The sequence below is a fragment of the Kribbella sp. CA-294648 genome (assembly GCF_050943845.1).
In the GTDB taxonomy this organism is placed as follows: domain Bacteria; phylum Actinomycetota; class Actinomycetes; order Propionibacteriales; family Kribbellaceae; genus Kribbella.
Genome location: NZ_CP191981.1, coordinates 6,284,062 through 6,341,351, shown reverse-complemented (window position 1 = coordinate 6,341,351; position 57,290 = coordinate 6,284,062). Strand labels below are relative to the sequence as shown.

Below are 57,290 nucleotides of genomic sequence, written 5' to 3'. Positions count from 1 at the left end.
CATCTCGCCGGTCGCGATCGGAGTGTCGAGCGTCGCGGCCAGGTGCGCGTGCCCTTCGGCGTCGTACGCATCGAGCGGTTCCTCGATCCAGACCAGGTCGAACTGTTCCAGGGTCCGCCCGACCCGCAACGCCGTACTGCGGTCCCACTGCTGGTTGGCATCGACCATCAGCGGTACGCCGGCGCCGAGGTGCTCGCGGACGGCGGCCACCCGGTCCAAGTCGATCCGGCTGTCGGGCTGGCCGACCTTGATCTTGATCCCGCCGATCCCGTCGGCCAGCGACTGGGTGGCGCGCTCCTTGACCTCCTCGATCGGCGCGTGCAAAAACCCGCCCGAGGTGTTGTAGGTCCGCACCGAGTCCCGATAAGCACCGAGCAGCTTGGCCAGCGGCAGCTCCGCCCGCTTGGCCTTCAGATCCCACAGCGCGATATCGATCGCCGCAATCGCCTGCGTGGCAACCCCCGACCGTCCGACCGAGGCGCCGGCCCAGAGCAACTTGTCGTACACCTTGCCGATATCCGACGGATCCTCACCGATCAGATTCGCCCCGATCTCCTTGGCATGCGCATACTGCGCCGGCCCACCGGCCCGCTTCGAGTAACTGAACCCGATCCCGTGCTGGTCGTCCCGCGTGGCGATCTCGGCAAACAGCAACACGATCTCAGTCATCGGCTTCTGCCGCCCGGTCAGCACCTTGGCATCACTGACGGCCTGCTCCAACGGAAGCACCACGGACGACAGCCGAACCTGCCGGATACGATCACTCATGAAGTCATCGTACAAGTTAAGGGCTTGTCTGACGACTACAACCTGACGGCCAGTGAGTACAGGCGGGTGGTTTGGGTGGCGCCGTTGTTGTCGTCGGAGAGTAGGTAGAGGTGGCGGCGGCCGCCGGGGAGGCGGGCGCCCAGGGCGAGGGCTTCGACGTTGTCGAGCAGCGGGTTGGGTTGGGGCTGCTTGGCGGTCGCGCCCGACGGTGGGCAGTCGGCCAGGTCGAAGAGGAGCTTCTTCCGGAGGAACACCCGGTCGGGAGCATCCGCGAGTGATGCTTGCCTGCTGACATCGGTTGCCCGGCGCAACGACACGGTGAAGACCCGGATCGTGTTGCCGACGCCCGGCGTGTAGGTCCGCTCCAGCGAAACGAGTTCGTCGCGATCCACGACGGCCAGCTCGACCAATGAGAGGCCCGGGTCCGGCTTGTAGGCGTACTGCGCGGCGACGGCGTACCCGCCACCGGGGCGACCGGCGTACCGGAGGATGCGGTTGCGGCTGCTCCCTTGGGCGTCCGTGCCGTCGGGGGCCAGGGGGCCTTCCATCCCGGCGTACAGGCTGTGGCCGTCGGGGCTGACGGCGAGTGACTCGAAGGTGGCGTTGTTGCCCGCCTCACCGGCCGGGGCAACCTGGAAGCGTGCCGGCACCGGCAACGAGCTGAGCTGCTTGCCGTCGGCGAGCCGGAAGCGGCGGATCGACGGTTCCACCTCGGAGCTGGCGAGGATCGTCCGGCCGCCGCGCTCCGCGACCAGCCCTTCGCCGTCGAAGTCCGTGCCGTTGTACGGCGTACCGTCCGGCCGCCGCAGGATCGTCATGCTGTCCACGGCCACCTGGAGCTTGCCACGTTTCGAGCTCAGTTCGAGTCCGAAGACCCGGGCGGGGGTGGTCCGCACGTTGTCGACCAGCGCGAGCGCCTGCCCCGGCCGGGTGAGAGCGAGCGCCGACAGTCCCGCGACCGGCTGACCGGCGTACGACGTCTTGTCGAGGCTGTCCGAGAAGCCCAGGAACCGCGCGTCGGGCGAGCAACTGCCCCCGGAAACGCCGGAGCCGCCGTCCGCACCGGTGGGTACCGGCGCAGCGGCGGCTGCGGTGAGCGAAGTGGTCAGCGCGGCCAGTACGGCGGCCGCGGCGAGTGGTGTCTGCCAGCGCATCAGGAATCCTCCGGGTCTCGATGTCTTCGTCCATCGAAACCCATTCCCCGAAACGGCAGGTGAACTACTCGACCGTGACGGACTTCGCCAGGTTGCGGGGCTTGTCGACGTCGTGGCCGAGGGCGACCGCGGCGTAGTACGCGATGATCTGCAGCGGGATGGTGAGCAGGATCGGGTCGAGCTCCGGCTCGTTCTTCGGGACCTCGATCACCGCGGCGGCGCCGTCCGGGACGTCGACGCCCGGGTGGGTGACGACGTACAGCGGGCCGGAGCGGGCGGCGATCTCGTGCAGGGCGCCGATGTTGCGGTCCAGCAGCTCGTCCTGCGGCACGATCGCGACGCTCGGGACGTCCGGCGAGATGAGCGCCAGCGGACCGTGCTTCAGCTCGGAGGTCTGGTACGCCTCGGCGTGCCGGTAGGAGATCTCCTTGAGCTTCTGCGCGCCCTCGCGGGCCACCGGGTAGCCGCGGGTGCGGCCGACGTAGAAGACGCTCTCGTGCTTGGCGAGCCGGCCGGCGATCTTGCCCAGCTCCTCCTCCTGGTCCACGATCGTCTGGATCTGGGCCGGGATCTTCTTCAGGCCCTCGATCAGCCGGCGGCCGTCGGCAGGGGAGACGTCGCGGATCCGGCCGAGGTGGATGCCGAGCATCGCGAACGCGACGGCCATGTTGGTGAGCGCCTTGGTGGACGCCACCGAGACCTCCGGGCCGGCGTGCAGGTAGACGCCGCCGTCGACCTCACGGGCGATGCTGGAGCCGACCGCGTTCACCAGGCCGATCACCCGGCCACCCTTGCGCTTGAGCTCCTGTACTGCGACCAGGGTGTCCAGCGTCTCGCCGGACTGGCTCACCGCGACGTAGAGGGTGTCGCGCTCGACCACCGGGTTGCGGTAGCGGAACTCCGACGCGGGCTCGGCGTCGGCGGGGATGCGGGCCACCTCCTCGATGAACTGCGCGCCCATCTGGCCGGCGTAGTACGCGGATCCGCAGCCGAGGATCTTGACCCGCTTGATCTCCCGGGCCTCCCGGGCGTCCATGTTCAGGCCGCCCAGGTGGACGGTGTGGAAGCGCTCGTCGAGCCGGCCGCGCAGTGCGCGCTGGACCGCCTCGGGCTGCTCGTGGATCTCCTTCATCATGAAGTGCTCGTGCAGGCCGCGCTCGTACTCGTCGGCCTCCCACTCGACCGTCTTGGCGGTCTTGGTGGTCGGAGCCGCGTCCTGGGTGAAGGTGCGGTAGCCGTCGGCCTTGACGGTGGCCATCTCGCCGTCGTCCAGGTAGACGACCTGGCGGGTGTAGCGGATCAGCGCGGCCGCGTCGGAGGCGACGTGCATCTCGCCGTCACCGATGCCGAGGATCAGCGGGCTGCCGTTGCGGGCGACCACGATCCGGTCCGGGAAGTCCAGGTCGACCACGGCGATGCCGTAGGTGCCCTCGATCCGGCGCAGGGCAGCCATCACCTTCTCCTCGAGGGTGGCGCCGTCGGCCTGCTCGATCAGGTGCGCGAGGACCTCGGTGTCGGTCTCGGAGCGCAGCTTGACGCCGGCCTCCTCCAGCTGACGGCGCAGCGCGCCGGCGTTGTCGAAGATGCCGTTGTGGACGACGGCGATCCGCTCGTTGCCGCTGGCGTGCGGGTGCGCGTTGTCCTTGCTCGGGCCGCCGTGCGTCGCCCAGCGGGTGTGGCCGATGCCGAGCTTGCCGCCGAAGCGCTTGGGCAGCGAGGCCTCCAGCTCACGGACCCGGCCGGCGTCCTTGTGCACCTTCAGTTCGCTGGACCCGACCACGGCCACGCCGGCCGAGTCGTACCCGCGGTACTCCAGCCGGGCCAGGCCGTCCACCAGGATCGGCGCGGCCGGCTTGGTGCCGACATATCCGACGATTCCGCACATGGGGAGGGTGTTCCTTTCGTGGGGTTCAGGGTTCTCGACCTGCCGCCTGAGCAGCTGTCAGCCGTAGACGATCCGGCGCAGCTGGCGGGCCGACAGTTCGGGTGAGCGGACCGGCCAGTGCCGCAGTTCGGCGGCCACCACGGCGAAGATCTCGTCGTTGCGGGCGCCGTAGGTCTGCAGTTCGCGGTGCCGGCGCCGGACGTACTGCTCGGTCGTCTCGGTGAAGTACGCCAGCACGTCCGCGACCACCCGGCGGGCGTCTTCGAGCGGCAGTCCGGTGGTACGGCTGATCTGGTCAACGAGGTCTTCGCTGGGATCCGCCGCCTCACTCATCACCCGACAACTGTGCAGTCAAACCAGGGTCAAAGCCAACTATCTGCCCGAAATCGGGCACACTTTACGGTTTCCTCACAGAGCCGGGAAGACCAGTGACGCGGCTGGACACTACTCCGATCGTCGCCCGCTGTCGAAACCGGCTCACCCCTTGCAGCCGGAGATCGGTGGGCGTACGAATGGCTGTGACGGGGCGACTCTTGGGGACCTTTGGACGTCGGCCGGCCCGCTGCTCGTGGCCGTCTACCGGGAGGGGTCCCTTGCCATGAAACGCCCTGCCAATCAGCGCCCCGCTGTGGTCGCCGTACTCGCGGCCGCCGCTTTGATCGCGGCGGGCGGTGGGTTCACCGCCAGTGCCCAGCCGTCGTCGCCAGCGGCGTCGACATCGACCGGCTCGTTCGCCCGGGGTGGCTCCTTCACGCTCACCGGGGCCGACGCGCGCGCTTTCGCAGTACCGAAGGATGTTGTGAAGGTCTGGTCGGCCAAGGTCGCCGGAGGAGGCACGCAGACTCGCTATCAGCAGCAGGTCGGTGCGGCCAAGGTGCTCGGTGGTCAGCTGACCGTGCTGACCGACAAAGCCGGGAAGACGACCACGGTGATCGGCGCCTACTTCCCAGGGCTGAAGGTCAAGAACAGTGCGGCCGTGACGGTCGCCGGAGCTCGGGGCGTGGCGGCCAAGCGGATCGGCAGTACGGGGAAATGGTCTTCGAGCCTGCGCATCGATCCACGGGACGGCCGGCTCTTCCACGAGGTCGTCAACCAGCGCGCCGACCACCGGTGGGTGCACTGGGTCGATGCGGCCAGCGGAGCAGTGAAGAAGCAGTACGACGCGGTCGCGCACGGGGACGGCACGGGCGTCAAGGGCGACACCAAGACGCTGGACACGACGCGGATCGGTAGCACGTACTTCCTGCGGTCGAGTGATTCGCGGCAGGAGACGTACGACGCGGGCAACACCGCGACCCAGCCCGGCACGATCATGACCGATGCCGACGACCACTGGAACTTCAACCTGCCGAAGTGGAGATCACCGAGCCAGGCACCGGGCGTGGACGCGCACTACTACGCGAACGTGACCGACGACTTCTACCTCGGCACCTTCGGTCGCAACAGTCTCGACAACAACGGCATGCGGATGATCTCGACCGTGCACTACGCGAACCGGTACTGCAACGCCTTCTGGAACGGCGAGCAGGTCACCTACGGCGACGGCGACGGCAAGACCTGTCTCCCGCTGTCCGGCGGTCTGGACGTGGTCGCGCACGAGCTCACGCACGGCGTCACCGAGTTCACCTCGAACCTGATCTACGAGAACGAGTCCGGTGCGCTGAACGAGTCGTTCAGCGACATGATGGGCAACACGACCGAGTACTACGCCGCGGCCCGCGGGCTCGACCCGGCGGCGGCTCCGGACTGGCTGATCGGTGAGGACATCATCCTGTCGCCCGACACCGCACCGGGCTTCCGGAACATGGGCGACCCGCAGGAGGATGCGGATCCTGACCACTACAGCGAGTACATCGTCACCACCGCGGACAGCGGCGGCGTGCACTCCAACAGTGGCATCCCGAACCACGCGTACTACCTCGCGGTCAACGGCGGCAAGAACGCCGGCTGTGACCCCGGCCCGCACCAGCACACCCTCGACTGTGGCGTGACGGTCCCGGCACTGGGTCTGGCGACAGCGGCACAGGTCTTCTACACCGCCTTCACCAGCCTGACGGAGTACGCGAACATGTGCGACGCCCGGAACGCCACGGTGGCGGTTGCCGCAGGCACCACCGCGGAGGCCGGCACGACGGCCGCCTGGGACGCGGTCGGCATCCACTCCGGCTGTACGCCGGGCGTGCCGCCGCCTCCGCCGTGTGTCGGTGACGCGACTGCCGAGATCCCGTTCGAGTCGCCGCATCCGTACGGCAACAACGCCGACTGCACGTGGACGTACAACAACGGCACGGCCGGCTTCGCGTTCCACTTCAGCCTGCTCGACACGGAGGAAGACTTCGACTACGTGTACGTGCTGGACGGCAACGGGAACACCCTGGCCACCTACACCGGCCTCCATCGGCGCGGTGCGACCTCACCCTGCATCACCACACCGACAGGCTCGGTCCGGTTGACGTCCGACGGCGGAGTTGTCGCCCAGGGCTTCATCGTCGACGCGGTGGTGCCCTGCTGATCAGAACAAACGCAGTACGTCCGACTCCATGCCTCGGAGTGCGTCATAGTCCACCGTGACGCACTCCAGGCCGCGGTCGGTGGCGAGGAACTGGGCCTGCGGCTTGATCAGCTGGGCGGCGAAGATGCCCCGGACCGGTGCCAGCAGCGGGTCGCGGTTGAGCAGTTCGACGTACCGGGTGAGCTGCTCGACACCGTCGATCTCGCCTCGGCGCTTGATCTCGACGGCGACGTGGCGGCCGTCGGCGTCGCGGCAGAGGAGGTCGACGGGGCCGATCGCGGTCGGGTACTCCCGGCGTACCAGCGTGAAGCCGTCGCCGAAGGTGTGCACGTGCTCGGCGAGCAACTCCTGCAGGTGCGCCTCGACCCCGTCCTTGATCAGCCCGGGATCCAGCCCCAACTCGTACGACGAGTCGCTGAGCACCTCCTCGAAGGTGATCCGCAACTCCTCACCGGCCTTGTTCGTGACGCTCCAGACGCCCTCTTCCTCGGTCAGCTTGCACGGAGGGGACATCCAGTTCAGCGGCTTGTACGACCCGCCGTCGGCGTGGATCAGCACGGACCCGTCCGCCTTCACCATCAGCAACCGAGGCGCCATCGGAAGATGAGCCGTCAACCGACCGGAATAATCCACTGAACAACGAGCTATCACCAAGCGCACGACACAGCACCGTAGTCCACCCGGCACGCATCCTGCATGGCGGCAGGCCGTGGGGTGGTGGGAGGGTGGTTGGTATGAAGCCGAAGATCAGTTTGACGACGCGGCTGGAGTACGACGCGGTTGCGAAGGGGCTGGCGGGGGCCGGTGTGGTCGAGGGGAGCATGTTCGGGATGCCCTGCCTGAAGATCGAGAAGAAGATGCTGGCGGGGTTGTTCGGGGACGCGATGACGTTCAAGTTGCCGCCGGAGCCGCGGGAGCAGGCGCTGAGACTGAGTGGGGCCGCGGCGTTCGATCCGGGGATGGGGCGGCCGATGACGGAATGGGTGGTCGTGCCGCTGGAGCACTCCGAGACCTGGGCGGGGTACGCCGAACAGGCGCTGGAGTTCGTCCGGCCGTGAACCTGATGTGCCCGGCCCGCCTGATCCTGCTGCCACCCGGCTCCCGGGACAGACTGTCCGGCGAGCGCGTCGCCGCTGTCTATGCCACGCGCGACGCCGAAGCCCTGGCAACCCAACTTGCTGAAGAGCTCGGAGTCCGGTTGACGCTCCTCCCAGAGCACGGTGAGGCGGAGGAAGTGGTGCGGGGGATCGCGGACGAGCATCGCGGGGAGACTGTGGTGGTGATCGCGCCGGGGTTGGAGCTCGGGATTGCCCTTCCCGCGGTGATCGAGCACGAGGGGGACGGGTGGACGGTGGAGCCGAGTCCGAAGGCGTACCTGATTGAGTTGTTCGACCTGATCGACGCCCATCTGCGGTCCGGTGGTGACGTGCTGGAGCTCGGCACCGGCCAGGAAGCGGCCGAGCTGGAGCGACGCGGGCATCGCGTACGCCGTACTGACGCGTTGACCGACGACTTCGGCGGACCCTACGACCTGGTGTTCGCCGACGCCGTGTTCCTCGACCTCACCCCTGAACAGCTGGCCACCGTGTTCCGCAATGCGCACGCGTCGGCCCGCCTGCTCGCCTTCACTACCAACAAAGGGGATGAGGGGGATACCCAGTACCGCGACCTCCTCGAGCAGTGCGGCTGGACCGTCCTCGCCTGGCAGCACGGACAGGCGACACCCGGCGGCTGGTACTACGTCCTGGCCCGCCGAACGTGATCCGCGCAGGCATCGTCCTGCTCACCACCCTCGGGGTCGCGGCGATCGAGCGGGTGCGGGACGGCATCACGTACTACGTCCTCCCGGGCGGGCAGCTCGAAGACGGCGAGACCCCACCGGAGGCCGCCGTCCGCGAGACGCACGAAGAACTCGGCCTGATCGTGCGGGTGGAGGACCTCGTCGCAGTGGTCAACTTCCGCGGCAGCACCCAGTACTACTACCGAGCCGAGCCGCTCGGCGGAGAGTTCGGCACGGGCACCGGCGAGGAGCTGACAAGCCCAGCACACTCAAAAGCAGGCACCTATCGCCCCGTCTGGCTAGACCCCCAGCAACTCGCAGTACTGGACGTCCGCCCCCCAGCAATAGCCGCCGCCCTAGCCTCCACGCCGGACCACGAACGCCTCCTGGACGACTGGATCAGACGCCCGCTGGTCGTTGACGAGATGTGAGGTTCCCGACGCTCGTGACACAGCTCATGTGCGGACCAGTGTGGTGACTGGCACACTTCGAGCCATGGCGCGTGAACTGAAGACAGTGGGAGTGGTCGGGCTCGGCACGATGGGGGCCGGGATCGCGGAGGTGTTCGCCCGGCACGGGCTGAGCGTCGTCGGCGTGGAGCGTGACGAGGCGGCGGTCGAGCGGGGCCGTGGGCACATCCAGCACTCGACCGACCGGGCGGTGAAGCGCGGCAAGCTGTCGGTCGAGGACCAGCAGGCGTTGTTCGACCGGGTCACGTTCGCGACCGAGATCGAGGCGCTGGCCGACTGCGACCTGGTGATCGAGGCCGTGATCGAGCGGCTCGAGCTGAAGCGCGAGATCTTCTCCGCGCTGGACAAGGTGGTCCGCGAGGACGCCATCCTCGCCACCAACACCTCCAGCCTGTCGGTCACCGAGATCTCGGTGGCCACCCAGCGCCCGCGCCGGGTCGTCGGCATGCACTTCTTCAACCCCGCCCCCGTGCAGGAGTTCGTCGAGGTCATCAAGACCGTCGTCACCGAGCCGGATGTCGTCGAGGACGTGCTCGAGCTCGCTCGCCGCCTCGACAAGGTGCCGGTGGTCGCGGCCGACCGCGCCGGCTTCATCGCCAACGCGCTGCTGTTCGGCTACCTGAACCACGCCGTCTCGATGGTCGAGTCGCGCTACGCCACCCGCGAGGACGTCGACGCGGCGATGCGGCTGGGCTGCGGCTACCCGATGGGCCCGCTGGCCCTGCTCGACCTGATCGGCCTCGACACGGCGTACGAGATCCTCGACACGATGTACAAGCAGGGCCGCAACCGGTTGCACGCGCCGGCTCCGATCCTCAAGCAGATGGTCACCGCCGGGCTGCTCGGCCGCAAGACCGGCCGTGGCTTCTACACCTACGAGGCGCCCGACTCGCCGGTCGTCGTCGCGGACGACCTGACCCCGTCCGCCGATGCGGCCGCGGCGCCGACCCGGCCGCTCAAGCAGATCGGCGTGGTCGGCTCGGGCACGATGGCCGTCGGCATCATCGAGGTCTGCGCCAAGGCCGGGTACGACGTCCTGTACGTCGCCCGCGGCACGGAGAAGGTCGACCGCGTCCGGGCCGGCCTGGAGCGCTCGCTGGAGAAGGGTGTCCAGCGCGGCAAGCTCTCCTCCGAGGAGCGTGACGAGGCTCTGCGCCGAATCACCGGTACGGCGAAACTCGACGACCTGAGCGCCGTGGACCTGGTGATCGAGGCGGTGGTGGAGGAGCTCAGCGTCAAGCAGGCGCTGTTCGAGACGTTCGACGAGATCTGCAAGCCGGGCACGATCCTGGCCACGACGACGTCCAGCCTGCCGGTGATCGACCTGGCGATGGCGACCAAGCGTCCCGCCGACGTGGTCGGCCTGCACTTCTTCAACCCGGCGCCGGTGATGAAGCTGGTCGAGGTGGTCAGCACGGTCAGCACCGCGCCCGAGGTGGCCGACACCGTCGCCGCGCTGGCCGTTGCCGCAGGCAAGCACCCGGTACGGTGCGGCGACCGGGCCGGCTTCATCGTCAACGCGCTGCTCTTCCCGTACCTGAACGACGCGGTCCGGATGCTCGAGGCGCACTACGCCGGGGTCGACGACATCGACGCCGCGATGAAGCTGGGCTGCCGGCTCCCGATGGGTCCGTTCGAGCTGCTCGACGTGGTCGGCCTGGACGTCTCGCTGGCGATCCAGCGGACTCTCTACCTGGAGTTCCGCGAGCCCGGGTTCGCCCCGGCCCCGCTGCTCGAGCACCTGGTCACCGCCGGCTACCTCGGCCGCAAGACCGGCCGCGGCTTCCGCGACTACTCCCGGGCTTGATCGCGAACGCTTAATCGAGGTGCGGACCACCCAGGTCCGCACCTACGCTCCGGGGATGGAAGGCCGGACGCCGCCGAAGCCGCGGTCGCTGATGAAGGATGCCGAGGGCCACTGGGTACGCCGCTGGACGGGCGCCGAGTGGTTCGAGCCGGCCGATGCCTGGGTGCGATCGCAACTGGCCGCAACCGGGATCGCCGTCACCGGAGACCCGGTTCCGTACAAGATCCGCTTCTGGGCGGCCGTCTGGTGCTACCCGACCGACCACGGCCTGTACTGGTTCAAGGAGAACAACCCCGGCCAGTCCTTCGAGGCCGCCTTGGTGCAGGCGATGGCACGCGAGCTCCCGCAGCACGTGATTCCCCCGCATGCCATCGAGCCCACGCGCGGCTGGCTGCTCACCGCCGACCAGGGCGCGACGCTTGGCGACCAACCGACCCAGGTCGAGCCGTTGGTGCTGTGGCGCCGCCTGGTGATCGAGTACGCCGGCCTGCAGCGCGACACGATCCCCGCCGAGCAGGCCTTGCTGGCGAGCGGGCTGACCGCGATCGGCCCCGACCGGCTCGGCGACACGGTCCACGGCATCGCCGACTGGTTCGCACAGCTGGACAGCGACCACCCCCTGGCGATGGGCGCCAAAGCCGGTGACCACCCTGGCGAAGCCAACGACACCCCCAAGGCGACTGGCGACACGATCGGCGAGCTGCATCGGGCGGCTGACAACCTTGCCTCCTGGGGGTCGCGGTTCTCCGGGGCGATCCCGTTGGCGCTCGACCAGAACGACCTGCACGCCTACAACGTGTTCGCGGCCGGCACCACCGCGCCGTTCCGATTCTTCGACTTCGGCGACGCGCTCTGGGCCCACCCGTTCGTGACGCTGTCCTGTGTCCGCGGCGCCCTGGTCGACCCCGACGACCCGGACAGCTGGGCCGCGGACGATCCACGCCTCGCCGAGATCACCGACGCCTACCTAGGGCAGTGGACCGATCTCGCACCCCTCGACGTACTCCGCACCGAACTGCAGGCCGCGCTCCCGCTGCACGTCGTCCACCGCTTGGTCTCCTGGCACCGGCTCCTCGTCCACGCCGACGAGACCGAGGCCGCCGCCTGGGCGTTCCCGCCACGGCACTGGGTGGCCGAGGTCATCCGGCTGTTCGCCGTCTGAACTGGCAGACTCCGCGGCATGCGGAGGAAGTCGTTCGGTGAGCAGCTGCTCGGAGTCGCGTACCTACTGATCCTGTGCACCACGGGCATCGCCCTGATCCTGATGCCCAACCTGGTCGGCGCCGACTGGCCGTGGTGGACGTCGAACATGGTCATGTTCGCGGTCCTCGGCCTGCCCGTGATCGCTCTCCTCAGCGGTCTGTCAGTCGGCACGGCACGAGTCGGCCGATGGATCGCGGTCGTCGTGATCGCCGGCGTCGCCGCCCGGATCGTCTGGAGCCTGTACGACGCGGGCTCCCGCGCCACCTTCCTGGCGATCGCGCTCTTCCCGCTTCTGATTCTGCTTGCCCTAGGCATCCTCTTGCTCGGCTACTCGTGGCCGTGGGCAACCACCCGGGCGCTGGCCGACGCGGCCCAGGCACGCGGCTGGACGGCGTACCGCGAACTCCCACCCGACCTCGTTCTCCCCGGTACTGCGCTGCCGTTGCCGGTCGGCCGTCGCTGGGTCGTCCGCAACGTCATCCGTACGCCGGACGGCGCCGCCTTCGAGGTGCGGTGGCTCGAATGGCGCGGGGTGCTGTGCCGTCGTCGCCGGCTGGCCGTGTTCGTCGGGGCCAGGTTGCCGAAGGCGCTGCCTTGGCTGCAGGTCGTCCCGGGTCGCGCGCTGACCCGGTCGGACCTTGACCTGGAGAGTGCGGAGTTCAACCGGTCGTTCGACGTACTGGGGGAGGACTCGCGCTATCTGATGGCGATGCTGCAGCCGCGGGCGATGCAGATTCTGCTCGACGCGCGGCCGCTCGGTCTGGTGGTCACCGGTGACGCGCTCGTCGCCTATGACGAGCAGGGGCTGACTCCTGAGTCGCTGGTTCGCGGGGTGACCGCAGTACAAGGGTTTGGCGCGATGCTGCCTGGCCATGTGCTCGACGAGTGGGGCACGCGGCCGCCGGCGGCGGGGTCGCGGTTGCGGTTCGCGATGCCCGAGTGGAAGGTGTCGGCCGGGTCGATCGTGGTCCGGGTACTGGCGATGAGTTTTGGGGTGATCGCACTCGCGTTGGCGGCCGCTTTGCTTGCGGCCGCCGCCGAGAGTCAGGCGCGGGACCTCGCGTTCGAACCTCGGTATCCGGTGTGGACGTTGCTGGTCGCAGTACTGGTGCTGGCCGGAGGTGCCGTCGGCCTGGGGTATGTGAGTAGGGCTCAGGGCTCGGCGGTCGCGTAGTCGCCGCAGGGGCCGCCGCCGATGGCCTCGGGGATGACGGTGGTCCGGCGATCCGGGCGGATCAGCGGGTTGTAGAAGGCGGAGATCTCCGTGCTGTCCTCCGGGATGTAGTGGAAGATCAGCGAGCGGCGGAACCGGTCGGCGCTGGTGTTCGGCCGGGAGCCGTGCACGACGCTGCCGTGGAAGAAGAGCACGTCGCCGGCCTTCATGCGCGTCTGCACCTTGCTCATGCCGTCGGGGATCGGTACTTCGGCGTTGGTGAACGACTCGGTCAGGTCGGCCTGCTCGGGGCAGACCAGTTCGACCTGGTGTGAACCGGGAACCACCGCGAGCCCGCCGTTCTCCGCGTCCACGTCGTCGATCGCGATCCAGGCGGCCAGGCAGGTCTCCGGGTGCGCCCGCAGGAACGTGTTGTCCTGGTGCATCGCCTGTCCGCGCGCGCCCGGCGGCTTGAAGTAGAACATCGACTGGGCCGCCAGGGCAGGCCCGATCAGGGTTTCCACGACATTGAGGATCCGGCTGTCGAGCATCCACTCGAGCGCCAGCCGGCCGGCCTCGACCTCGGTCCGCCGGTGCGGGTGGACGAACCGCGGGTACGTGGCCAGCGGGTCCTCCGCCGGGACCTTGTCGTCGATCGCCAGCGAATGGTCGATCGCGACCTGAGCCATGTAAGCAGCCTTGATCTTCTCGATCTCGGCCGGCGTGAGCAGTCCCGGGACCTGCACGATCCCGTCCCGCTGGTAAACCTCTGCAAGTGTGCTGGTCATGTCTCCAGGATCGCCGGAAGGAGCCGGCGGCGGGATAACCTATCGAGCTGTGAACCTTCGAGATCCTGCTAGGCCGGACTCCTTCACCCCGACGGTCCGGCGGTTACTGGCGGGCGAGTTCGACGAGGGCCCGAGCTACACCACCTACCGCCGCCGCGGTACGACTGACTGGCTGTTGCTCCACACCCTCGACGGCCTCGGCAGTCTCGGCGGCGGCATCCATGCCGGTCCGGGCGTCACCTCGTTGATCCGGCCCGGCACCCTGCAGGACTACGGGACGGCCGGTGGTCGCTGGCATTTCCTCTTCGCCCATTTCCACCCGCGACCGGACTGGCTGCCCCTGCTCGACTGGCCGTCCGTTGCCCCCGGCATCCTCCAGCTCACGCCCAGCCCGAGCGCGGCGGAGCGGATCGCCCACGCCCTGTCCGAAACGGTCCGCCACCAGGACAGCGTCCTGCCCCAGGGCGAGCTGCTCAGCCTCAACGCCCTCGAAGCGGCGCTGCTCTGGTGCGACACCCAGAACCCGAAAGCCGCCCGGATCGACGACCGCCTGCTCCGCACCATCGAGTACGTCGACCGCAACCTCCGCGCCGATCTCTCCATCGCCGCGCTCGCCCGGACCAGCAACCTCTCGGTCTCCCGCTTCGCCCACCTCTTCCGCAGCCAGCTCGGCGTCACTCCCCAGCAGTTCGTCGAACGCCGCCGCCTCGACGCCGCCGCCCGGCTGCTCGAACTCACCGCCCGCCCCGTCGCCTCGATCGCCACCGAGGTCGGCTTCACCAACCCGCTCTACTTCTCCACCCGCTTCCGAGCCCACACCGGCCACAGCCCCACGCAGTACCGGCAGCGGTGACAAAGTCCGCGCGGGGAGGTTCAATCGATGACAAGGGGGCGGGGCGATGAGCGATCGAGACGATTTTCTGGAGTGGGTGGGGACGCGGTTGCGGGACGCGGAGGTGGCGACCCACAACGGTGACGCCGGGCCGCGGTTCGAGATCTGGTCGACCCAGGAGCCGGTGTCGTTGCTGGGTGCCTGGATGTCTGGGACGGGCGCCGACCGGATTGCGGAGGTCTTCCATCGGCTGGAGAGCACCTTCAGCGACTGCACGTCGTACCGGTTCGAGCTGCTGGTCGCCGACGTGGTGGGGGATCTGGCCTACACGGTCGGCTATGAGCACACCAAGGCGTCGGTGAATGGTGAACCGCGCGAGTACACGCTGCGCGCCACCCAGATCTACCGGCGGGAGGACGGCGAGTGGAAGGTGGTGCATCGCCACGCCGACAGTCCACCTGCTGGGGAGTCTGAGTAACAGCGAAGGCGGCGCTCTACGCTGCTGCCATGACTGCTCGTTCTGCCCTGGCCGTCGTGGCCGCTCTCGCTGTTGTCGGACTGGCCGCGTGCGCGCCCGAAGATGACTCTGCCGGTACTGCGGCGCCGCCCGCGTCGGCTGATGCCTGCAGCAAGGACAAGCTTGCGCTGAAGACCGCTGGGACGTTCTCGGTCGGCACCGACAAACCGGCGTACGAGCCGTGGTTCTCGGGCGACGACCCGTCCAACGGCAAGGGGTACGAGTCGGCCGTCACCTATGCGGTGGCCAAGAAGCTCGGGTTCGAGCCGGCCGAGGTGAAGTGGCTGACCGTGCAGTTCAACGCCGCGTTCGCGCCCGGGCCGAAGAAGTTCGACCTGGACGTCAACCAGATCTCGATCTCCGAGGACCGGCGCAAGGCGGTCGACTTCTCCACCGGGTACTACGACGTCCGGCAGACCGTCGTCACCACCGAGGGCAGCAAGATCGCCGGGGCGACCACGATCGCCCAGCTGGCCGACGCGAAGCTCGGTGCGCAGGTCGGGACGACGAGCTACACCTCGCTCCGCGACGTGATCAAGCCGAAGCAGCAGCCGGCCGTGTTCGACACCAACGACCTGGCCGTGCAGGCGCTGAAGAACAAGCAGATCGACGGGATCGTCGTCGACCTGCCGACCGGTTTCTACATGACCGCGGCGCAGCTCGACAAGGGCAAGATCGTCGGCCAGTTGCCGGCCGGCGGCGCGGCCGAGCAGTTCGGGTTCGTGCTGGAGAAGGGCTCGAAGCTGACACCGTGCGTGTCGCAGGCAGTCGACGCGCTCCGCGCTGACGGCACGCTGGCCAACCTCCAGAAGCAGTGGCTGACCGCAGAAGGCGCCCCGGAACTCTCGTGAGCGACTGGCAACCGTCGGCCCTCCAGCAGGAGCGATTGAAGTATCGGCGGCAGAGAACTGTCAGGTCTGGACTGATCGCCGGGATCAGCACCGTCGTGCTGGTCGGGTTGGTGGTGCTGGGCGTCGGGTCGACGCCGGGGTGGCCGCGGGTGCGGTCGACGTTCTTCGACTTCGATCGCGGCCTGGAGGCGTTGCCGGTCGTCGCCCAGGGGTTGTGGCTGAACATCAGGGTGATGCTCGTCTGCGCCGTCCTGATCGTGATTCTCGGTCTGACGCTGGCGATCATGCGCACGCTGCGCGGGCCGATCTTCTTCCCGTTGCGGATGTTCGCCGCCGCCTACACCGACATCTTCCGCGGGTTGCCGTTGCTGCTGGTGATCTTCCTGCTCGGCTTCGGCGTACCGGCGCTGCAGTTGCGCGGTCTGCCCAACCAGGCGGTGATCTGGGGTGGGGCCGCCCTGGTGCTCACCTACTCGTCGTACGTCGCTGAGGTGTTCCGCGCGGGAATCGAGTCGATCCACCCGTCGCAACGCGCCGCGGCGCGCTCGCTCGGGCTGTCGCATCGGCAGACGCTGCGTTTCGTAGTACTGCCTCAGGCGGTTCGTCGGGTGTTGCCGCCGCTGCTGAACGACTTCGTCTCACTGCAGAAGGATTCGGGCTTGATCGCCGTACTGGGTGTCATCGACGCGATCCGCGCGGCGCAACTGGAGACCGCCGAGGACTTCAACTTCACGCCCTACGTCGTCGCCGGGCTGCTGTTCGTCGCGCTGACGATCCCGCTGACCAGGCTGACCGACTGGGTCGCGCGGCGACAGGGCTGGTACGGCGCCGGGGGAGGTGTGGTGTGAGCCTGTTGTCGATCCGCGGTGTGCGGAAGTCCTTCGGGACCAACCTGGTGCTCGACGACTTCAGCCTGGAGGTCGAGGCGGGTGAGTGCGTCGTCCTGATCGGTGCCTCCGGCTCCGGCAAGTCGACGCTGCTGCGTTGCGTGAACCTGCTGGAGACCGTCGACGACGGCGTGATCGAACTGGCCGGCGCCGACATCACCGACCCCCGCGTCGACACCGACCGGGTGCGTTCGGGGATCGGCATCGTCTTCCAGGCCTACAACCTGTTCCCGCATCTGTCGGTGCTGGACAACGTCACGCTGGCCCCGATCCGCGTCCACGGCGTACGCCGGGACGTCGCGCGCACCCGGGCGTTGGAGATGCTGGACCGCGTCGGCCTGGCGTCGAAGGCGTCGGCCAAGCCTGACGAGCTGTCGGGCGGGCAGCAACAACGAGCCGCCATCGCCCGGGCCCTGGTCAACTCCCCGAAGCTGATGCTCCTCGACGAGGTGACCTCGGCCCTCGATCCCGAGCTGGTCGGCGAGGTGCTGGATCTGCTGACCGAACTCAAAGCAGAGGGCATGACCATGCTGATATGCACCCACGAGATGACGTTTGCCCGCTCGGTGGCAGACAAGGTCTGCTTCCTCCACCACGGCCGCCCCCTCGAGGTCGGCCCACCGTCGCAGGTCCTGGAACACCCCAGAGAACCCCGCACCCAGGAGTTCCTCCGCCGAATCCGGCTGTGAGTGTGCCGAACGACAGGAGGTAGTGGCCGGACTGCGCTTTCCAGCCGCCGCCTCGAGCGTGGCAGCCAAAGCGGAGGCCGACTACCTCCTGTCGTTCGGGACAGTGAGGTCAGCCGAGTGGGTTGAGTTCCTCGAAGTCGGAGTCGTCCATTACGCGGCGGACGCCGATCGGCTGCTGGAGTGGGACGCCGCCGGGGCCGGGGACCTGGGAGACCAGGGCGGCGATCTCGAGGGCTCGCTCCAGGGAGTCGACGTCGACCATCTGGAAGCCGGCCAGCATCTCCTTGGACTCCACGAACGGGCCGTCGGTGACGACCGGCGCGGCCTTGCCGTCGGAGACCACCGTCTTGGCCTCGTCCGGCCAGGTCAGCGCGAGGTGCTCGACCAGCTCGCCGCTGGCCCGCAGCTCCTCGTTCAGCTGGGTGTAATAGGCCATGTGCGCCTTGATGTCCTCGGGGGCCCACTCGGTCATCGGCGTCTCGATGACACCGGGGCTGTAGTCCACGGTGATCAGGAACTTGGTCATCTCAGATCTCCCATCGCTGTAGTGCGTACACCCGGAGACGGAGCCGGCCGCAGCTTCTCGACATCACCGGGACGACAAATACGTGAGCACCGCCATCACACGCCGGTTGTCGTCCTCCGAAGGCGGCAGGTCGAGCTTGGCGAAGATGTTGTTGGTGTGCTTCGACACGGCCTTCTCGGTCACGAACAGCGCGCCGGCGATGGCCGCGTTCGAGCGTCCTTCGGCCATCAGGCCCAGTACTTCGGACTCGCGCGGGGTCAGCCGCCCGATCGGTTCGTCCCGCGTGTTGCGAGCCAGCAACTGGCCGATCACGTCCGGGTCCATCGCCGTGCCGCCGGCCGCGACCCGGCGCACCGAGTCGAGGAAGTCGGCCACGTTGGAAACCCGGTCCTTGAGCAGGTAGCCGACCGCGCCACCGCCGCCGGTGAGGAGCTCGCGGGCATACAGCTGTTCGACGTACTGCGACAGCACCAGCACCGGCAGTCCCGGCACTTGCCGGCGGGCCTCGATCGCGGCCTTCAGACCCTCGTCGGTGAAGGTCGGGGGCAGCCGGACGTCGACGACGGCCACGTCCGGCCGGTGCTCGACGAGCGCCGGAACCAGCCGGGGGCCGTTGTCGACGGCTTCCAGGACTTCGAAGTCGTGGGCTTCCAGCAGCCGGATCAGGCCGTCCCGGAGGAGGGCGTGATCTTCAGCGATGACGACTCGCAAGGCAACTCCATGATCACGGTGGTCGGCCCGCCGGTCGGGCTGGCCACGGTCAACGTACCGTCGAAGGCGGCCAGCCGCCTTTCGATACCGTACAGACCGCCACCGGGCCGCACCGTCGCGCCTCCGACCCCGTCGTCACCGACCAGGATGTGCAGCCGCTCGTTCTCGTGGGTCAGCTGCACCCACGCCGTCGTCGCCGCCGCGTGCTTGAGGGCGTTCGCCAGCGCCTCGGCCACCGCGAAGTACGCCGCGGACTCGACCGGCGCCGGCGGCCGGCCGGGCAGGTCGATGGTGACGTCGACCTTGAACGGCAGGCTCAGCGCGAGGGCCTTGACCGCGCCTTCCAGTCCGCGGTCGGCGAGCACCGGCGGGTGGATGCCGCGGACCAGGTCGCGCAACTCGGACAGCGCAGTACCGGCGGACTCGCGCGCCTCGGTCAGCAGCGCCGCTGCCTGGGCGGGGTCACGGGCGACCATCTCCTCGGCCATCCCGAGGCTCATGCTCAGCGCCGCCAGCCGGGCCTGCGCGCCGTCGTGCAGATCGCGCTCGATCCGGCGCAGCTCGGCCGCCTGGGTGTCGACGGTCTCCGCGCGGGAGTCGGACAGTTCGCGGACCCGGATCGCCAGCTGCGCGCTCTCGGTCGGGCCGAGCAGCGACTTCCCGACGTACGCCGCGCCCTTCAGCAGCCGCTCACCCGCGGCCAGCCAGATCAGGAAGGCGAAGAAACCGAACGGGATCATCAGGAAGCTGGTCGCCACGTTCACCGTGAAGAGGCCACCGAACGGCTCGGTGAAGACGCCGTCCGGGGTGACCCAGACCAGGAACGGGTAGATCAGGTAGAAGACCGAGGCGAGGAACAGCACCGCCGACAGCAGCGTGAGGGTGAAGCCGATCACCGCGTTCACCAGCAGCCAGGCGATGTCGCGCCAGGTCGCCGGGTCGGTCAGCGTGGTCCGGAGCCACATCAGGATGCCGGGCATCGGCGGCTTCTTGTACGGCTTGGGGATCGGGGTGCCGATCAGGCCGGCGTACAGGACGCGGTGGCAGTTGGCGTACCAGCGGACGCACGGGACGAACACCAGCAGTAGCGGGATGCCGACCCAGACCGCGATCAGCGGCACCGCGACGACGTTCAGGACGAAGAAGGCGATGCCGAGCTCGGCCAGCACCGCCAGGCCGAGCGCGATGAAGGGCTGCGCCAGGCGGGGGAATCGCATCGGCGCCTTCGGTGCCTGCTGCGTGATCGTCATCGCTGTGTCTCCCGGAAACATGTGGTGTGGACCAGATCGGTCCGGCAGTAACCATCATGACGGAGAGTCAGGCCGGGCTCAGTGGTGTTAGGTCCACTGTCAGGTGGGCACCTGCACCCCGCACGACCCGGGTAGTAGCACTCATGTTTTCGATCGCTTCAGCGACCAGGCTGGATGCACTACGCTGGCCCGCGGCTGAACGCCTAGGCCTCCCACCGCTCTGAGATGAGGACACCGATGGCGCAGCCCATTGCCCTTGCCCCTGACCGCGAACTCACCGCCACGAAGGGCAGTGACTTCGCGCCGCTGCTTCGCGAGATCAAGGAAGCAGGACTGCTGGAACGCCGTACCGCGTCCTATGTGATTGCGATCACCTTGAACGTGGCGCTGCTCGCGGCGACCTGGGCCGGTGTCGTCCTGCTCGGTAACTCCTGGTTGCAGTTGCTGCTCACGATTCCGCTGGCGATCTTCACCACCCGCGCCGCGTTCTTCGGTCACGACGCCGGCCACCAGCAGGTGGGCAGCTCCCGCAAGCTACACGACGTCCTGGGCATGCTGCACGGCAATTTCGTCTGCGGGATGAGCTACGGCTGGTGGAACGACAAGCACAACCGGCACCACGCCAACCCCAACCACACCGACAAGGATCCCGACGTCGGCGAGGGCGTTCTGGTCTGGACCTTGGAGCAGGCCGAGGGCCGCACCGGCCTGTACGGCTGGCTGACCCGGCACCAGGCGAAGATCTTCTTCCCGCTGCTGACCCTCGAAGGCCTGAACCTGAAGGTGTCGAGCGTGCTGTTCCTGGTCGGCCGCCGGGCCAAGCGCGAGGCCCGGATCGAGCTCGGCCTGATGGCCGCCCACCTGATCCTGTACTTCGGTGCGTTGTTCCTGATCATGTCGCCCGGTAAGGCGATCGCCTTCGCCGCGCTGCACCACGCACTGTTCGGCCTGCACCTGGGCAGCGTCTTCGCCCCGAACCACAAGGGCATGGAGATGCCGGACGCCGACACGAACTGGGGCCACCTGGAAAAGCAGGTGCTGACGTCGCGCAACGTGAAGGGCGGCCTCGTCACCGACTGGATGATGGGCGGCCTGAACTACCAGATCGAGCACCACCTGTTCCCGAGCATGCCGCGCGCCAACCTGCGCTTCGCTCAGCCGATCGTCGAGAAGTACTGCGAGCGGATCGGCATGCCGTACCTGAACACCGGCGTGATCGAGTCGTACCGGATGGGCCTCGGCCATCTGCACGAGGTCGGCAGCGAACTCCGCGACCAGACCAAGGTCGCCTGAGCCACGCCCGGTCGGTCCTGGCAAGGGTGCTGGGACCGGGCCGATAGGCTTGGGACTGCCATGGTGTCCCGGAAGAAGAAGCCTTCGAAGCACACGCGGCCGGTGAGTGACCGGCCGCTGCTGGGTGGGCATCAGACGCGGGAATCGCGGTCCGACGGGTCGTGGATGGTTCGGCAGGTGAGCGGGTCGGCGGCGGGCAAGTCGTACCGGTGTCCTGGCTGTGACCAGACGATCCTGGCCGCGACCCCGCACGTGGTCGTCTGGCCGGAGACGCCGAGTCTGCTGGCGTCGATCGGTGGCGGCCAGTCGCTGGACGAGCGCCGCCACTGGCACACCACCTGCTGGCAACGCCGCCGCTGAGCCCCTCGAAAGGTCTTGATGAAGCTTCCGGTCACGTCGTACGGCGAGAGTGGTTCGCCGGTCGTGGTGATGCACGGTCTGTTCGGCTCCAGCCGCAACTGGATGACCGCGGCCCGCCGTCTCGCGACCGGTCACCGGGTCTTCGCGTTCGACCTGCGCAACCACGGCACGTCACCGCACACGGAGACGATGAGCTATCCGGAGATGGCCGCCGACGTCGCCGAGACGATCGCCGGGCTCGGGGTCGGGCCGGTCGCCCTGGTCGGCCACTCGATGGGCGGCAAGACGGCCATGCTGACCGCTCTCTCGCACCCCGAGGTGGTGGAGCGGCTGGTGGTGGTCGACGCCGCGCCGGTCGGCTACCCGCCGGCCTTCGTCGAGTACGCGCGGGCGATGCGCACCGCCGATCTGTCCGCTGTGCAGCGGCGGGCCGACGTCGACGCCCAACTGGTCGAAGCAGTGCCGACGCCCGGCACCCGTGCCTTCCTGCTGCAGAACCTGATCCTCGACGACCAGGGCGCCCGCTGGCGGCCCAACCTCCCGGTCATCGAGGCGGCCCTCCCAGCGATCTCTGGCTGGCCCGAGGACATCACCGGCTCGTACGACGGCCCGACCCTCTTCATCTACGGCGGCAAGTCCGACTACGTGCAGCAGGACCACCGTGCCACCATCAAGGGCTACTTCCCGCAGGCGCAGTACGCCGAGATCCCCGACGCCGGCCACTGGGTGCACGCCGAACGGCTCGACGACTTCCTCGCCGCGCTCACTCCGTTCCTGCCTTAGCTCTCAGCCCGCCGTCCGCGTTTGGTCTTCTTGTACTTGCGGCTCGACCACCACAGCGGAACCGCGCCGCGTTCGTCGCGGGCGTCCGGCGGAACGATGAACTTCGGCTGGTTGAACAGCGTCACGCTGAGGTCGACCAGCAGCATCAGCAAAAACGCCGTCCCGAAGTACAGGTTGAGCCGGCCGGCGAACCGGCTCCCGTCACCGGTGAGGTACTGCTCGAAGAACCCCGCGATCAAGCCGAGTTCGAGCATCAGCAGGGCGCCCACCGCGGCCGGGATCGAGCGGATGAACCCGGCCCGGAACGCCTCGCTGAACGGCCACCACTTCGTCGCTTCCTCTTTCTGGATGTCAGCCTCGGACCGCCACAGTTTGGGCATCAGGACCAGGGACCCCAGGACCAGGAGGCCGAGCAGAACGATCGCGACGAGCAATCCGGTGTCGACGCTGCCCTCGTTCATCCCCAGCCTCCTGGTCGGTTGATCCGTTCAGCACTACCTTGGGTGATCGGCCTCAGCCGAACAAGCCGCCGATCGCATCACCCGCGCCTTCGAGGAGATCGCCGCCGACGTCCTGCACTGTGTCGGACACCGATTCGACCGCATCACCGATGCCCGTATCGAGCAACTCACTCGCTCCGAATGCCCCGATCCCGGCTCCGACGACCCCGCCGATGAACGCTCCGGCCGCAGTACCCGCACCGGGGATCAACGAACCGATCGCGGCTCCCGCCATCGCCCCGGCCTTCGCGCCGGCCATCGCGCCGCCGACCTCGATCCCGGTCTTCACACCGGCGGACACCGCGCGGTCGCCTTCGGCGAGGTGCTTGCCGAAGCTCAGGCCCGCGCCGAGCACGCCGAGCCCCCGGCCGGCCCAGGTTGCCTTCGGTGACCGTGCCCACCGGCCCAGGTCGCGCATCATGTCGTTGTGGCTGAGCGAGCTGTTGAACTTGCCGGCCAGCGACCGTACCCACGACCACTGGTGCTTCATGTGCTTGCCGGCCCAGCTGCCCCAGCCGCCGACCTCGGCCGGGCCTGCCATCGCCGGCCCCAGTACGTAGTCGGACAGGTTCGTGTACTTCTCCCACTCCCCGGCCGGGTACTCCGGACGTTCCTTCTCCTGCGGTACGTCGCCGGTGCCCTGAGTGATGCTGGGCGGAGGCGTCGGGGTCGGCGTGGTGGAGCCGCCTCCTCCGCCGTCGGCCAGCAGCATGTGGCCGTCGACCTCGACGAAGCTGACCGGGTTGCCCGCCGCCAGGCCATAGCGGTTGCCGCTCAGCGGATCGAGGGTGAGCTTCAGATCGCCCAGAGCGTTGGCGAACATGTCGGCCTGCAGGAACCGGCCGGTGTCCACGCCGTACCGGCGGGCGCCCATGTCGAGACTGGTGGCCGCCTTGGTGGCTGTCGCCGAGCCGGAGTCGAGCCGTTTGCCCGTGTAGCGGTAGGGGTTCAGCGGCGCCTTGTCGTTCAGGTCGCCGGTGGTCAGTCCCTGCGCGTCGTCATCGGTCGAGTCCTGCCCGCCGTAGGCGTCGTACCCGTACGACGCCTTGACCTGTCCGGCGTCACCGATCAGCTGGCTGACCGAGCCGTGCACGTCGTGGGAGTAGGTGAAGGTGTCGGTCTGGGTGGAACCGTTCACCGTGTCGGTCATCGAGACCCGGTGCCCGAAGGCGTCGTACGAGAAGGTCTTCGTCTTCGGGTTCGTGCCGCCGGTCTGCTTCTCCTCGGTGACGTTGTTGGTCAGGCCCTCGAAGGAGAAGTCGGTGGTCCGGGAGTTGGCCGCATCGCCGGTGTGGGTCTCCTTCTCCTTGGTGAGCCGGTCGAGGGCGTCGTAGGTGTACTCCGCGGAGTCGCTCACCGAGCCACCGGCGTACTGGCGCTGGCTGCTCAGCCGGTTCAGCGGGTCGTAGCTGTAGTCGGTGATCATCGACGCGCCGCCGTTCGGGCAGCTCGCCTGCGCGCCGAGGGTGACGCAGTCCATGTTGCCGTAGTCGTCGTAGCGGTAGTCGGCCGATTGGGTGCTGCCGGCCAGCTGCAGCTTCTTGATCTGGTTGGACTCGTAGTGCTTGTTCACCGTGTCGCCGTCGTCGGACTCGGTCGTCACGTTGCCGCCGCGGATGGTGTTGTCGGTGATCAGCATCGCCGGCTGGTCGAGGGTGTACCGCGCGACGTTGCCCTCCTTCTTCTGATGCTTGACCACCTTGCCGCGCGGGTCGTAGTCCCAGTCCTGCAGGCACGGCGTGGTCCCGACACAGGTGGTGACGCCGGTCTTGCCCTCGGCCCGCTCCAGGATGAACCGGTCGGTGGTGCGGTTCCCGTTCTCGTACCGGGTGCCCTCGTAGTACCCGACGTCGTGCGACTCGGTCACCCGGCTCGAACCGTCGTCCTTGAAGGCCAGCGTCTTCAGGTCGGCCAGCTTGCCGTTGTCGAAGTGCTTCCAGGTACTGCGCTGCCGCTGCTTCCAGGTGGACACGTCCGCGGTGCAGCCGGTCTTGGCCTTGAAGATGTCGCGCTGCTTCTCCCAGCCGGTGGCCCAGTAGTCGTTGACGATGCGCTGGTCGTCCTTGCAGTTGTCGTCGGTGCCCAGATCGCGCTGGTCGGTGAGCCAGTCGGCTCCGTCGTAGGTCAGCACATGCCGGCGCGGGGCCTTGGTCTGAGCGCCGGTGGAGGTGGACTCCTCGCCGTTCTCCAGCCGCTCGGAGACGTTGCCGTTCAGGTCGTAGGTGTACTGGCTGAACTTCCAGGTCGTCGCGTTCTCCTTGCGGTGCTTGACCTTCTCCGGCTGGTCGAAGCCGGTCCAGGTCGCGACCGTCTCGATCGGCTGGTCGTTGGCATCGGTCACCCCGGAGGCGTCGACACCGCGCAGGATGTTGTCGTTCGCGTCGTAGCTGTAGGTGCTGTCGTTGCCGTCCCGGTCGGTCCGGGTCTTGAGCTTGCCGTCGAGGAAGTAGTCCCAGCGCATCTCCCGCTCCAGGTCGGGAGTACCCGGCTGGCTCTTCTTCTCCGGGGTCTTGAGCTGCTGCCAGCCCTGGGCGAAGTAATCGAAGACCTCGAGCGGGTCGGTCGGCTTCTTGGTCGAGCGGATCCAGCCCGGGTCGAAGTACGTCATCTTGGTCTTCGCCGTGTCGCCGACGGCCGCCGGATCGGCGCTGGTGACCGGGAAGGAGGTCCAGGCCAGGTTGCCGTTCGCGTCGTAGGCCCGGTGCACGTACTGCTTCTCCGGCTCCGCGTTGCTGTACGGCTGGCCGGTCCTGACCAGCCGGTCGACCGGGTCGTAGTCGTTGGTGGTGACGTACTCGGTGAAGGTGGACTCCGTGTACGTCGTGGGCCGTCCGGCCGCGTCGAAGGCCCGCGGCGGCACGGTCTTGGTCTTGTTCCGGTTGGCGTCGTAGAAGATCAGCGAGGTGATCGTCTTGCCGTTGGCGGCGTCCAGGTTCTGGTCGGCCCGGACGGGCAGGTCGCGGACGTCGTAGCTGGTGACGGTCTTGTTCACCCGGCCGCTTTCGAGGTCGGCCTCGCGGACGGTGACGTTGCCGTGCGTGTCGTACGTCGTGCGGTTCGCGTGCCCGAGCGGGTCGGTCTGGGAGACCGGCCGGTGGGCGGCGTCGTAGGTGTAGCGGGTGGTGAAGTTCTGCGCGGCGGTCGCCGGGCAGGTCAGGCTGGTCAGGTTCGCCCGCGGCGAGGTGACCGAGCGCAGGTCACCCGCGAGGTCGTAGCAGAGCCAGGTCACCCGTGGCGCGTCCGCCGTCTTGCCGGTTTCAGCCTGCTTGATCACGCGGTCCAGGACGTCATAGGTGTACTGCGTGCTGTGGTCGAGCGGGTCGGTCGCCTCAGCGGTCAGCACTCCCTTCGGCTTGGTCTGCTCGACCAGCCGGCCCGCGTCGTCGTACCGGTACTCCGTGCGCTCGCCCAGTGGATCGACGCTCTTGTCCGGGTTCGCCTGCACGAGCAGCCGGTCCATCGCGTCGTACGAGCCGGTCCGGACGCCGGCGTTCTCGTCGTCGTCGACGAAGCCGCCGAAGTGTGGTTCGACCTGACGGGTGATGTTGTCGTTCGGGTCGAAGCCGGCCGAGGACCAGATCAGCTTGCCGCGATCCAGGGTGGTGGACTTCGGCGCGCTCTGCCGGCCCATCCGGTGGAAGGCGTCGTAGTCGAAGTAGGTCCGGTACGCCCGCTCGTCGGCGCCGCTCGCGGTCTGGTGGTTCGGGTCCTGGACCCACCGCAGTTGCCCGTCGACGTCGTACCCGAGGGTGGTGACTCGCAGGCCCGCCTCGTCGATCCGCGAGGGCTGGCCGGATGGGTCGTAGGCGTAGTTGATCGGTCCGCCCCGAGGCCGGTCGACCCGTGCCACCGTGCCTGGCGCGGACGAGCCGGCCAGGTTCCAGGTGTAGCGCGTCTCGAAGCCCGCCGGGTCACGCATCACGACCGGGTTGCCGGCTGTGTCGTTGGTCCAGGTCGTCTGGTGCGTGCTGCCCTTCGGCGGGAGGTGCTTGGTCAGCAGTCCCCAGTGGCCGGCCGCATCGCGGGTGTCGAGTTTGCGGTACTCGTACTGCAGCGTGGTGACCGCGCCTACCTGGTCACGCTTGGTCCGCAGGTAGCCGTTGTGGTCGTAGGTGAAGGCCTCGTAGGCGCCCGTCGGTTCGGTCACCTGGGCGACCTTGTGGTCGGTCGTCCAGCTGATCGCGGTGGCTTCCTCGTTCGGGTTGGTGATCCTGGTCGGCCGGCCGAGCGTGTCGTAGGCGTAGTCGGTGTCCCGGGCCAGCGGTGCGTTCACCGTGGTGACCCGGCTGGTCAGGTTGTAGCCGAAGGTCGTGGTCTTCGCCGAGCGGTTCGTCCGGCTCTTGAGTTTCCACCGCAGCTGGGGGCCCTCGGACGGGCCGTAGTACGCGAAGGTGGTCTCCGCGCCGCGCGGGTCGCGGATGCTGAACAGCCGGGTGGACTGGCTGGGTGTGTGCGGATCCGGGTTCACCCGGGCGGCCGGGTCAGGGATCGCCGGTCCGGTTCCGTTCGGCACGGTGTAGGTGAACACCACTGAGCGGTCGGCCAGCGGCGCTCCGTTGGCCTGGGTGCCGCCCCGCTGCACGATCCGGAGCAGGTTGCCGTCGTGGTAGTACTCGAAGTCCAGCACGGACCGCGAGTGGTCGTAGATCCGCTGGATCTTGCCGCGCACGTGCGCCTTCTTGGCCTCGTCCTTGCTGTAGTAGTCGATCTCGAAGAACCGGCCGCCCGCGTCGTGCACCTTGACGATCCGGCGCTTCGGCCCGCCCGGGTCCTCACCCGGCGGCGTGTCCTGCAGCTCGAACCGCAACTCGTTGCCGTTGCGGTCGGTGACGTAGGTCGGGTACCCGTCGGTGTCGAACCAGAAGGTGACGTTGTCGGGACGAGTCAGCGCCCAGTGCTTGACCGGATCGGTGGTGGACCGCAGGTACAGGTTGACGCCCGCGGGCTCGGTCCAGGTGGTCGTGCCGTCGGCGTTCGTCGTACCGGTGAACTGGTGCGTGGTGCCGTCGCCGTCGGTCAGTACGACGTACTTCCGCGACTTGCCGGTCAGCTCGTCGGCCTTGTTCGGGTGGATGTCCAGGCCGTAGCCCCAGCGGGTCAGGCCGGAGATCGACAACGAGACGTTGTTGCCGGCCGGGGACTCGGAATGGTCCTCGAGCGAGTTGTAGGTCAGGTCCAGCATGGAGGCCAGGCCACGGCCGGGCGCGTAGAACGGCGACCAGCGCCAGAGCATGTTGCCGTTGGCAACATTCGTCATCACGTTCACGCCGGCGCCGGCCTGCTCACCCTCGTACTGCCAGTACTTCTCCAGTCCGAGCGCGCCCTCCAGCCGCTTCTCCACGATCACCGGGTTGTCGACCGGCTTGTTGCCACGGCCGGCGTACCACTTGTTCAGCGTGGTCGCGTTGCGGTCGTAGATGTCGAACCGCAGCCTGACCTGGCTGAGGTCGATGCCGAGCGGCATGGCCGGCGGCTCCACCGTCACCGGGATGCGCTTGCTCTGCCCGGGTTGCACGGTCTGCGGGAAGTAGTCGGTGCCCGGGCCCTCGAACAGGACCACGCCGTCGTTGGTGTACCAGCGGTACCACAGCCGCAGATCAGTGTTGCCCGTGTTCCGCCAGGTCACCGCGCTGTTGTTGGTGACGGTGACGTCGGCCTGGAACGCGTTGGCCGACACCATGTCCGGCGGCGGCGGAACCTCGTCGATGACGTCCGGACTCGAGGACCTGGAGGGCTGCCAGGTGCTCTCCTGGTACTCCAGGGTGCTGTCCACGGGAGCACTCGCGAGGTCCTTCGTGCCGGTCGTTCCGGTGCCCGGATCCACCGACGTCGTGGCCAGTTCGTTGGACAGCAGCGTCGGCGGAATGGCGAACGCGTCGTCGCCGTTGCCCAGGACGTTCAGGTCGTACGACGCCCGGTACGCCGTGCCGGCCGTGTTCCCCACGGTGACACCGACCACGGTCGACTCCCGCACCCGGCCGCCCGCGTCGTACGCGCGCACCTTGAGCGAGTGCGGACCGTCGTACGCCGGGGTCAGCAGGTCGAGGGTGTTCCAGCTGGCCGACCAGGGGGCCGCAGTGTCGGTGGAGAAGACCTGGTCGTCGGCCAGGAACTCGACCTTCGTCACGCCGACGTCATCGGTGGCCGAAGCGCCCACTGTCACCGTGCCGCTGACCGTTCCTCCGTTCCCCGGCGAGGTGACGCTCGCAGCCGACGGCGCTGCCGAGTTGTCGACCAGGATGCTGCTGCCGGCGGAGGTGGTCACATTGCCGGCGTCGTCGGTGGCCCGGACCGTGACGGTGTGGTTCCCGGCGGCCACGGTGGTGGAGTTCCAGGTGGCCGTCCAAGGGGCGGCCGTGTCGGTCGCGACTACGGCTCCGTCGACCAGGAACTCGACCTTGTCGACCCGGCGGTCGTCGCCGGCCGCGGCGCTGAGAACAGCCGCGGTGCCCGCGACCAACTGGCCGGCGGCCGGCTCGGAGACCACTGCGCGGGGAGCGCGCGCGGTCGTGCCGTCGGTGTAGCTCAGTTGCAGCTTGGGACGGTGGGCGGCCACGGAGTAGTCGTCGCTGCGGTAGTCGAAGTAGGCCTGGACCGTGGGCAGCGTCTCGGCGGCGGTCTTCAGCATCAGGCCATGGTTCGGCGTACCGGTCACCCACTTCTGGACCAGGGACGTGACCGCGAAGTTGTCGACACCTGCTGCCGAGCGGGCCTTGGCCGCCACGGAGCCACTGATCGCCGCGTCGAAGGCGCTGCCGGCGGCCGCCCACTTCACGCCGCTCTGGGTCTCGTTCCAGGTCACGCCGGTGCCGTTGCACTGACCCGTGCCGGTGCCCTCGGTCCAGGGCTGCTTGACGCGATGGACGTTCACCTGGCCGACCGTGGAGGTGGTGGCGGCGTAGTTGAGAACCAGCGTCGCGCTGCTGACCGTCGCCGACGGGGGAATGTCGCGCAGGTCGAACCGCAGTACCGGCCGGTGGACCACGCCGTTGGTGGCAGGTCCGGTCCGCAGCCAGCCCGCGCTGCCGTAGTTGTAGTCGTTGTAGCAGGCGGCCGGAGTGCTGGTGTCCTGCGCGACGTAGGACGCCTCGCCGGACAACGTCTTGTCGGTCCTGCCTGCGACGGGCAAGGTCACCCGCTGTTCGCCCGACACGAGTGAGCCGACCACGATCTTGTACGAGAAGGCCGTCGCGGGCTTGGCCGTGGTGTCCCGGTAGCGGATGGTGCCGACGTCACCGATCGTGGTGAGCAGCGTCGCCGAGGACGGGGTGAAACCTGCTGTCGACGAGCGATGCACCTGGTAGCCGGTGAACGGCGCGGTGGTGTCGGCGACGTACCGGCTCCAGGCCAGCTCCGCGCCGTCGCTGTGCCGGGTGGCCGGCGCCTGGAGCGTGACTGCGACCGCGGCGAACGCCGCTTGCGGGGCGGGAAAGACCGGCAATCCCGCGCTACCTACGGTGCTGAGCAACAGCGCCCCCAGCACCACCCCTACTGACATCCGGAACCATCGCACGGCGGACATGCCCCACCCCTTCCCCAGTGACAGATCGCGGCCCACGCTGTCCGGGTTGGGGTCCTGGGGGAAGCCGTCCAGTCCGGCAATGGGCAACCTGGCGGCGACGGAATCCGGCAAGTTGCCGACATCACCCCGCGTTCGGCCGGTGCTGTCCGTGGTGAGACCAACACGCCGCAGGGTGGATTGTGATCCAGTTGAGACATAACGTGTGCCGAGAGCAAGGAAAGAGACTCGTCGACCTGGCGCTGGGGGGACCGAGGTGCGCCGAACTCAGGGTGAGCAGTCGTGGCGGGACCACAACCGGATCCGGATCATCGTCCTGCACGAGAAACCGGAGGCTGCGCTCGGCCTGGTCGAGACGCTGGGCTTCGTCGATCTGCTGCCACTTCTGGCAGTGACACCGGAGCATGCCGAGCGGCTGGCCGACTGTGATGTCGAGGGCATCCTGCGGCTGCAGTCAGGTAGTGCCGAGCTCAGCCTGGAGGACACCGGGCGCCCGCTGCTGCGGCGCTGGTCACTGAACGGCCAGTCGGACATCCAGATAGCGCTGACCGTGCGTGACCTGATGCTCAAGGCCGGGCGGAGCCGATCGATGGTCTGGGGACCGCTGGAGATCCATCCCAGGCTCTTCCGCGCATTCTGGTTGGGTCAGCCGGTGCAGTTGTCGCCGCTCCAGTTGCGGCTGATGACCCTGCTGGTCGCGGCCGAGGGGGAGGTGGTCACCCGGCAGCAGATCGCGGCCCGGGTGTTCGGCGACAGCTTCGATCGATCGGGAGACCGGCTGGACGCCCACGTCCGCAGACTGCGCCAACTGCTCGAGGAAGACCCCGCCCATCCGCGCTACCTGCTCACGGTCCGTGGCGAAGGCCTCCGCCTCGGCGACCTGAGCGAGTGACCGGACCGCCGAACCATCGATGCCGGTAATGGATTGACCGTCACGCAATTGCATCGGTAAGTTTCCTACCGACAGGAGGCGCCGATGATCCGCAGCTTCGCCGTCGGCGACGGCCCACGGCTGGCCGAGGTATGGACTGCCGCGGCGCCGGCCGACCCGATCGGTTACCACCGCTTCCGGGACCTGGTGCTGCTCGACCGCAACTTCGATCCGGCCGGTCTTCAGATCGCCGAGCAGGACGGTCAGCTTGCCGGTGCGGCATACGCGGTACGCCGTCGGGTCGCGGTGACCGGTGGTGATCTCGAGCCCGGTACCGGCTGGATCCCCTTCTTCTTCGTGCATCCCGATCATCAAGGTCGCGGGCTCGGTCGTGAATTGGTGTCGGGGGCAATGAACTGGCTCGCGGCCCAGGGGTGTGCCGAGGTGTTCTTCTCGTCGTACACGCCCAACTACTTCCTGCCCGGGCTTGATGCCCAGCGGTATCCGGCGGCTCGTGCGCTGATGGAGGGGCTTGGCTTTCAGACGCAGTACGAGGCGGTCGCGATGGATCGCAGTCTGGTCGGCTACGAGATTCCAGCGGACGTCCGCGCGCGGATCAGCGCGCTGGAGTCGGACGGCTTCCGGTTCGGTACTCCGACCGGCGACGAACTCACCGAGGTCATCACGGTCGCGGCCTCCTTCAACCCCGATTGGGCCCGGGCGATCCGCGAGGCGGTGCTGGGTGGGTTGCCGCTGGATCGGATCGTCGTCGCCTTCGCGCCCGACGCCAGCGTGCTCGGCTGGGCGATGCATGGCACGTACGAAGGTGTGCTGAAGCGCTTCGGCCCGTTCGGCGTACTGCCGGCCAGCCGTGGCACTGGCCTCGGCAAGGTGCTGCTCCACCTGACCCTGCAACGGATGACCGGTCTCGGCGCGCACAGCGCCTGGTTCCTGTGGACGGGTGAGCAGTCCGCGGCCGGACAGCTCTACCTCACGACCGGATTCACGATCACCCGCAAGTTCGCCATCCTCCGGGCCTCGCTGGACCCGGCGCAAGGAGCCGTGTAAATGAACAGATCGATAGTCGCCTTTGGCGCGCACATCGGCGACATGGACCTGACCGCGGGCCCGACGCTGGCCAAGTTCGTGCTGGAGGGTGCGAACGTGACCATCGTCGCGCTCACCGCCGGCGAACGCGGTCACCCCCGGCTGTCGCCGGCGGAGTACAAGGTGCAGAAGCTGGCCGAGGGGGAGGCGTTCGCGACGGCGATCGGGGCCGACTTCCTCGCCCTCGAGCACAGCGACGGCTTCCTGCCGGACACCGACGAGGTGGCGCTGGAGCTGGCGTCGATCATCCGGGACAAGCAGCCGGACACGGTCATCACGCACTGGAAGCACAGCATCCACCGCGACCACGAGTACGCCGCGAAGCTGGTCGAGCGGGCTCGCTTCCTGGCCGCGTTGCCGATGGAACACGAGTTGCCCAGGCATTCGGTCCGGACGTTCCTGCACGCGGAGAACTGGGAGGACATGGAGGGCTTCGAACCGTCCAGCTACGTGCCGATCCCGGACGACGCGTTCTACCGCTGGGTGAGTGCGATCCGGCATCAGGCCTTCGCTCGCGGGGAGACCTACGGCTTCCGCTACATCGACTACTACACCGCCCTGATGACAATGCGCGGCTGCCTGGCCGGCTACCCCCGCGCCTGCGCCTTCGCCGACCGCCGCGGACCCGAGGTGACGAAGCTCGCCGGCCCCTAAGGGCAAGGGGGCTAGCTCTACACTCGGGGTGCCGGGAATCACCATCGAGGGTAGAGAAAAGTTGCTTCGGTCCGGCACTTCGGCCAAGTAAGGTGAGACTTACTCATGGTCAGACGGACCGACCATGGTTTGGCAGCCCGGGGCGGGGGATAGCGTCATCATGCGAGAGCGCGGTAACAGGAGCAGGGGCCTGATCGCAGCGAGCCGGTCGGCCCGGTCATGACAACGGCCGGTACTCCGCCCTGGCGGCGACTCAAGCGTGGCATTCGCCGGCCGTTCTCGGTCGAACGGCGACTGGTCGAGCACGTCGACCGGCTGGCCGAGGAACATCCGCCGATCCCGCTGGGCAGTGCCGACTACTCGATGGCGCGGCCGCAGGTGCTCGCCAAGCAGCTCGGCCCGGTGGTGACCTACATGTCCAGGGTCGAGCTGGAGGTCGAGCGCAACGTCCTCGAGCTCAACATGCTGCTCCCGGACCCGCCCCCGATCGACCGGCACTTCTACGCCGACGTCTGGCTGCCGCAGGAGACGCACCACGGGCTGCTGCTCGATCGGTTGCAGTCGCTGGCCGGCCTGCCACCGGCGACGCCGGACCTCACCCATGTCTCCTTCAGCTTCCGGGTGCTCGGTGCGCTCGGCCGCCTGAACGCGGTCCAGGACGTGAGCCGGATGATGTACTACCTCACCGGCGTGGCCACCGAGCAGTCGGCCATCCTCGCCTACAACCGGCTGCACCAGGGCTTGCTGGATCTAGGGGAGCGGGCGATCGCGTCGAGCATCATCGCGCCGATCCGCCGGCAGGAGCCGGGTCACTTCGCCTACTACAAGATCGCCGCGCAGGGTTTGTGGACCGAGCTGGCGCAGTGGCAGAAGTGGCTGGTCAGGACGCTGCGACGGCACACGTTCGAGCCGGTCGGCGCCTACACCAAGAAGCAGTGGGCCGAGTTCGGCGATGTGATGCACCACCTGGGCATCACGACGAACGGCGAGGCCGGCATCACCCGGTACGCCCAGCAGATCGGCCGGGTCGAGCTCGAACTGCTCTATGCCCAACGGCAGGGCCTGCGCGTTCCGACGTACGTGCTGGACTCTTTGAGGTCAGCCGCTCGTCTCGCTGCTGCGGACCGGCGGCCCTGAAAAACACAGTGACGCCCGAAGGATCTTCGGGCGTCACGCTGGTGTGCTCCGGTACTACGAGGCGTCGGCCTTGCGGACCCAGACCTCGCGGATGATCAGCAGGATCGCCGCCGCGGTCGGGATGGCCAGCAGCGCGCCGACGACACCGAGCAGCGCGCCACCGAGCAGTGCCGCGATCACCGTGACCGCGCCGGGGATGTCGACCGCGCGGCGCATGATCCGCGGCGCGACGACGTAGTTCTCGACCTGCTGGTAGATGATGCCGTAGATCAGGCAGGCGACCCCGGTCCAGAGCCCGTCGGTGAAGCCGATCAGCGCGACCAGGACGACGCCGATCAGGCCACCGACCATCGGGATGAACGCGGTGAACATGACCACGATCGCCAGCGCCACGGCGTACTCACCGAGGCCGACGATCTGCAGGAAGATGAACATGAAGATGCCGGCACACGCCGCCACCAGGAACTGGCCGCTGACGTAACCACCGACCCGGTTGAGCACCTCGTCGCCGAGGATCGACACCCGGTTGCGGCGACTGGCCGGCACCAGGCTGTACGCCGCCCGCTTCACCGTCGGCAGTGAGGCGAGGAAGTACAGGGTCAGGATCAGGATGGTGAACGCCGAGAACAGCGCGTTCGCGACCACCTTGCCGACGCCGAGGATGCCGCCGAACGCCTTCTGCGCAAGGGCCGGGTCCTGGACGTAGTCCTGCGCCTTCTTGATGAAGTCGTAGCGCTCGTCGAGTTCGTCCAGCGTCCTGGACTTGCTCAGCAGGTCGAGCCACTGCGGCGCGTTCTTGATCAGCCCGTCGATCTGCTCGGTGACCACCGGGACGATCGCCAGACCGACACCGGTGACCGCGAGGATCATCAGCAGGAACACCACACCGACCGCGAGCCCACGCTTGAGCCCGCGGCGCATGAACCACTCGACCAGCGGGTTCAGGCCGACCGCGATGAACATCGACACGATCAGCAGGATCAGCACCGACTTGGCCTGGCCGAGCGCGTTCCACAGTCCCCAGGCAACCAGGACGCCGAGGGCCGCGAAGAAGCCGAACACGAACGGGTTCGACCGGCGCAACGGCGGACCGGGCGCGCCCATCCCTTCGGACGGATGGCGATCGTCGATCAGCATCTCGCCGGGACCCTGATCGTCGTCCTGGCTCGCAGCCCTGGCCTGCGCGGCGGCCAGTTCGGAGTTCTTGGCCGCCACCGTCGCCAGCTCGGCCGCGTCTCCGGACTGGTCGGCGGCTTCCTCCGACTGATCCGCCGAGGCCTCCGACTGCTCCGCGGACTTCTCCGCGTCGTCGGCGGCCGCTTCGGCCTCGGCCGCGGCGGCCTTCGCCTCGCGAGCCGCTTCCTCGATCTGCGCTACCTGCGTCTTCGCCGTCTCATCGTTGTCGCCACCAGGCGTCACTTCTGGTCCTTCGAGCCCTTGCCGTCGCCGGCTGCCTTCTTCTCGTCAGCCTTCTCATCAGCCTTGACGCCGGCCTTGGCCACCTCGGCCTTGCTGCCCGCGGCGACGTCTGCCTTGTCCGCGTCTGCCGTGCCGGCGTCGGCCTTGGGGGCGGCCAGGTCGGAGAGCCGGAACTCGTCGATCCGGGTCTCGTCCCGCGGCGGCTCGTCGGTCTTCGGCTTGTCGGCGTCCACCCGCAGGTTGGTGTCGATCCGCGTCTCGTCCGCGCGCGCCGCACCGGCCGTGCTGCCGACGAACGGGCTGCTCCCGGCGAACGGGTTCTCCCCGCGCGCCAGCTCGGCCTCCTCCGGCTCCACCCCGCCGGTGGCGGAGTAGGTCGCGGGTGCGTCGGAGGTGGAGTAGGTCGCAGTGGGCGCGTCCGGGCCGGTGGAGTAGCTCGCAGTGGGCGCGTCCGGGCCGGTGGAGTAGCTCGCGGTCGGCGCGTCGGGGCCAGTGGAGTACTTGGCCGTCGGGTCGTCGTACGAGGGAGCGGCGAACGGGCTGCTCGTGGCCGGCTTGCTTGCTTCGGGCGCGGCGGTGGAGCGGGCGGTCGACGGTGCCGCGAACGGGTTGCCGTACGGCGTGGCCGTCTCGGAGTCGAGCTCGGCGGCCTGGCGTGCGATGTTGCTGGCGATGTCGTTCAGACCGGCGATCTGGGCCAGGATGCCGTCGCGGCGCTTGGCCAGCCGCTCGGTCTCCCGGGCGATGATCGTGCGCGACCGCTCCGCCTCGTCGGCGGCGTTGGCCAGCTCGGCCTCGGACCGGGTCCGCGCGGTGGTGAGCAGCTGCTCGGCCTCGCGGCGGGCGCGGGTCAGCGTGCGCTCGGCGGACTCCTCCGCCTCGGCCCGGATCTTGCGGGCCTGCTCGGTGGCCTCGGCGACGCGGCGCTCCGAAGCCTCGGCGGCCTCGCGCATCTGGGTGGTCAGGTTCTCCGTGTCGGCGGCGATCTTGGAGTGCTTGTCGGCGAGCTCCTTGGCCTGCTGCTCGCGTTCGTCGGCCAGCCGCGCGCGCAGGGCGGCGGACTCGCGCTGGATCGCGGTGCGGATCTTCTCCGCCTCGTGCAGCGCGCCGTTCTTCATCGTGCTGGCCTCGGACTCCGCGGTCAGCTGCAGGGTCTCCGCCTTGCGCCGGGCAGCCGCGAGCACCTCGGCGGCCTCGGTGTCGGCGGTCCGGCGGATCTCGGCCGCGTCGCCTTCGGCGGTCCGGCGCATGCTGTCGGACTCGTTCAGCGCGACGGTGCGGATGTCCTCGGCCTCGCGCTCGCCGGCAGCCCGCATCGCGGCAGCTTCCTTTGCGGCGGCGGTGCGGAGCTCGTCGGCCTCACGACGAGCCTCCTCGAGAGCCTCGGACGCCTGGTCCTGGGCCAGCCGCAGGATCTGCGCGGCCCGGTCACCGAGCCCGGCGTACGACGGGTTGGCGCTGGCCTCGAGCTGCCGCTTGGCCTCTTCGAGCTGACGCTGCAGCGGAGCGGAATTGGCCTGCGACTCCTCCAGCCGCGCGCGAGCGTCGGCGAGCTGCATCTCCAGCGCGCGGACGTAGTCGTCCACCGCCTGTTTGTCGTAGCCGCGACGTCCCACGGGGAAGCCACCCGCGGCGGTCGCAGTACGATCGAAAAACGGCAGGCTCGACTCGTCAGCCATCCCAAAGAGTCCCTTCTGGCGGCTCGGTTGAATCCCTCACCCTAAAGCCTGTCAGAGCCCCCCGACACCACACCAACCGGGGATGGCGGTCGGGGCCGGACCGCCCCCACTCACAAACTCGCGGGGCGGACCCGGCGGCACGCTCACGCCCACCCGAAGCTGCCGCGTTTCCGGTGGTTTGTGAGTGGCGGCGGTCCGCTCAGCGGTCGCGGAAGCGGTTGATCTGGGGGAGGTGCTTTTCGCGCAGCTCGGGGTTTTTGACGCCCAGGCCTTCGGTGGGGGCGAGGGTGAGGACGCCGACCTTGCCCTGGTGCAGGTTGCGGTGCACGTCGTACGCCGCCTGGCCGGTCTCCTCGAGCGGGTAGACCCGGCTCAGGGTCGGGTGGACCATGCCCTTGGCGATCAGCCGGTTCGCCTCCCACGCCTCGCGGTAGTTGGCGAAGTGCGAACCGATGATGCTCTTCAGGTTCATCCACAGGTAGCGGTTGTCGTACTCGTGCAGGAAGCCCGACGTCGACGCGCAGGTGACGATCTTGCCGCCCTTGCGGGCCACGTAGACCGACGCCCCGAACGTCTCCCGCCCCGGGTGCTCGAAGACGATGTCCGGGTCGTCGCCCCCGGTCAGCTCGCGGATCTTCGCGCCGAGCCGCTTCCATTCCTTCTGGTCCTGGGTGTGCTCGTCGGCCCAGAACTTGTAGCCCTCGGCGGACCGGTCGATGATCAGCTCCGCGCCCATCGCCCGGCAGATCTCCGCCTTCTCCGGCGACGAGACCACACACACCGGGACCGCTCCGCCGTTCAGCGCGAACTGGGTCGCGTACGAACCGAGCCCACCCGACGCGCCCCAGATCAGCACGACGTCGCCCTGCTTCATGTTCGCGCCGTTGGCCGACACGAGCTGCCGGTACGCCGTACTGTTCACCAGCCCCGGCGATGCGGCCTCTTCCCAGGTGAGGTGGGCCGGTTTCGGCATCAGTTGGTTCGACTTCACCAGCGCGAGCTCGGCCAGCCCGCCGAAGTTGGTCTCGAAACCCCAGATCCGCTGTTCGGAGTCGAGCATCGTGTCGTTGTGCCCGTCCGGCGACTCGAGTTCGACCGACAGGCAGTGCGCGACCACCTCGTCGCCCGGCTTCCACGCGTTCACGCCGGGACCGGTACGCAGTACGACGCCGGACAGGTCCGAACCGACCACGTGGTACGGCAGATCGTGGCGCGCGGTCAGCGGGGACAACTTCCCGTACCGCTTGAGGAAGCTGAACGTCGAGACCGGCTCGAAGATCGAGGTCCAGACGGTGTTGTAGTTGATCGCGCTCGCCATCACCGCGACCAGTGCCTCGCCCGGGCCGAGCTCGGGGGTCGGTACGTCGTCCAGGTGAAGGCTCTTGCGCGGGTCCTTCTCCTTGGCCGTCAGGCCCTCGAACATCCCGGTCTCGTCCGCGTGCACGGTGATACCGCGGTAGTGCTCCGGTACTTCGAGCCGGCCGAACTCCTCGGCAGGCGTGTCGCCGGCCAGAATCGCGTCGAGGATCTGCTTCACGTCGTACCTCCGAGTCGGATGGCGTGGGTGAAAGCGGACACTACCGACGAGTATGCCCTGGTTTGAAGGGTTCTGTGATGGACGTCGCAGCCGTTGAGACGACCGTCACTTGTGCAGTCCACTGTGTTTGGTGGTCTTATCCGGCCGAACGCCTTCGATGTCAATCGAGCCGGTGGTGCAACCTGACCTGCGTGCCCGCGTCGCCGGACCTGATCTGGACCAGGTCGCAGAGCTGGTTCGCCAGCCAGACGCCGCGCCCGCCGCGTCCGTCGGTCGGCGGCAGGACCCGGCCGATCAGCGGGTCGCCGATCCGGCCGTCGTCGGCGATGTCGAGGATGAGCGTGCGGTCCTGCGTCCACAACGACAACGCCCCATGACCGCCCCCGAACCGGATGCTGTTCGTGCAGATCTCGTGCATCGACAGGGCCAGATCGTCCACACCGTGCCGGGACAGACCGTGCGACCCGGCCCACTCCGCGGCCCACCGCCGTACTGCGGTCAGCTCGGCCGGCCCGAACTTCCGCTGCTCCGCCCCCTCCGGTACTGCGGGCAGCGGGTCGCCGAACATCCCCGCCACGGCCTGACCCCAGTCGCGGCCGTTGTCCCCGCTCGCCGGGTGGATCTCGGCCGGATCGAGCTCGGGACCGACCACGGACGCGGAGTACGGGCAGCGGAGCCGGAACGGGCCGGAATGCTCGAAAGCCACGTTGAGCAAGGCCTCGTGCAGCGCTGCCTCCGCGAACTCCGCTTCGGTCCTGCCCTGGTAGGCGGGTTCGCCGAGACCGCGGATCGAGCGGCCGGGGTGTTCGCGCAGGAGTGCGGCCCACAGCGGGATGATCCTGGCCGGGTTGCGACCGGCCACTGTCATGTCGATGAAGGTGATCTGCTCGGCCAGGTCGCCGAGTTCGCTGTGCAGCAAGGCGATCCGGGCCGGCGGGACCGCGACCAGGACGGCGTCGCCGGCGCGCAGGCCGTCGCGCAGGAAAGGAGCCGCCCGGCGCACGAACTCGTCCTCATCGGTGTAAATGAAGGCATCGTGCTGAAAACCGGCGGGACCGCCGTTCACCGCATCAGGGGCGCTGTCGATCAGCACGACCTCAGACTAGTCCCGAAACGGTCATCAGGCCTGGTCGGACGCGTGGTTCGTCGCCGAGCCGACAACCAGAGACGCTGAACGGTCAACTCGGTCACAGCGCGATCTCAGCTGGTCACTGGCGGCGGTCAGGACGCGGGTTCGACCAGTTCGATCAGTACTCCGCCGGACGAGCGCGGGTGCAGGAAGTTGACCCGTGAACCCGCGGTACCACGGCGCGGTTCGTCGTACAGGAGGACGGCGCCGCGCTCGCGCAGGGTGGCGCAGACGGCGTCGAGGTCGCGGACCCGGTAGGCGAGCTGCTGGATGCCGGGGCCGCGCCGGCTGAGGAAGCGGGCGATCGGCGAGTCGTCGGACAGTGGCGCGAGCAGCTGGATCGAGGAGCCGCTGTCGCCGACCGAGAGCATCGCCTCGCGGACCCCTTGCTCCTCGTTGACCTCCTCGTGCGCGACCGTCATGCCGAACGTCTCGGCGTAGAACCGGACCGCCTCGTCGAAGTCCGCGACGGCGATGCCGACATGGTCGATGGCCTCGAAGAGGGTCTGCGTTCCGGTGGCGTCCATGGGCCCAGATTGGCCTAGCCGGACGGTGTTTCCAATCGAGTGTGACCCGATCGACAACCCCGTACCAGTGCGCTCGCAGGTATCGTGAGGAGCATGTCTGACGCCACGCGTAGCCCGCGGAACACAACTGTCATAGTCGCCGGTGCGCGGACCCCGATCGGTCGGTTGCTGGGTGGCCTGAAGGGCTTCACCGGCGCCGAGCTCGGCGGCTTCGCGATCAAGGGCGCGCTGGCCAAGGCCGGCGTCGCTCCGGAGCAGGTCGAGTACGTGATCATGGGCCAGGTGCTGCAGGCCGGGGCCGGCCAGATCGCCGCCCGCCAGGCCGCCGTGAAGGGCGGCATCCCGATGTCGGTGCCCGCGATCACCATCAACAAGGTCTGCCTGTCCGGCCTGAACGCAATCGCGATGGCCGACCAGCTGATCCGCGCCGGCGAGTACGACATCGTCGTGGCCGGCGGGATGGAGTCGATGACGAACGCGCCGCACCTGCTGCCGAAGTCGCGCGAGGGCTTCAAGTACGGCGACGTGACGATGGTCGACTCGATGTCGTACGACGGACTGTGGGACGCCTTCACCGACCAGGGCATGGGCCCGCTCACCGACCAGGTGAACAACGAGGGTCTGAAGCTGAGCCGCGAGGAGCAGGACCAGTTCAGCGTCCGCTCGCACCAGTTGGCCGCCGAGGGCTGGAAGAACGGCGTCTTCGCCGACGAGGTCGTGCCGGTCGAGGTCCCGCAGCGCAAGGGTGACCCGCTGGTGATCGACGCCGACGAAGGCATCCGCGGCGACACGTCGCTGGAGTCGCTCGCGCGGCTGCGTCCGGCGTTCGGCAAGGAAGGCACCATCACCGCGGGCTCTGCCTCGCAGATCTCCGACGGTGGTTGCGCGGTCGTCGTGATGAGCAAGGCGAAGGCCGAGGAGCTCGGACTGACCTGGCTGGCCGAGATCGGCGCGCACGGCTCGGTCGCCGGCCCCGACTCGTCACTGCAGAGCCAGCCGGCCAACGCGATCGTGAAGGCCTGCTCGAAGGAAGGCATCGAGCCAGGTGCGCTGGACCTGATCGAGATCAACGAGGCCTTCGCGGCCGTCGGGATCGCCAGCGCCCGCGAGCTGGACGTCGACCTGGACAAGGTCAACGTCAACGGCGGCGCGATCGCCCTCGGCCACCCGATCGGCATGTCGGGCGCCCGGTTGGTGCTTCACTTGGCGCTGGAGCTCCAGCGCCGCGGCGGCGGTACCGGAGCCGCGGCCCTGTGTGGTGGCGGCGGCCAGGGTGACGCGCTGATCGTCCGCGTCCCGCAGAAGAGCTGACACCCTTTCCCTTCCACCCGTACCCGAGCTGACAGAGAGCCGATGCCACGACGGACTGCCCCGGTCGCCGAGCTGGTCGAGAGAGCCCGCGACGGCGACTCGCGGGCAGTCGCTCGGCTCATCTCCCTCGTCGAGGACGAGTCGCCGCTGCTGCGCGAAGTGATGGCCGCGCTCGCGCCCCATGCGGGTCGGGCGCACATCATCGGCATCACCGGATCGCCCGGCGTGGGGAAGTCGACTTCCACGTCGGCGCTCGTCTCGGCGTACCGGGCAACCGGGAAGCGGGTCGGCGTACTGGCGGTCGACCCTTCGTCGCCGTTCTCCGGTGGCGCGCTGCTGGGTGACCGGGTGCGGATGCAGGACCACGCGACCGATGCTGGGGTCTTCATTCGGTCGATGGCTTCGCGCGGTCATCTTGGGGGATTGGCTTGGACGACTCCGCAGGCGTTGCGGGTGCTCGACGCGGCTGGGTTCGACGTGGTGCTGGTGGAGACTGTGGGGGTTGGGCAGTCCGAGGTCGAGATCGCCGGGATGGCGGACACGACGATCATCCTGCTCGCGCCCGGGATGGGTGACGGCATCCAGGCTGCCAAGGCCGGCATCCTCGAGGTCGGCGACATCTACGTCGTGAACAAGGCCGACCGCGACGGCGTCCAGAACGTGACTCGCGACCTGCGCGCCATGCTCGCCCTGGCCGAACGGGCTCCGGATGCCTGGACCCCACCCATCCTCAAAACAGTTGCCTCCCGCAACGAAGGCGTCGACGAAGTAGTCGCTGCTATTGAGGATCGGCTGGCCTGGATGAGCGCGAACGGAGTCTTGACCGAACGCCGCCGCAGCCGCGCGCGAGACGAGATCGAAGCAATCGCGATGACGGCGCTGCGTTCCCGCTTCGCCCATCTACATGGCGACGCAAGACTCGACGTCCTGGCCGCAAAGGTAGCCGACGGCAACACCGACCCGTACTCCGCGGCCGACGAACTGATAGACGCGCTCTAGCCGTTCCCCACGCGGCCTCGCACACCCGCTCCTACGTCGCGTGCTGCTTCGAACCGCTCCGGCCCACCCGTGGATGAACGCTCCTACGTCGCGCGATGCGACTACGCCAGCGGCGGATCGTTGGGTGGGCCGAAGTGTTGAGTGGTTCCCGCGCTGTCTCGCTGGCGGCCTCGCGTGGGGCGGTGCGACCACACCCGTGGCCCGCGCGTTGGCGAGCCGCTCGGTGTCCGTCGAATTGGCCCTCCGTCACGGGACGACCCGGCGTTGTGTGCCGACCGACAGGAGATAGTGGCCAATTTCCGTCCATCGGTGCGCGCGCTGAGCGTGGACGGATGCCCACCTGTCGACTACCTCCTGTCGGTCGGCGCACCAAGCCCTCTAAACGGCAACTGCGAGTGCCGCCGCGCCCGCCATCCCGCGCCGCGCCCTGTCCGGCTGCCAGCGGGTCAGCGCCGAGACAGCCGCCGCTCCCCGCATCCACATGCACCTCGCCAACGAGTGCGGGCGCCAACCAGCCGTTGTCACCAAGTGGGCGACGGAGGAGCCCGCGCCCCAGGGTGGGTCGGAGCTCAGCGCCGTGTGAGCGACGAAGGAGCGAGCGTGGCGCCGGCGTGGGGACTGTCGGTTCACTGACACACTTGGCGACTCTCTGTCACATCCGGAAGCGGGCAAGTAAGTGCCGAACGGGCCGGTTCAACTACGCTCGTCTCAAGGCGGCGCGCCGGTGGCTGCCATGCCCCCTGATCCGTTACAGAATGGATCTTGAAGCTGGTGAGCATTGTGCGGTGGGCTGTGTTCAGTCAGTGACAGTTGGTGACTATCCGTGATACAACACAGTCGACCGAATTGGTTGCGAACGAGGAGTGGTGACATGCCGAAGAAGCTGCTGATCTGGCTGGTCATCGCCTTTGCGGCGTTCTATCTGTTCACACAGCCCAGAGGTGCCGCGGATGCCGTGGGAGGTGCGTTCGCGGCCGTTGGCGATGCGTTCTCGAGCGTGATCGTCTTCCTGTCCGCACTGTTCAACTGAGCCTTCAGTCAGGTGTCCCGTACCGAGCTTTCGTGCGGGACACTTGGCTGTAGTGAGGGCCGTGGGGCCGACAGCGGGGTGAACAGGGGAGTGAGCGGATGGCCGGAATAGGCCTCTTCAGGATCTTCGATCCCAAGGTCAGGCGCCATCTGATCTCGGACGAGGGCGAGGTCGTCATCGACGAGGTGCGGCACCACTGGGTGGTGTTCGTGGTGCCGATGCTCGAGGTCGTGCTGGCTGCCGCGTTGCTGGTGACGATGCTCTGGCTGTCGATCACCGGGGCCGGCGTCCTGCTGGTGATCGTGCTGGTCCTGCTCGGGCACGCGTTCTGGCAGTTCCTCACCGAGCATCGCGACCGGTTCGTGGTCACCAACATGCGGGTGATGCGGATCCGCGGTGTCTTCTCCCAGACCGTTGCGACCACCCCGATCGCGCGAATCCTCGACATCACGCTGCAGAAGCCGATCATCGGGCGGATGTTCGGCTACGGCCACTTCGTCTTCGAGTCCGCCGCGCAGGACCAGGGTTTCCGCGAGATCAAGTACGTCAGCCGGCCCGACGACCGGGACCTGACCATCCAGCGCGTCATCCAGCGCACCGGCCTGCGGGCCTCCGCCAGCGTCGATGTCGTCCAGGGCGACGACGACGATTCCGACGACGACGGTACCGGTCCCGTCGGCATGAACCCGGCGGTCGAGGTCACCAACTCGAGCACCCCGGCGTCGAGCCAGCACGCGACCAGTACGCGAGCCGTCGGCACCTCCAGCAAGTCGATCTTCAACTCCGAACGAGCCAACTGGACCGACGACCCGGACCAGGACTAGCCGGTACTACGGCCCGCCCCGCCCCAAAGCGGTCAGGAATCAAGAAGCGCCCCGGGGTACCGCGGAAATAGCGTGAACCGTACGAAGACAACAGGCCGTACGGCCGCTGACGCAGGAGTGAAGACCAATGAGTGAGACCCAGGGAATTCTGACCGTGCTGCACCCAGTCGCGGACGTGGAGAAGGCGAGCGCCGTGTACGCCGCTCTGCTCGGGGTGAAGCCGATGGCCGAGTCGGCGTACTACGTCGGGTTCGAGACGGCGGGGCAGCACATCGGGCTGGTGCCGAAGGGGCCGCAGAGCCCGGACTCGGTGACGGCGTACTGGCATGTCGCGGACATCGAGGCGAAGCTCGCCGAGGTGAAGGAAGCAGGCGCCACCGTGAAGGACGCGCCGCGCGACGTCGGCGAAGGCCGGCTGGTGGCCACCTTCACCGATGTCGACGGCAACGTCCTCGGCCTGGTCCAGGACAAGTAGCAAACCCCCGCCCACTGCCCGCAGCGGGACGGGCAAAGTAGGCGGGCAGAGCAGGCGGCCCGCCTCAGGGCGGGCAGAGCCCCGTTGCCGGTGGCCGAGCGGGGCGGATCTACAGACTCGCCTCGGCGAGGCGGGCGCGGAACTCCTGTACTGCGTCGTCGTCGCCCGCCGACTGCTCCAGGTTCAGGTCGTGGCGGCCCCACAGCCACAGGAAGAGGTCGTCGGGGTCGCCGAACACCTCGGCATCCACCTCACCATCGGTGCCGGCGGTAACGGTCGCACTGGTCGCGTCGAGGCGGACGGTCCAGGAGCGGCCTTCGGCGGTGATCCGGATGGTCGCGTCGACCGGGTGCTTGGTGTCGCCCTCCTCCCACGGACCGCCCAGCATCACCGTCAGGATCTCGTCGATTCCGTCCAGGGCCAGCTCGCGGTCCACCGGCGTGACCACGTCGTGCGCGAGCTCGGCGTCGACCCGATGGACGACGGTCTCCTGGGCCATCCGGCGGTACCAGAAGGCCGAGGTCTCGTCGGTGGGCGAGAACGTCCAGGTCGGCCGCTCGGTGCCGGCCTCCACCAGGGCTTCGGCGATCGCGACGCGGGTCTCGTCGTACAGCTCGAGTGTTTCGCGGTCGTCGAGGTTCGGGGGCCAGGTCTCTGGCCGGGCTCCCGTCCGGAGTACCTCGAGCTTGTGCAGATAGACCATCGCGACATGACGCAGTACGTCGTCGACGGTCCAGCCGGGGCAGCTCGGGACGGGCTCGGACAGGCCGAGGCGGCCGACCTCGGCGAGGCGGGCGGAGTCGGCCTGGAGGCAGGCGAGATAGAAGTCAGCTCGTTCGGGCGGCAGAGACATGCAGAGAGGATGCCACCAACCGCCGACAGTTTCCGAGGGCAGGCGGCCCCGAACCGTTAACGTTGCGGCATGGCGAGGAAGAAACCGTTGCCGTTCGACCCGATCGACGAGGCATCGCGGCAGTGGGGGCGCCGGTGGGGTGCCGTCGAGCAGATGCGCGCGGTCACGTCCCTGATGCGCGCCCAGCAGATCGTGATCGGCGAGCTCGACGAGATCCTCAAGAAGCACGGCCTGACCTTCGCCCGGTTCGAGGCGCTGGTCCTGCTGACGTTCTCCCGGCGCGGTTCGCTGCCGCTGGGCAAGATGGGCGAGCGGCTGCAGGTGCATCCGACCTCGGTCACCTCGATTGTCCGCCGGCTCGAGACGGCCGGCCTGGTCACCCGTACGCCGCACCCCGACGACGGCCGCGCCATCCTGTGCGAGATCACCGCCGAGGGTCGGGACCTGGTCGAGCGGGCCACCGCCGATCTCGTGGCCGCCGATTTCGCCCTGCGCGGCCTCACCGACGACCAGCTCGAGATGCTCTGGTCGGTCCTGCTCCCGCTCCGCCGCACCGCCGGCGACTTCACCTGACCACGAAATGACCGGACCCGGGCACGCGCGAAGTGGAATTTAGTAGGACGTCCAAGTACTTTGGGGGAGTGACCAACCCGAGGAGGACGTGATGGATGCCGAGCGGATCGCTGAAGGGCAGCGCCGGTGGCAGCAGCGGTACGATGCGTCGCGCCGCCGTGAGGCCGATTTCACCACCCTGTCGGGCACCGAGGTAGCGCCCGTCTACGGCCCGCCGGAAGGCTATGACGACCCCCGGATGGAGCGGATCGGCTGGCCGGGCGAGTTCCCGTTCACCCGCGGTCTGTACGCCACCGGGTATCGCGGCCGCACCTGGACGATCCGCCAGTTCGCCGGCTTCGGCAACGCCGAGAACACCAACGAGCGGTACAAGATGATCCTCAACTCCGGCGGTGGCGGCCTGTCGGTCGCCTTCGACATGCCGACGTTGATGGGCCGCGACTCCGACGACCCCAAGTCGCTCGGCGAGGTCGGTCACTGCGGGGTCGCGATCGACAGCGCGACCGACATGGACCGGCTGTTCAAGGACATCCCGCTGCAGGACGTCACCACCTCGATGACGATCTCCGGGCCCGCCGTACCGGCCTTCGTGATGTACCTGGTCGCGGCCGAGCGGCAGGGCGCCGACATCAGCAAGCTCAACGGCACCCTGCAGACCGACATCTTCAAGGAGTACATCGCGCAGAAGGAGTGGCTCTTCCCGCCGGAGCCGCACCTGCGCCTGATCGGCGACCTGATGGAGTACTGCGCGGCCAACATCCCGGCGTACAAGCCGTTGTCGGTCTCCGGCTACCACATCCGCGAGGCGGGTTCGACCGCCGCGCAGGAGCTGGCCTACACGCTGGCGGACGGTTTCGGGTACGTCGAACTGGGGCTCAGCCGGGGTCTCGACATCGACACCTTCGCTCCCGGCCTGTCGTTCTTCTTCGACAGCCACCTGGACTTCTTCGAGGAGATCGCCAAGTTCCGGGCCGGCCGGCGGATCTGGGCCCGCTGGCTGCGTGACGTCTACGGCGCGAAGACCGACAAGGCGCAGTGGCTGCGGTTCCACACCCAGACCGCGGGCGTCTCGCTGACCGCCCAGCAGCCCCATCTCAACGTGGTCCGTACCGCGGTCGAGGCGCTGGCCGCGATCCTCGGCGGCACCAACTCGCTGCACACCAACGCACTCGACGAGACGCTGGCGCTGCCGACCGAGGAGTCGGCCGAGATCGCGCTGCGGACCCAGTCGGTGCTGATGGAGGAGATCGGCGTCACCAACGTCGCCGACCCGCTCGGCGGTTCCTGGTACGTCGAGGCGCTCACCGACAAGCTCGAGGCCGAGGCGGAGGAGATCTTCGCCCGGATCAAGGAGATGAGCCCGGACGGCACGATGACCGGCGGCATCCTGCGCGGGATCGAGGACGGCTGGTTCATGGCCGAGATCGCCGACGCGGCCTTCGAGTACCAGCAGAAGCTGGAGAAGGGCGAGAAGAAGATCGTCGGTGTCAACACCCAGACCGACACCGTCGCGGGCCAGCTGAAGATCCTCCGGGTCAGCCACGAAGTCGAGATCGAGCAGTGCCGGGTGCTGGCGGCTCGCAAGACCGGGCGCGACGAGGACCTGGTGCGTCGTACGCTAGCGGCGCTGGTCGAGGCATCCAGAGGGACCGGCAACTTGATCGAGCCCATGCTGGAGGCGGCGCGTGCGGAGGCCACGATGGGGGAGATCTGTCACGTTCTTCGGGTCGAATGGGGCGAATACCGAGAACCCGCCCGCTTCTGAGGAGCCGGCGGACAGCAACGGCACGGCCGGTCCGGGCGGCGCGGATGGTGGCAAACCTCCGCGCCGCTGGGGCGGTGGTGGCAACGGCGGGGGCGGCAAGCCCCCGGAAGGTGGCGGGCCTACGCCGTCGGCGGACGGCCGCGGTGTGGTCGTCTGCGGCTCCGACCGGCCCATGCTCCGGGTGGTCACCGAGCTGGTGAGCTCGGGCGAACACGTCACCGCGATCGTCAACCCCGACTCCCGGCACTACGAACGCATCGGCGAGCTCGGCGCCCAGGTGATCGGCGTCCGGGTGCTCAGTGAGGCCGTACTGCGGCGCGCTGGAATCGATGCCGCCGGCGACTCGGCCGTGAGCGCGCGGGCCCTGGTCCTGCTCGACGCCGACGATGTCCGCAACGTGCACACCGCGCTGACCGCGCGGGACATGGATCCCGACCTGCGGATCATCATCCAGATGGTCAACCCGCGACTCGGCGGCCAGTTGCACGAACTGCTCGGCGACTGCGTGGTGATCTCGGGCCCGTCGCTGGCCGCACCGGCGTTCGTGGCCGACGCGCTGGAGGACGACGAGCTGACCTGGGTCGACCTCGGCGGCCGCCGGATGGTGGCCGGCCCGGCCGACCTGATCCGCGAACCGCACCTGACCGTGCTGGCCGACACCACCTCGTCGGCGACCCCCGAACTGCTGCCCGCGGAGAGCCACGACCCGACGGGCGACATCGTGCTCGGCACCGGAGTACGGCCGGTCTGGCGGACCAGAGACGTCCGCCGGGCGGGCTGGCTGATGGCCACCCGCGACGTCATCGACCGGCGGGTCCGGACCATCGTCGCGGTGATGGCCGGCCTGGTGATCGTCGGTACTGCGCTGACGCACTGGATCGCCAACATCGACTGGATCCGCGCGCTCTACCTGGCCGCGGGCGCGGTCACGTCGGCCGGGATCGAGGACGACACCTTCTCCAACGCCTCGCCCGGGGCCAAGATCGCGGCGGTCGTCGTCCAGCTGACCGGCATCGTGCTGATGGCTCTGCTCACCGCCGTGATCGTCGACTCGCTGATCGGCGCCCGGCTGTCCCGGGTAATCGGCGGAGTGCGCGGCCGGCCCCGCAACCACGTCATCGTCTGCGGTCTCGGCACGGTCGGTGCGCGGGTGCTCGAGATCCTCAGCGAACGCGGTATCGCCGTCGTCGGGGTCGAGCACGACGAGGACGCTCCCGGCGTACAGACCGCGCACCGGTTGCGGATCCCGGTGATCATCGGCGACAGCAGCAACGAGGAGACGCTGCGCTCCGCCGGAGTCGAGCGCTGTAAGTCGATGCTGGCGATCACCAACGGCGACATCACGAACCTCGAGACCGCGATGGTCGTGCACGAGCTGAATCCGGACGCCCGGATCACGATGCGGATGTTCGACCACGACCTGGCGCAACGGGTCGAGCGGCAGCTCGGCCTCGGGCACAGCCGGTCGGTGTCGATGCTGGTCGCCCCGGCCATCGCCGCCGCGGCCGCGAACCGGCGTACCCAGACGACCGTCCCGGCCGGTCGCCGCGTCCTGCTGCTGACCGAGGTCACCGTGGAGCCGAACTCGGTTGCCGTCGGCAAACGGCTCGGTGAGCTGGACGAGGCGAACGGCCTGCGGGTCCTGGCCAGGCTGGAAGGCGGCGGCTCCTGGGACTGGTCGCCGGGCTTCGAGAAGACCGTCGAGCCGGGCACCCGGATCGCGGTCGCCGGCACCCGCAGTGGGCTGGCCCGGCTGCTCCTGGCGACCCGCGCGCCACACCGCACGGGCGCGTCGGGGAGGATGGACCCATGAACGTACGCAGTAAGCACGGAATGCGAGGACAGTGGTGAGCCAGCCGAACTTCAGCCGTCCCGGAGCGATCGACCTGTCGTCCCTGCGCAAGCCGCCGGCGCCGCGGCCCGGCAGCGCACCTGCCGGTCCCGCCGGCGCCGGTGCTGCGCCGGGTGGCGCGGGTGCCGCGACGGGCGGCGCCTACGTGCTGAACGTGACCGAGCAGTCCTTCCAGGCGGACGTGATCGAGCGCTCCCTGCAGGTGCCGGTGGTGGTCGAGTTCTGGTCGCCGCGCTCGGAGGCGTCGCTGGCGCTCAGCCCGGTCCTGATCCAGCTCTCCACCGAGTACGCCGGCAAGTTCCTGCTGACCCGGATCGACATCGACGCGAACCCGCAGCTGGCTCAGGCGGTCGGCGTCCAGACGATCCCGCTGGTGATCGCGGTACTGCGTGGTCAGGTCGTCCCGCTCTTCCAGGGTGCCGTCTCCGATGCCGAGGCCCGCCAGTACGTCGACCAGTCGCTGACGGTCGCGGTGGCGAACGGCATCACCGGTCGCACCGACCCGGTCGGTCCGGTCGGCGATGCCCCGGTTGCTGCCGAGCCCGAGCCGGACCCGCGGTACGAGGCCGCCGAGAACGCGGTGGCCGCGGGCGACCTGGACGGAGCGATCACGGCGTACGAGACGCTGCTGCGGGAGACCCCGAACGACGCGGAGGCCAAGGCCGGGCTGTCCCGGGTGCAGCTGGTGAAGCGGACGCGCGACGTTCCGGCCGAGGTGCGCACGCGGGCCGCGGACAACCCCGAGGACATCGAGGCGCAGATGCTGGTCGCCGACGTGGACCTGATGGGCGGTCACGTCGACGACGCGTTCGCGCGACTGATCAAGACGATCCAGCTGACCGCCGGGGACGAGCGCGACAAGGTCCGGCTGCACCTGCTGGAGCTGTTCGAGGTCGTCGGCACCGACGACGAGCGGGTCGTCAAGGCCCGCCGCCGCCTGATGGCTGCCCTCTTCTAACAACTGTTTTTCCACCGCCGTCGCTGCCCAGCAGTGGCGGCGGTGTTTTCGGTCGTGCCGTGAACTATTGACACTTGCTGGCTTTGGTTCTGAGAATCATTCACGTGAGTGTTCTCGAGTCGCCGCCGCCGAGTCTTGAGGCGCGGATCCACGGGCTGCTGCCGGACCTGAGTCCGGCGCAGGTCCGGGTCGCGCACGAGGTGCTGCGCGATCCCGCCGCCGTGGCGTCGTCCACGATCGGTGAGCTGGCCGCCCGGTGCGGTACGTCGCTGCCGAGTGTCACGCGGTTCTGCCTGGCGCTCGGACTCAGCGGGTACGCCGAACTGCGGCTGGCCCTGGCGGCCGAGAGCGGCCGAACCAGTACGAGTTGGGAACGCGGAGCCGGCGCTGAGGTCGGCCCGGACGACAGCCTCAGCGAGGTACTGCGCACCTTGCTCCGAGCCGACGCGCGAGCCCTCGAGGACACCGTCGCGGAACTCGACGTCGCCGCCCTCGGCGAAGCGGTCCGCACGATCTCCGACGCCCGCCGGATCGACCTGTACGCCGTGAGCGGGTCCGCCTGTGTCGCGGAGGATCTCCGCCTGAGGCTGCACCGGATCGGGCGGGGCGCGAACTGCTGGAGCGATGTCCACAACGCGCTCACGAGCGCGGCTCTGCTCGGCGCCGGAGATGTTGCCGTCGGCATCTCGCACAGCGGCGAGACGATCGAAGTACTGGAACCTCTTCAGCGAGCCGGTCGGCAGGGCGCCCGAACCATTGCCATCACCAACTATCCGCGTTCGCCGCTGGCCCGCGCCGCCGACATCGTGCTGCTCACGGCCGCGCGCGACGTCACCTTCCGCACCGGCGGACTGTCCGGCCGGCACGCCCAGATGCTCGTCCTCGACGCCCTCTACATCGGCGTCGCCCAGCGCGACTACACCCTGTCGGAACAGGCCTTCGAAGCCACCGCCGAGGCCGTCTCCAGCCACCGCACCAGACGCACCCCTGGCTAGCCGATCCTCATCCGCCAAAGAGGAGTACAAATGCAGAGCCCGCACCAGATCCTCGGACCGAGCCGTCGCTCCCTGTTGCTCGGCGCCGGTGCCACCGCCGCCGCCATCGCGACCGGCGCCACCGCTGCCGCTGCAGCTCCCGGAGCCGCCGCAGCTCCCGCGTCCGCCGCTGCAGCTCCCGGAGCGGCCGCGATCCCTTCCAGTACTGCGATTCCGTCGCCCGACAGCCTGCCGTTGATCGGAGGACCGGAGTTCCCGATCGGGTTGTTCTGGCCGCCGCATCCGTACGAAAGCACTCCGGCGCGGTTCACCGAGATCGCCGAAGCCGGCTTCGACTTCGTCATCTCCGGGAACTACGCCGGTGACGGCAACATCTTCCAGCACCAGCTCAGGCTCGCCCGCGACGCCGGGCTGAAGATGCTGATCTCCGACGACATCCAGATCCGCAACATGTCCCGCTGGTTCTCCATCTCCGACAATCCCGCCGACTTCCTCAGCATCACCCCGGCCGAGGCACGCGAGTTCTACACCCGCGCCCGCAACGCCTATGGCCCGTACTCATCGCTGGCCGGGTTCAACTTCTACGACGAGCCGGGTGCCGGCTGGTTCGGCACGCTGGCCAAGGCGCTGGCCGTCTCCCGTGAGCTGGCGCCGCAGTTGTTGCCGTACATCAACCTGTTCCCGTCGAACGACCCGGCGTACTACCGCGACTTCGTCGACATCGTGAAGCCCTCCCTTGTCTCGTTCGACCGTTATCCGTTGCTCTCCGAGGGGCGCGAGGACGCGAACTACTTCCACAACTGGGTGATCGTGCGCAACGCGGCGCTGCGCGGCGACGTACCGGCATGGGTCTTCATCCAGACGCTTGCCTATGACAACCACCGCGAGCCGACCGCGGCCGAGCTGCTCTGGCAGGTCAACATCAGCCTCGCCTACGGGGCCAAGGGCATCCAGTACTTCACCTACTGGACGCCGGAGGCCGCTCGCGGTGAAGGGTTCGGGCCGGCGCTGATCACCGTCGACGGCAAGCGGACGAGCCGATACGACGCGTCGAAGAAGATCAACACCACGTGGTTGCACCAGGTCGGGCGCGAGCTGAAGCCGCTGGTGTCGGAGTCGGTCGTACATGCCAACGAGAACCCGTTGCCCAACGGGACGGTGGGTTTCACGCCGACCGACCTGGTCGCTGCGATCAACGGCCAACCTGTTGTCGTCGGCACCTTCCGCAGCCGTGACGCCGCGGTCAAGGATCGCTGGCTGCTGGTCGCGAACCGCTCGCACAGTGCGGCGGCCCGGGCGACCGTGGTGGTCGATCCGACGAAGGTCTACGGCGTGGACGTCTTCCAGCCGATCTCGAAGTCGTACGGCGGGGCGCGCGGCAGCGGCGTACCGGTGAGTCTTGCGCCGGGCGCCGCCACTCTGCTCCGGCTGAAGGTCAGGTGATCGCGGGGCCGGTGTAGTTGCCGAGGGCACGGAATCTCAGCCCCGGTTCGGCATACTCCTCCAGGGCATGACCGGTCCAGCCGACGACGCGGGCGAGCGCAAAGAGCGCCTCGCCCGCGTCGGGGTGGAAGTCGTAGGCGTGCATCATCGCGGCCAGTGCGAGGTCGCTGTTCGGGAAGCTGTTCACCCTGGCGGTGAGGTCGTGGACCCGATCCATCACCGGCTCGCCCGCCAGCAGCCCGAACAGCACCTCCGCCCGGGGATCGCGCTGCTGGTAGATGCGATGGCCGAAACCGGGGAGCGACTGGCCTGATCGGAGTTCGTCGGACAGTGCTTTGACGGGATCTTTGAGGGCGCGATCCAGGAACTGGTAGGCCAGCGTGGTCGCGGCGCCGTGGTACTGCCCATCGAGGGCGCCGAGGCCCGCCGACACCACGGAGTACAGGTTGGCTCGGGCGCTGGCGGCGACGCGCGCGGCGATGGTGGAGGCCGCCAGCCCATGGTCGGCGAGCAGGATGAGCGCGGCCTCGAGGATGCGGGGCTGGGGCGGGCGTGGCGACACCTTGGGCCAGAGCCTGTCGGCGAAGCCGCCGCCGACGGTTGCGCCGCCGGTGCCGCCGTCGACGGTTGGGCCGGGCAAGGCTTCGGTCAGGGCTGCGAGTAACTGGCGGGAGGCACCGATGATCGAGGCCGGCGTCAGGTCGAACCTGAGCGGGTCGGCCGCGCCCAGCACCGCGACCGCGATCCGCAGCTTGTCGACCATCCGCGCTCCCTCCGGCGCGACAGCCACCGCGGACCGGGCCAGTTCCACGCCTTCAGGTGGCGCGGTGAAGGGCTCGGACGGTGCGAGGTCGCCGGTCCACAGGAGTTCGGCGACCGACTCGAAGGTCTGTGTGGTGACGAGCTCCCGGACCGGGTGGCCGCGGTAGTACAACTCGTCGTCCTGCAGGAGCGAGAGCTCGCTCTCGATCCGCTCGACCACGCCCGGGTGCTCGACGCTGCGGCTCGCGAGTTGCTCGACCTCGCCGGCGTCGAACAGGCTGCCGCGGCTACCCCGGGCGCGGACGCTGGTGAGCTGGCCGCGACTGACATACGCGTAGACCGTGGCCGGCTTCACGTTCAGCCGGCGGGCGACCTCGGCCGTGGTCAGGTAATTCTCGTCACCCTGCTGCGCCATCTCGCGCTCCCGACGGTGGCTATGTTGACTGGATCAATATTGACAATACTTGATTGCGGATCAACTCTGAATCCCATGACCATCACAGTCGAAGGACCGATCGATGTACCCCCTGGGCTGCGCAACGTCGTCGTGACCGAGACCCGGCTCGGCGACGTCCGCGGTGACGAGGGGTTCTACCACTACGGGCAGTACTCCGCGATCGACCTGTCCCGGTCGAAGACGGTCGAGGACGTCTGGTTCCTGCTCTACGAAGGACGCCTACCGACCGCCGCCGAACGCGAAGCCTTCAGCGCCCAACTCGCTCCGCTACGCGTGCTGCCGCCCGAAGTACAGGCTGCTCTGCCGGCGATCGCCGCTGCAGGCTCATCCTTCAACCCACTCGCAGGGCTCCGTACTGCGCTGTCCCTGCTCGCCGCCACGCGCGAGCTCCCGCCGCTGTGGGATGCAGACCCGGTACGCCGTAAGGCGGACGCGATGCTCGTCTGCGCGGTCACGCCGACGATCCTGGCGGCGCTCCACCGGCTGCGTGAGGGACGCGAGCCGCTCGAGCCGCGAGCGGACCTGTCGACTGCCGCGAACTGGCTGTACCTGGTGACCGGAGAGGAGCCGGACCAAGCCAAGGAGCGCGCGATCGAGCACTACCTGATCTCGACGATCGACCACGGCTTCAACGCGTCCACGTTCACCGCGCGAGTGATCGCCTCGACCGGCGCCGACGTGGTGTCGGCCGTCGCCGGAGCCATCGGCGCCTTCTCCGGCCCGCTGCACGGCGGCGCCCCCGACCGCGCGCTCGCCAGCCTCGACGAGATCGGTACGCCGGATCGCATCGACGCCTGGGTCCGCGCGAAGGTCTCGGCCGGCGACCGCATCATGGGTTTCGGCCACGCGGTGTACCGCACGGAGGATCCGCGGTCGATCATGTTGCGCGACATCGCACGGGAGATCGGTGGCGACCTGGTCGACTTCGCCACCACGGTCGAGCAACGCATCGTCGACGTACTGGCCGAGCTCAAACCAGGCCGCAATCTCTACGCCAACGTCGAGTTCTACGCCGGCGTGGTGATGTCCCTGTGCGGCCTGCCCAGAGCCATGTTCACCCCCACCTTCGCCACCAGCCGCGTGATCGGCTGGACCGCCAACATCCTGGAGCAGTCCACGGATCCCAAGATCATCCGTCCCGCTGCCCGGTACGTCGGTCCGCCGCCGCCCGCGCCGGTGCCGATCGACTAGTTGCTGAGGAGGCGGGTGAGCCGATCGACTAGGTGCCGAGGAGGCGGGTGAGCCGGTCGGCGAGGTCTGGGGGAGCGGTGTGGTTGAGGCCGGGGATGCGGATGATCTCGAAGCCGAGCCCGGTCAGCTGGTCGGCGGCCGCCTCGACGCGGGGCAGCGCGTTGTCCTCGGTGCCGATGAAGATTGTTGCTGGTGACAACGATTTCGAGGGGGTGCCCGCTGTCTCGGGGAGGGCTCTGAGTGAGGGCGCCAGGAGGATGACACCGTCGACCGGCACCGGGTCGGCGGTGAGCGCCCACTCGAGGGCGGCGCGTCCGCCGTTGGAGAATCCGGCGGCGATCATTGGCAGCCCTTGAAGCTCGTCCGGTAGGTCGGCCAGTGCCGCGGCGACATCCCGGGCGGTGACGTCGCGATCGACCCAGGTGCGGAACTTCGGCGAGATCAGCTGGGACGAGTCGATGGCGACCAGGGCATAGCCGAGCCCTAGTACCGGCGCCCAGTCCTTCGCGGCCCGCATCGCATGCTGTCCCGCGCCGTGCAGGGCGACGACCACACCGGACACTCGCCGGCTGTCCGGCAACTGCACCGTCCAGGAAGCTTCGCCGTTCGCCATGCGCTCGCGCGAGACCTTCACCAACTCCGCGAGCTCGGGACGGTCCCGCAACACCGCAAGGTCGTCGTCCTCCAGCAGAAGCGGCTCGTGCCACCAGGCGCCGGCCGCGCTGGCCCGCTGCAGGACCTTCAACGCCGATTCCGCATCACCAAGCGACCCATGCATGCACGCCTCGAAGTGAGCGATCTCGGCACTCCAGGGCGCGAGGTCGACGTCGACCTCCTCCAGCAGCCCAAGCACCTCCCGCTGCCGACCTTCGCGGTACAGCTTCAGCATGCGATTCTGCAGTTGGTCGTAGCGGACCTCAGGAGTCTCCATCGACCCATCGTGGAGCTGCCTGGGGGTCTCGTCGACCCAGTTTCGATCAGCGGAGGTTTTGCGACGGCCGTTGTGGTGGCCGCCGCCGCTGGCAGGATGTCCGCATGGATGAGCGGCTGGAAGGTGGATTCGACGGCGGCGCATCGCTGGTCGGCGGCGTAGTACGGCGTACTGCGGGAGCCTGGACGCCGGCAGTCCATGCGCTGCTGGCTCATCTGGAGGCTGCCGGATTCGCGGGTGCTCCACGGGCGTTGGGAGTGGACGCCGACGGGCGGGAGATGGTCACCTTCCTGGCGGGAGACACAGTAGGGAACGAGCGGCCGTGGCCGGCGTGGACGCACAGCTCGCCGGCTCTGGTGGACGTGGCGCGCTGGCTTCGGAGCTACCACACGGCCGTTGCCGACTTCGTTCCGCCGGAAGGTGCGTGCTGGCGCGAGGGCGAGACCTGGCAGCCGGGCATGATCGTCGCGCACAACGACGCCGCGCCGTACAACGCCGTGTGGAACGAGACCGGCCTGGTCGGTTTCGTCGACTGGGACATGGCCGGCCCGGTCCGCCCGGAGCTGGATGTCG

General features: G+C 68.6%; 51 protein-coding genes (2 of these 51 only partly in view). 32 read left to right on the top strand and 19 right to left on the bottom strand.

Translation table 11 applies throughout. The features are described from left to right. The 4 genes from ACQPYM_RS29900 to ACQPYM_RS29885 all read right to left on the bottom strand — a co-directional run. A protein-coding gene (locus tag ACQPYM_RS29900) for an L-talarate/galactarate dehydratase (RefSeq protein WP_433007137.1) crosses the window boundary here: on the bottom strand, window positions 1–768 show its 5' portion. 357 nt of this gene lie to the left of the window's left edge; the window shows 768 of its 1,125 coding nt (coding positions 1–768); it begins with the start codon at window positions 766–768; its stop codon lies off the left edge, out of view. Window positions 769–803: 35 nt separating this feature from the next. Next, window positions 804–1,922: an esterase-like activity of phytase family protein gene (locus ACQPYM_RS29895; RefSeq protein ID WP_433007134.1), complete on the bottom strand. Its 1,119-nt coding sequence runs from the start codon at window positions 1,920–1,922 to the stop codon at window positions 804–806. A 64-nt stretch (window positions 1,923–1,986) separates the two neighbouring features. Next, window positions 1,987–3,807, bottom strand: a complete 1,821-nt coding sequence (gene glmS / locus ACQPYM_RS29890; protein WP_433007131.1) for a glutamine--fructose-6-phosphate transaminase (isomerizing) — start codon at window positions 3,805–3,807, stop codon at window positions 1,987–1,989. Window positions 3,808–3,864: 57 nt separating this feature from the next. Beyond that, window positions 3,865–4,140, bottom strand: a complete 276-nt coding sequence (locus ACQPYM_RS29885; protein ID WP_360286154.1) for a hypothetical protein — start codon at window positions 4,138–4,140, stop codon at window positions 3,865–3,867. A gap of 265 nt (window positions 4,141–4,405) precedes the next feature. Between ACQPYM_RS29885 and ACQPYM_RS29880 the strand changes: the two genes are divergently transcribed. Next, window positions 4,406–6,319, top strand: coding sequence for a M4 family metallopeptidase (locus tag ACQPYM_RS29880; RefSeq protein ID WP_433007127.1), 1,914 nt, complete (start codon window positions 4,406–4,408; stop codon window positions 6,317–6,319). On the opposite strand, the gene nucS is transcribed toward ACQPYM_RS29880, so the two are convergent. After that, window positions 6,320–6,979: an endonuclease NucS gene (nucS, locus tag ACQPYM_RS29875; RefSeq protein WP_360286151.1), complete on the bottom strand. Its 660-nt coding sequence runs from the start codon at window positions 6,977–6,979 to the stop codon at window positions 6,320–6,322. It lies immediately after the preceding gene. 74 nt (window positions 6,980–7,053) lie between these two features. Between nucS and ACQPYM_RS29870 the strand changes: the two genes are divergently transcribed. From ACQPYM_RS29870 to ACQPYM_RS29845, 6 genes are all read left to right on the top strand, one after another. Continuing rightward, window positions 7,054–7,377, top strand: coding sequence for a hypothetical protein (locus ACQPYM_RS29870; protein WP_433007124.1), 324 nt, complete (start codon window positions 7,054–7,056; stop codon window positions 7,375–7,377). 5 nt (window positions 7,378–7,382) lie between these two features. Beyond that, entirely contained in the window at window positions 7,383–8,081 is a 699-nt protein-coding gene (locus ACQPYM_RS29865) for a class I SAM-dependent methyltransferase (RefSeq protein WP_433023419.1), read from the top strand. Further along, on the top strand, window positions 8,078–8,530 hold the full coding sequence (locus ACQPYM_RS29860; protein WP_433007121.1) for an NUDIX domain-containing protein: 453 nt from the start codon (window positions 8,078–8,080) through the stop codon (window positions 8,528–8,530). Before ACQPYM_RS29865 ends, ACQPYM_RS29860 begins: the two co-directional genes overlap by 4 nt. A gap of 64 nt (window positions 8,531–8,594) precedes the next feature. Further along, entirely contained in the window at window positions 8,595–10,376 is a 1,782-nt protein-coding gene (locus ACQPYM_RS29855) for a 3-hydroxyacyl-CoA dehydrogenase family protein (protein ID WP_433007118.1), read from the top strand. 55 nt (window positions 10,377–10,431) lie between these two features. Next, complete coding sequence (locus tag ACQPYM_RS29850; protein ID WP_433007115.1) at window positions 10,432–11,538, top strand: hypothetical protein; 1,107 nt, start codon at window positions 10,432–10,434, stop codon at window positions 11,536–11,538. Window positions 11,539–11,556: 18 nt separating this feature from the next. Continuing rightward, complete coding sequence (locus ACQPYM_RS29845) at window positions 11,557–12,753, top strand: hypothetical protein (protein ID WP_433007112.1); 1,197 nt, start codon at window positions 11,557–11,559, stop codon at window positions 12,751–12,753. Here the strand turns inward: ACQPYM_RS29845 and ACQPYM_RS29840 are convergent. Further along, window positions 12,732–13,520: a phytanoyl-CoA dioxygenase family protein gene (locus tag ACQPYM_RS29840; protein WP_433007109.1), complete on the bottom strand. Its 789-nt coding sequence runs from the start codon at window positions 13,518–13,520 to the stop codon at window positions 12,732–12,734. The two genes, ACQPYM_RS29845 and ACQPYM_RS29840, sit on opposite strands and share 22 nt — an antisense overlap. A gap of 49 nt (window positions 13,521–13,569) precedes the next feature. On the opposite strand from ACQPYM_RS29840, the gene ACQPYM_RS29835 reads away from it, so the two are divergent. From ACQPYM_RS29835 to ACQPYM_RS29815, 5 genes are read left to right on the top strand one after another with little or no spacing between them, the layout of a single operon-like run. After that, a complete protein-coding gene (locus ACQPYM_RS29835) occupies window positions 13,570–14,373 on the top strand; it encodes a helix-turn-helix domain-containing protein (RefSeq protein ID WP_433007106.1) in 804 nt (267 codons plus the stop codon). A gap of 46 nt (window positions 14,374–14,419) precedes the next feature. Further along, complete coding sequence (locus ACQPYM_RS29830) at window positions 14,420–14,830, top strand: nuclear transport factor 2 family protein (RefSeq protein WP_433007103.1); 411 nt, start codon at window positions 14,420–14,422, stop codon at window positions 14,828–14,830. A gap of 29 nt (window positions 14,831–14,859) precedes the next feature. Further along, a complete protein-coding gene (locus tag ACQPYM_RS29825; RefSeq protein WP_433007100.1) occupies window positions 14,860–15,720 on the top strand; it encodes an ABC transporter substrate-binding protein in 861 nt (286 codons plus the stop codon). After that, a complete protein-coding gene (locus tag ACQPYM_RS29820; protein ID WP_433007097.1) occupies window positions 15,717–16,568 on the top strand; it encodes an amino acid ABC transporter permease in 852 nt (283 codons plus the stop codon). Before ACQPYM_RS29825 ends, ACQPYM_RS29820 begins: the two co-directional genes overlap by 4 nt. Further along, window positions 16,565–17,296 (top strand): amino acid ABC transporter ATP-binding protein, encoded by a 732-nt coding sequence (locus tag ACQPYM_RS29815; protein WP_433007094.1) that lies wholly within the window; start codon window positions 16,565–16,567, stop codon window positions 17,294–17,296. Before ACQPYM_RS29820 ends, ACQPYM_RS29815 begins: the two co-directional genes overlap by 4 nt. Window positions 17,297–17,405: 109 nt before the next feature. On the opposite strand, the gene ACQPYM_RS29810 is transcribed toward ACQPYM_RS29815, so the two are convergent. The 3 genes from ACQPYM_RS29810 to ACQPYM_RS29800 all read right to left on the bottom strand — a co-directional run bounded on the left by ACQPYM_RS29810 (window position 17,406) and on the right by ACQPYM_RS29800 (window position 19,783). After that, complete coding sequence (locus ACQPYM_RS29810; RefSeq protein WP_433007091.1) at window positions 17,406–17,822, bottom strand: YciI family protein; 417 nt, start codon at window positions 17,820–17,822, stop codon at window positions 17,406–17,408. A gap of 63 nt (window positions 17,823–17,885) precedes the next feature. Beyond that, window positions 17,886–18,533, bottom strand: a complete 648-nt coding sequence (locus ACQPYM_RS29805) for a response regulator (RefSeq protein ID WP_433007088.1) — start codon at window positions 18,531–18,533, stop codon at window positions 17,886–17,888. Next, on the bottom strand, window positions 18,485–19,783 hold the full coding sequence (locus ACQPYM_RS29800) for a sensor histidine kinase (protein ID WP_433007085.1): 1,299 nt from the start codon (window positions 19,781–19,783) through the stop codon (window positions 18,485–18,487). Before ACQPYM_RS29800 ends, ACQPYM_RS29805 begins: the two co-directional genes overlap by 49 nt. Before the next feature lie 237 nt (window positions 19,784–20,020). Here ACQPYM_RS29800 and ACQPYM_RS29795 point away from each other — a divergent pair, with 237 nt between their 5' ends. From ACQPYM_RS29795 to ACQPYM_RS29785, 3 genes are all read left to right on the top strand, one after another. After that, window positions 20,021–21,076 (top strand): fatty acid desaturase family protein, encoded by a 1,056-nt coding sequence (locus tag ACQPYM_RS29795; RefSeq protein WP_433007082.1) that lies wholly within the window; start codon window positions 20,021–20,023, stop codon window positions 21,074–21,076. A gap of 102 nt (window positions 21,077–21,178) precedes the next feature. Next, on the top strand, window positions 21,179–21,436 hold the full coding sequence (locus tag ACQPYM_RS29790; RefSeq protein ID WP_433007079.1) for a hypothetical protein: 258 nt from the start codon (window positions 21,179–21,181) through the stop codon (window positions 21,434–21,436). An 18-nt stretch (window positions 21,437–21,454) separates the two neighbouring features. Next, window positions 21,455–22,219, top strand: coding sequence for an alpha/beta fold hydrolase (locus ACQPYM_RS29785; RefSeq protein WP_433007076.1), 765 nt, complete (start codon window positions 21,455–21,457; stop codon window positions 22,217–22,219). On the opposite strand, the gene ACQPYM_RS29780 is transcribed toward ACQPYM_RS29785, so the two are convergent. Both ACQPYM_RS29780 and ACQPYM_RS29775 read right to left on the bottom strand, forming a co-directional pair. Next, window positions 22,216–22,680 (bottom strand): hypothetical protein, encoded by a 465-nt coding sequence (locus ACQPYM_RS29780; protein WP_433007074.1) that lies wholly within the window; start codon window positions 22,678–22,680, stop codon window positions 22,216–22,218. The two genes, ACQPYM_RS29785 and ACQPYM_RS29780, sit on opposite strands and share 4 nt — an antisense overlap. A gap of 52 nt (window positions 22,681–22,732) precedes the next feature. Then, the gene (locus tag ACQPYM_RS29775; RefSeq protein ID WP_433007072.1) at window positions 22,733–30,241 is read right to left on the bottom strand and encodes an Ig-like domain-containing protein; all 7,509 of its coding nucleotides are present in this window, start codon (window positions 30,239–30,241) and stop codon (window positions 22,733–22,735) included. A 253-nt stretch (window positions 30,242–30,494) separates the two neighbouring features. On the opposite strand from ACQPYM_RS29775, the gene ACQPYM_RS29770 reads away from it, so the two are divergent. From ACQPYM_RS29770 to ACQPYM_RS29755, 4 genes are all read left to right on the top strand, one after another. Next, window positions 30,495–31,130, top strand: a complete 636-nt coding sequence (locus ACQPYM_RS29770; RefSeq protein WP_433007069.1) for a winged helix-turn-helix domain-containing protein — start codon at window positions 30,495–30,497, stop codon at window positions 31,128–31,130. An 84-nt stretch (window positions 31,131–31,214) separates the two neighbouring features. After that, entirely contained in the window at window positions 31,215–32,177 is a 963-nt protein-coding gene (locus ACQPYM_RS29765; RefSeq protein WP_433007066.1) for a GNAT family N-acetyltransferase, read from the top strand. Then, a complete protein-coding gene (locus ACQPYM_RS29760; RefSeq protein WP_433007063.1) occupies window positions 32,178–32,870 on the top strand; it encodes a PIG-L deacetylase family protein in 693 nt (230 codons plus the stop codon). A gap of 219 nt (window positions 32,871–33,089) precedes the next feature. Continuing rightward, the gene (locus ACQPYM_RS29755; protein ID WP_433007060.1) at window positions 33,090–34,007 is read left to right on the top strand and encodes a GTP-binding protein LepA; all 918 of its coding nucleotides are present in this window, start codon (window positions 33,090–33,092) and stop codon (window positions 34,005–34,007) included. A gap of 54 nt (window positions 34,008–34,061) precedes the next feature. Here ACQPYM_RS29755 and ACQPYM_RS29750 read toward each other — a convergent pair whose 3' ends face one another. The 5 genes from ACQPYM_RS29750 to mce form a co-directional block, all read right to left on the bottom strand. Further along, a complete protein-coding gene (locus ACQPYM_RS29750; protein ID WP_433007057.1) occupies window positions 34,062–35,426 on the bottom strand; it encodes an AI-2E family transporter in 1,365 nt (454 codons plus the stop codon). Beyond that, the gene (locus tag ACQPYM_RS29745) at window positions 35,423–37,105 is read right to left on the bottom strand and encodes a transposase (protein ID WP_433007054.1); all 1,683 of its coding nucleotides are present in this window, start codon (window positions 37,103–37,105) and stop codon (window positions 35,423–35,425) included. Before ACQPYM_RS29745 ends, ACQPYM_RS29750 begins: the two co-directional genes overlap by 4 nt. 199 nt (window positions 37,106–37,304) lie before the next feature. Beyond that, window positions 37,305–38,642, bottom strand: coding sequence for a crotonyl-CoA carboxylase/reductase (gene ccrA / locus ACQPYM_RS29740; protein ID WP_433007051.1), 1,338 nt, complete (start codon window positions 38,640–38,642; stop codon window positions 37,305–37,307). Window positions 38,643–38,802: 160 nt separating this feature from the next. Beyond that, window positions 38,803–39,735, bottom strand: coding sequence for an anti-sigma factor RsbA family regulatory protein (locus ACQPYM_RS29735; protein ID WP_433007048.1), 933 nt, complete (start codon window positions 39,733–39,735; stop codon window positions 38,803–38,805). 128 nt (window positions 39,736–39,863) lie between these two features. Then, window positions 39,864–40,298 carry a methylmalonyl-CoA epimerase gene (mce, locus tag ACQPYM_RS29730; protein WP_433007046.1) on the bottom strand — a complete coding sequence of 145 codons (435 nt, stop codon included), beginning with the start codon at window positions 40,296–40,298 and terminating at the stop codon, window positions 39,864–39,866. 93 nt (window positions 40,299–40,391) lie between these two features. Here mce and ACQPYM_RS29725 point away from each other — a divergent pair, with 93 nt between their 5' ends. The 5 genes from ACQPYM_RS29725 (at window position 40,392) to ACQPYM_RS29705 (ending at window position 44,937) form a co-directional block, all read left to right on the top strand. After that, window positions 40,392–41,609: an acetyl-CoA C-acetyltransferase gene (locus ACQPYM_RS29725; protein ID WP_433007044.1), complete on the top strand. Its 1,218-nt coding sequence runs from the start codon at window positions 40,392–40,394 to the stop codon at window positions 41,607–41,609. A 42-nt stretch (window positions 41,610–41,651) separates the two neighbouring features. Further along, window positions 41,652–42,608, top strand: a complete 957-nt coding sequence (gene meaB / locus ACQPYM_RS29720; RefSeq protein WP_433007041.1) for a methylmalonyl Co-A mutase-associated GTPase MeaB — start codon at window positions 41,652–41,654, stop codon at window positions 42,606–42,608. A gap of 871 nt (window positions 42,609–43,479) precedes the next feature. Beyond that, a complete protein-coding gene (locus tag ACQPYM_RS29715; protein WP_360286109.1) occupies window positions 43,480–43,638 on the top strand; it encodes a hypothetical protein in 159 nt (52 codons plus the stop codon). Window positions 43,639–43,736: 98 nt separating this feature from the next. Continuing rightward, a complete protein-coding gene (locus ACQPYM_RS29710) occupies window positions 43,737–44,462 on the top strand; it encodes a PH domain-containing protein (RefSeq protein ID WP_433007037.1) in 726 nt (241 codons plus the stop codon). A gap of 127 nt (window positions 44,463–44,589) precedes the next feature. After that, window positions 44,590–44,937, top strand: coding sequence for a VOC family protein (locus ACQPYM_RS29705; RefSeq protein WP_433007034.1), 348 nt, complete (start codon window positions 44,590–44,592; stop codon window positions 44,935–44,937). 109 nt (window positions 44,938–45,046) lie between these two features. On the opposite strand, the gene ACQPYM_RS29700 is transcribed toward ACQPYM_RS29705, so the two are convergent. After that, complete coding sequence (locus ACQPYM_RS29700) at window positions 45,047–45,790, bottom strand: maleylpyruvate isomerase family mycothiol-dependent enzyme (protein WP_433007031.1); 744 nt, start codon at window positions 45,788–45,790, stop codon at window positions 45,047–45,049. A gap of 69 nt (window positions 45,791–45,859) precedes the next feature. Here ACQPYM_RS29700 and ACQPYM_RS29695 point away from each other — a divergent pair, with 69 nt between their 5' ends. The 6 genes from ACQPYM_RS29695 to ACQPYM_RS29670 all read left to right on the top strand — a co-directional run bounded on the left by ACQPYM_RS29695 (window position 45,860) and on the right by ACQPYM_RS29670 (window position 53,376). Beyond that, window positions 45,860–46,363, top strand: coding sequence for a MarR family winged helix-turn-helix transcriptional regulator (locus ACQPYM_RS29695; RefSeq protein WP_433007028.1), 504 nt, complete (start codon window positions 45,860–45,862; stop codon window positions 46,361–46,363). A 91-nt stretch (window positions 46,364–46,454) separates the two neighbouring features. Then, on the top strand, window positions 46,455–48,128 hold the full coding sequence (locus tag ACQPYM_RS29690) for an acyl-CoA mutase large subunit family protein (protein WP_433007025.1): 1,674 nt from the start codon (window positions 46,455–46,457) through the stop codon (window positions 48,126–48,128). After that, window positions 48,049–49,941, top strand: a complete 1,893-nt coding sequence (locus ACQPYM_RS29685) for an NAD-binding protein (RefSeq protein WP_433007022.1) — start codon at window positions 48,049–48,051, stop codon at window positions 49,939–49,941. Before ACQPYM_RS29690 ends, ACQPYM_RS29685 begins: the two co-directional genes overlap by 80 nt. Before the next feature lie 34 nt (window positions 49,942–49,975). Continuing rightward, the gene (locus ACQPYM_RS29680; RefSeq protein ID WP_433007019.1) at window positions 49,976–50,938 is read left to right on the top strand and encodes a co-chaperone YbbN; all 963 of its coding nucleotides are present in this window, start codon (window positions 49,976–49,978) and stop codon (window positions 50,936–50,938) included. A gap of 104 nt (window positions 50,939–51,042) precedes the next feature. Beyond that, on the top strand, window positions 51,043–51,933 hold the full coding sequence (locus ACQPYM_RS29675) for a MurR/RpiR family transcriptional regulator (RefSeq protein ID WP_433007016.1): 891 nt from the start codon (window positions 51,043–51,045) through the stop codon (window positions 51,931–51,933). Window positions 51,934–51,963: 30 nt separating this feature from the next. After that, entirely contained in the window at window positions 51,964–53,376 is a 1,413-nt protein-coding gene (locus ACQPYM_RS29670; RefSeq protein ID WP_433007013.1) for a hypothetical protein, read from the top strand. Here ACQPYM_RS29670 and ACQPYM_RS29665 read toward each other — a convergent pair. Then, a complete protein-coding gene (locus ACQPYM_RS29665) occupies window positions 53,369–54,553 on the bottom strand; it encodes a citrate/2-methylcitrate synthase (protein ID WP_433007010.1) in 1,185 nt (394 codons plus the stop codon). The two genes, ACQPYM_RS29670 and ACQPYM_RS29665, sit on opposite strands and share 8 nt — an antisense overlap. 75 nt (window positions 54,554–54,628) lie before the next feature. Here ACQPYM_RS29665 and ACQPYM_RS29660 point away from each other — a divergent pair, with 75 nt between their 5' ends. After that, the gene (locus ACQPYM_RS29660) at window positions 54,629–55,786 is read left to right on the top strand and encodes a citrate/2-methylcitrate synthase (protein WP_433007007.1); all 1,158 of its coding nucleotides are present in this window, start codon (window positions 54,629–54,631) and stop codon (window positions 55,784–55,786) included. A gap of 28 nt (window positions 55,787–55,814) precedes the next feature. On the opposite strand, the gene ACQPYM_RS29655 is transcribed toward ACQPYM_RS29660, so the two are convergent. Beyond that, window positions 55,815–56,717 (bottom strand): alpha/beta hydrolase, encoded by a 903-nt coding sequence (locus tag ACQPYM_RS29655; RefSeq protein ID WP_433007004.1) that lies wholly within the window; start codon window positions 56,715–56,717, stop codon window positions 55,815–55,817. Window positions 56,718–56,821: 104 nt separating this feature from the next. Between ACQPYM_RS29655 and ACQPYM_RS29650 the strand changes: the two genes are divergently transcribed. Continuing rightward, window positions 56,822–57,290, top strand: partial view of a phosphotransferase gene (locus ACQPYM_RS29650; protein WP_433007001.1) — the 5' portion only. The gene runs 293 nt beyond the window's last position; 469 of the gene's 762 nt are visible here — the first part of the coding sequence; it begins with the start codon at window positions 56,822–56,824; its stop codon lies beyond the right edge, outside the window.

Coding starts and splice junctions, on each gene's coding strand:
- meaB (WP_433007041.1), top strand. CDS start 41,652: ATGCCACGACGGACTGCCCCGGTCGCCGAGCTGGTCGAGAGAGCCCGC.
- ACQPYM_RS29710 (WP_433007037.1), top strand. CDS start 43,737: ATGGCCGGAATAGGCCTCTTCAGGATCTTCGATCCCAAGGTCAGGCGC.
- ACQPYM_RS29850 (WP_433007115.1), top strand. CDS start 10,432: ATGGAAGGCCGGACGCCGCCGAAGCCGCGGTCGCTGATGAAGGATGCC.
- ACQPYM_RS29655 (WP_433007004.1), bottom strand. CDS start 56,717: ATGGAGACTCCTGAGGTCCGCTACGACCAACTGCAGAATCGCATGCTG.
- ACQPYM_RS29825 (WP_433007100.1), top strand. CDS start 14,860: ATGACTGCTCGTTCTGCCCTGGCCGTCGTGGCCGCTCTCGCTGTTGTC.
- ACQPYM_RS29870 (WP_433007124.1), top strand. CDS start 7,054: ATGAAGCCGAAGATCAGTTTGACGACGCGGCTGGAGTACGACGCGGTT.
- ACQPYM_RS29760 (WP_433007063.1), top strand. CDS start 32,178: ATGAACAGATCGATAGTCGCCTTTGGCGCGCACATCGGCGACATGGAC.
- ACQPYM_RS29745 (WP_433007054.1), bottom strand. CDS start 37,105: ATGGCTGACGAGTCGAGCCTGCCGTTTTTCGATCGTACTGCGACCGCC.
- ACQPYM_RS29700 (WP_433007031.1), bottom strand. CDS start 45,790: ATGTCTCTGCCGCCCGAACGAGCTGACTTCTATCTCGCCTGCCTCCAG.
- ACQPYM_RS29830 (WP_433007103.1), top strand. CDS start 14,420: ATGAGCGATCGAGACGATTTTCTGGAGTGGGTGGGGACGCGGTTGCGG.
- ACQPYM_RS29725 (WP_433007044.1), top strand. CDS start 40,392: ATGTCTGACGCCACGCGTAGCCCGCGGAACACAACTGTCATAGTCGCC.
- ACQPYM_RS29755 (WP_433007060.1), top strand. CDS start 33,090: ATGACAACGGCCGGTACTCCGCCCTGGCGGCGACTCAAGCGTGGCATT.
- ACQPYM_RS29695 (WP_433007028.1), top strand. CDS start 45,860: ATGGCGAGGAAGAAACCGTTGCCGTTCGACCCGATCGACGAGGCATCG.
- ACQPYM_RS29810 (WP_433007091.1), bottom strand. CDS start 17,822: ATGACCAAGTTCCTGATCACCGTGGACTACAGCCCCGGTGTCATCGAG.
- ACQPYM_RS29775 (WP_433007072.1), bottom strand. CDS start 30,241: ATGTCCGCCGTGCGATGGTTCCGGATGTCAGTAGGGGTGGTGCTGGGG.
- ACQPYM_RS29855 (WP_433007118.1), top strand. CDS start 8,595: ATGGCGCGTGAACTGAAGACAGTGGGAGTGGTCGGGCTCGGCACGATG.
- ACQPYM_RS29690 (WP_433007025.1), top strand. CDS start 46,455: ATGGATGCCGAGCGGATCGCTGAAGGGCAGCGCCGGTGGCAGCAGCGG.
- ACQPYM_RS29845 (WP_433007112.1), top strand. CDS start 11,557: ATGCGGAGGAAGTCGTTCGGTGAGCAGCTGCTCGGAGTCGCGTACCTA.
- ACQPYM_RS29795 (WP_433007082.1), top strand. CDS start 20,021: ATGGCGCAGCCCATTGCCCTTGCCCCTGACCGCGAACTCACCGCCACG.
- glmS (WP_433007131.1), bottom strand. CDS start 3,807: ATGTGCGGAATCGTCGGATATGTCGGCACCAAGCCGGCCGCGCCGATC.
- ACQPYM_RS29800 (WP_433007085.1), bottom strand. CDS start 19,783: ATGACGATCACGCAGCAGGCACCGAAGGCGCCGATGCGATTCCCCCGC.
- ACQPYM_RS29840 (WP_433007109.1), bottom strand. CDS start 13,520: ATGACCAGCACACTTGCAGAGGTTTACCAGCGGGACGGGATCGTGCAG.
- ACQPYM_RS29660 (WP_433007007.1), top strand. CDS start 54,629: ATGACCATCACAGTCGAAGGACCGATCGATGTACCCCCTGGGCTGCGC.
- ACQPYM_RS29670 (WP_433007013.1), top strand. CDS start 51,964: ATGCAGAGCCCGCACCAGATCCTCGGACCGAGCCGTCGCTCCCTGTTG.
- ACQPYM_RS29785 (WP_433007076.1), top strand. CDS start 21,455: ATGAAGCTTCCGGTCACGTCGTACGGCGAGAGTGGTTCGCCGGTCGTG.
- ACQPYM_RS29705 (WP_433007034.1), top strand. CDS start 44,590: ATGAGTGAGACCCAGGGAATTCTGACCGTGCTGCACCCAGTCGCGGAC.
- ACQPYM_RS29665 (WP_433007010.1), bottom strand. CDS start 54,553: ATGGCGCAGCAGGGTGACGAGAATTACCTGACCACGGCCGAGGTCGCC.
- ACQPYM_RS29885 (WP_360286154.1), bottom strand. CDS start 4,140: ATGAGTGAGGCGGCGGATCCCAGCGAAGACCTCGTTGACCAGATCAGC.
- ACQPYM_RS29780 (WP_433007074.1), bottom strand. CDS start 22,680: ATGAACGAGGGCAGCGTCGACACCGGATTGCTCGTCGCGATCGTTCTG.
- ACQPYM_RS29865 (WP_433023419.1), top strand. CDS start 7,383: ATGTGCCCGGCCCGCCTGATCCTGCTGCCACCCGGCTCCCGGGACAGA.
- mce (WP_433007046.1), bottom strand. CDS start 40,298: ATGGACGCCACCGGAACGCAGACCCTCTTCGAGGCCATCGACCATGTC.
- ACQPYM_RS29715 (WP_360286109.1), top strand. CDS start 43,480: ATGCCGAAGAAGCTGCTGATCTGGCTGGTCATCGCCTTTGCGGCGTTC.
- ACQPYM_RS29880 (WP_433007127.1), top strand. CDS start 4,406: ATGAAACGCCCTGCCAATCAGCGCCCCGCTGTGGTCGCCGTACTCGCG.
- ACQPYM_RS29765 (WP_433007066.1), top strand. CDS start 31,215: ATGATCCGCAGCTTCGCCGTCGGCGACGGCCCACGGCTGGCCGAGGTA.
- ACQPYM_RS29895 (WP_433007134.1), bottom strand. CDS start 1,922: ATGCGCTGGCAGACACCACTCGCCGCGGCCGCCGTACTGGCCGCGCTG.